The 48831-nt window shown below is 73.1% G+C and carries 47 protein-coding genes (1 of these 47 running past the window's edge); 27 read left to right on the plus strand and 20 right to left on the minus strand.

Annotated elements, in window-relative coordinates; all coding sequences use genetic code 11:
- From ACH443_RS01790 to ACH443_RS01800, 3 genes are all read right to left on the minus strand, one after another.
- Nucleotides 1-507 carry the beginning of an aldehyde dehydrogenase (NADP(+)) gene (locus ACH443_RS01790; RefSeq protein WP_430589304.1) on the minus strand. It extends 1119 nt beyond the left edge of the window, so the window shows 507 of its 1626 coding nt (coding positions 1-507); its start codon is at nucleotides 505-507; its stop codon lies beyond the left edge, outside the window.
- A gap of 40 nt (nucleotides 508-547) precedes the next feature.
- Nucleotides 548-1492: a 5-dehydro-4-deoxyglucarate dehydratase gene (locus ACH443_RS01795; protein WP_430589305.1), complete on the minus strand. Its 945-nt coding sequence runs from the start codon at nucleotides 1490-1492 to the stop codon at nucleotides 548-550.
- Between the two features lie 100 nt (nucleotides 1493-1592).
- The gene (locus tag ACH443_RS01800; RefSeq protein ID WP_430556472.1) at nucleotides 1593-2516 is read right to left on the minus strand and encodes a LysR substrate-binding domain-containing protein; all 924 of its coding nucleotides are present in this window, start codon (nucleotides 2514-2516) and stop codon (nucleotides 1593-1595) included.
- Nucleotides 2517-2736: 220 nt separating this feature from the next.
- Here ACH443_RS01800 and ACH443_RS01805 point away from each other — a divergent pair, with 220 nt between their 5' ends.
- The gene (locus ACH443_RS01805) at nucleotides 2737-3528 is read left to right on the plus strand and encodes an NAD-dependent epimerase/dehydratase family protein (protein ID WP_430589306.1); all 792 of its coding nucleotides are present in this window, start codon (nucleotides 2737-2739) and stop codon (nucleotides 3526-3528) included.
- 83 nt (nucleotides 3529-3611) lie between these two features.
- Nucleotides 3612-4670, plus strand: a complete 1059-nt coding sequence (locus tag ACH443_RS01810; protein ID WP_430556474.1) for a hypothetical protein — start codon at nucleotides 3612-3614, stop codon at nucleotides 4668-4670.
- 33 nt (nucleotides 4671-4703) lie between these two features.
- Here ACH443_RS01810 and ACH443_RS01815 read toward each other — a convergent pair whose 3' ends face one another.
- From ACH443_RS01815 to ACH443_RS01835, 5 genes are all read right to left on the minus strand, one after another.
- Nucleotides 4704-5939, minus strand: coding sequence for an enolase C-terminal domain-like protein (locus tag ACH443_RS01815; RefSeq protein WP_430556475.1), 1236 nt, complete (start codon nucleotides 5937-5939; stop codon nucleotides 4704-4706).
- A gap of 5 nt (nucleotides 5940-5944) precedes the next feature.
- Complete coding sequence (locus ACH443_RS01820) at nucleotides 5945-6811, minus strand: carbohydrate ABC transporter permease (protein ID WP_430556476.1); 867 nt, start codon at nucleotides 6809-6811, stop codon at nucleotides 5945-5947.
- A complete protein-coding gene (locus ACH443_RS01825) occupies nucleotides 6808-7743 on the minus strand; it encodes a carbohydrate ABC transporter permease (RefSeq protein ID WP_430556477.1) in 936 nt (311 codons plus the stop codon). The genes ACH443_RS01820 and ACH443_RS01825 overlap by 4 nt, the downstream gene beginning before the upstream one ends.
- On the minus strand, nucleotides 7740-9065 hold the full coding sequence (locus ACH443_RS01830) for an extracellular solute-binding protein (protein WP_430589307.1): 1326 nt from the start codon (nucleotides 9063-9065) through the stop codon (nucleotides 7740-7742). Before ACH443_RS01830 ends, ACH443_RS01825 begins: the two co-directional genes overlap by 4 nt.
- 165 nt (nucleotides 9066-9230) lie before the next feature.
- A complete protein-coding gene (locus ACH443_RS01835) occupies nucleotides 9231-9809 on the minus strand; it encodes a helix-turn-helix domain-containing protein (RefSeq protein ID WP_430589308.1) in 579 nt (192 codons plus the stop codon).
- A gap of 47 nt (nucleotides 9810-9856) precedes the next feature.
- Between ACH443_RS01835 and ACH443_RS01840 the strand changes: the two genes are divergently transcribed.
- On the plus strand, nucleotides 9857-10363 hold the full coding sequence (locus ACH443_RS01840; RefSeq protein WP_430589309.1) for a GNAT family N-acetyltransferase: 507 nt from the start codon (nucleotides 9857-9859) through the stop codon (nucleotides 10361-10363).
- A gap of 8 nt (nucleotides 10364-10371) precedes the next feature.
- Here the strand turns inward: ACH443_RS01840 and ACH443_RS01845 are convergent, their stop codons facing one another.
- From ACH443_RS01845 to ACH443_RS01855, 3 genes are all read right to left on the minus strand, one after another.
- Complete coding sequence (locus ACH443_RS01845) at nucleotides 10372-11082, minus strand: FadR/GntR family transcriptional regulator (RefSeq protein ID WP_430589310.1); 711 nt, start codon at nucleotides 11080-11082, stop codon at nucleotides 10372-10374.
- A gap of 54 nt (nucleotides 11083-11136) precedes the next feature.
- Entirely contained in the window at nucleotides 11137-12282 is a 1146-nt protein-coding gene (locus ACH443_RS01850) for a mandelate racemase/muconate lactonizing enzyme family protein (protein ID WP_430556481.1), read from the minus strand.
- Between the two features lie 104 nt (nucleotides 12283-12386).
- A complete protein-coding gene (locus tag ACH443_RS01855; protein WP_430589311.1) occupies nucleotides 12387-12926 on the minus strand; it encodes a helix-turn-helix domain-containing protein in 540 nt (179 codons plus the stop codon).
- A gap of 58 nt (nucleotides 12927-12984) precedes the next feature.
- Between ACH443_RS01855 and ACH443_RS01860 the strand changes: the two genes are divergently transcribed.
- Together ACH443_RS01860 and ACH443_RS01865 are read left to right on the plus strand one after the other, a co-directional pair.
- Entirely contained in the window at nucleotides 12985-14217 is a 1233-nt protein-coding gene (locus ACH443_RS01860; RefSeq protein ID WP_430589312.1) for a benzoate/H(+) symporter BenE family transporter, read from the plus strand.
- Nucleotides 14199-14510: a DUF3467 domain-containing protein gene (locus ACH443_RS01865; protein WP_429765858.1), complete on the plus strand. Its 312-nt coding sequence runs from the start codon at nucleotides 14199-14201 to the stop codon at nucleotides 14508-14510. The genes ACH443_RS01860 and ACH443_RS01865 overlap by 19 nt, the downstream gene beginning before the upstream one ends.
- A 9-nt stretch (nucleotides 14511-14519) precedes the next feature.
- Here ACH443_RS01865 and ACH443_RS01870 read toward each other — a convergent pair whose 3' ends face one another.
- Nucleotides 14520-15929, minus strand: a complete 1410-nt coding sequence (locus ACH443_RS01870) for an FtsX-like permease family protein (protein ID WP_430589313.1) — start codon at nucleotides 15927-15929, stop codon at nucleotides 14520-14522.
- Nucleotides 15926-16663: an ABC transporter ATP-binding protein gene (locus ACH443_RS01875; protein ID WP_429765854.1), complete on the minus strand. Its 738-nt coding sequence runs from the start codon at nucleotides 16661-16663 to the stop codon at nucleotides 15926-15928. The genes ACH443_RS01870 and ACH443_RS01875 overlap by 4 nt, the downstream gene beginning before the upstream one ends.
- Before the next feature lie 158 nt (nucleotides 16664-16821).
- Between ACH443_RS01875 and def the strand changes: the two genes are divergently transcribed.
- On the plus strand, nucleotides 16822-17508 hold the full coding sequence (def, locus tag ACH443_RS01880; protein WP_430589314.1) for a peptide deformylase: 687 nt from the start codon (nucleotides 16822-16824) through the stop codon (nucleotides 17506-17508).
- A gap of 22 nt (nucleotides 17509-17530) precedes the next feature.
- Here def and ACH443_RS01885 read toward each other — a convergent pair whose 3' ends face one another.
- Together ACH443_RS01885 and ACH443_RS01890 are read right to left on the minus strand one after the other, a co-directional pair.
- The gene (locus ACH443_RS01885; protein ID WP_430589315.1) at nucleotides 17531-18823 is read right to left on the minus strand and encodes an ABC transporter substrate-binding protein; all 1293 of its coding nucleotides are present in this window, start codon (nucleotides 18821-18823) and stop codon (nucleotides 17531-17533) included.
- Nucleotides 18824-18953: 130 nt separating this feature from the next.
- Nucleotides 18954-19535, minus strand: a complete 582-nt coding sequence (locus tag ACH443_RS01890) for an alpha/beta family hydrolase (RefSeq protein ID WP_429765849.1) — start codon at nucleotides 19533-19535, stop codon at nucleotides 18954-18956.
- Nucleotides 19536-20028: 493 nt separating this feature from the next.
- Here ACH443_RS01890 and ACH443_RS01895 point away from each other — a divergent pair, with 493 nt between their 5' ends.
- From ACH443_RS01895 to ACH443_RS01925, 7 genes are all read left to right on the plus strand, one after another.
- Nucleotides 20029-20652 carry a pentapeptide repeat-containing protein gene (locus ACH443_RS01895; protein WP_429765848.1) on the plus strand — a complete coding sequence of 208 codons (624 nt, stop codon included), beginning with the start codon at nucleotides 20029-20031 and terminating at the stop codon, nucleotides 20650-20652.
- A 192-nt stretch (nucleotides 20653-20844) separates the two neighbouring features.
- The gene (locus ACH443_RS01900) at nucleotides 20845-21861 is read left to right on the plus strand and encodes a family 43 glycosylhydrolase (RefSeq protein ID WP_430589316.1); all 1017 of its coding nucleotides are present in this window, start codon (nucleotides 20845-20847) and stop codon (nucleotides 21859-21861) included.
- Nucleotides 21861-23183, plus strand: coding sequence for an oligosaccharide MFS transporter (locus tag ACH443_RS01905; RefSeq protein ID WP_429765845.1), 1323 nt, complete (start codon nucleotides 21861-21863; stop codon nucleotides 23181-23183). Before ACH443_RS01900 ends, ACH443_RS01905 begins: the two co-directional genes overlap by 1 nt.
- 67 nt (nucleotides 23184-23250) lie before the next feature.
- On the plus strand, nucleotides 23251-23721 hold the full coding sequence (locus tag ACH443_RS01910) for a hypothetical protein (RefSeq protein ID WP_429765844.1): 471 nt from the start codon (nucleotides 23251-23253) through the stop codon (nucleotides 23719-23721).
- A gap of 134 nt (nucleotides 23722-23855) precedes the next feature.
- Nucleotides 23856-25886 (plus strand): ABC1 kinase family protein, encoded by a 2031-nt coding sequence (locus tag ACH443_RS01915; RefSeq protein WP_430556491.1) that lies wholly within the window; start codon nucleotides 23856-23858, stop codon nucleotides 25884-25886.
- Between the two features lie 28 nt (nucleotides 25887-25914).
- Nucleotides 25915-27318: a cystathionine beta-synthase gene (locus tag ACH443_RS01920; RefSeq protein ID WP_429765840.1), complete on the plus strand. Its 1404-nt coding sequence runs from the start codon at nucleotides 25915-25917 to the stop codon at nucleotides 27316-27318.
- Nucleotides 27319-27343: 25 nt separating this feature from the next.
- On the plus strand, nucleotides 27344-28561 hold the full coding sequence (locus tag ACH443_RS01925; RefSeq protein WP_430589317.1) for a cystathionine gamma-synthase: 1218 nt from the start codon (nucleotides 27344-27346) through the stop codon (nucleotides 28559-28561).
- 18 nt (nucleotides 28562-28579) lie between these two features.
- Here the strand turns inward: ACH443_RS01925 and ACH443_RS01930 are convergent, their stop codons facing one another.
- Complete coding sequence (locus tag ACH443_RS01930) at nucleotides 28580-29458, minus strand: universal stress protein (RefSeq protein WP_429765837.1); 879 nt, start codon at nucleotides 29456-29458, stop codon at nucleotides 28580-28582.
- A 119-nt stretch (nucleotides 29459-29577) separates the two neighbouring features.
- Nucleotides 29578-30264, minus strand: coding sequence for a hypothetical protein (locus ACH443_RS01935; protein ID WP_430589318.1), 687 nt, complete (start codon nucleotides 30262-30264; stop codon nucleotides 29578-29580).
- Nucleotides 30265-30494: 230 nt separating this feature from the next.
- Here ACH443_RS01935 and ACH443_RS01940 point away from each other — a divergent pair, with 230 nt between their 5' ends.
- From ACH443_RS01940 to ACH443_RS01965, 6 genes are all read left to right on the plus strand, one after another.
- Nucleotides 30495-33062, plus strand: coding sequence for an ATP-dependent Clp protease ATP-binding subunit (locus ACH443_RS01940; protein WP_429765835.1), 2568 nt, complete (start codon nucleotides 30495-30497; stop codon nucleotides 33060-33062).
- 407 nt (nucleotides 33063-33469) lie between these two features.
- Nucleotides 33470-34576: an ABC transporter substrate-binding protein gene (locus ACH443_RS01945; RefSeq protein WP_430589319.1), complete on the plus strand. Its 1107-nt coding sequence runs from the start codon at nucleotides 33470-33472 to the stop codon at nucleotides 34574-34576.
- Nucleotides 34573-35460: an ABC transporter permease gene (locus tag ACH443_RS01950; RefSeq protein WP_430556494.1), complete on the plus strand. Its 888-nt coding sequence runs from the start codon at nucleotides 34573-34575 to the stop codon at nucleotides 35458-35460. Before ACH443_RS01945 ends, ACH443_RS01950 begins: the two co-directional genes overlap by 4 nt.
- On the plus strand, nucleotides 35436-36224 hold the full coding sequence (locus tag ACH443_RS01955) for an ABC transporter ATP-binding protein (RefSeq protein WP_430556495.1): 789 nt from the start codon (nucleotides 35436-35438) through the stop codon (nucleotides 36222-36224). Before ACH443_RS01950 ends, ACH443_RS01955 begins: the two co-directional genes overlap by 25 nt.
- The gene (locus ACH443_RS01960; protein ID WP_430589320.1) at nucleotides 36221-37624 is read left to right on the plus strand and encodes an LLM class flavin-dependent oxidoreductase; all 1404 of its coding nucleotides are present in this window, start codon (nucleotides 36221-36223) and stop codon (nucleotides 37622-37624) included. Before ACH443_RS01955 ends, ACH443_RS01960 begins: the two co-directional genes overlap by 4 nt.
- Nucleotides 37621-38721, plus strand: coding sequence for an LLM class flavin-dependent oxidoreductase (locus ACH443_RS01965; RefSeq protein WP_430556497.1), 1101 nt, complete (start codon nucleotides 37621-37623; stop codon nucleotides 38719-38721). The genes ACH443_RS01960 and ACH443_RS01965 overlap by 4 nt, the downstream gene beginning before the upstream one ends.
- Before the next feature lie 6 nt (nucleotides 38722-38727).
- On the opposite strand, the gene ACH443_RS01970 is transcribed toward ACH443_RS01965, so the two are convergent.
- Together ACH443_RS01970 and ACH443_RS01975 are read right to left on the minus strand one after the other, a co-directional pair.
- Nucleotides 38728-39408 (minus strand): HAD hydrolase-like protein, encoded by a 681-nt coding sequence (locus ACH443_RS01970; RefSeq protein WP_430589321.1) that lies wholly within the window; start codon nucleotides 39406-39408, stop codon nucleotides 38728-38730.
- Nucleotides 39409-39458: 50 nt separating this feature from the next.
- Entirely contained in the window at nucleotides 39459-40463 is a 1005-nt protein-coding gene (locus tag ACH443_RS01975) for an NAD-dependent epimerase/dehydratase family protein (RefSeq protein WP_430589322.1), read from the minus strand.
- A gap of 160 nt (nucleotides 40464-40623) precedes the next feature.
- On the opposite strand from ACH443_RS01975, the gene ACH443_RS01980 reads away from it, so the two are divergent.
- The 6 genes from ACH443_RS01980 (at nucleotide 40624) to ACH443_RS02005 (ending at nucleotide 46051) form a co-directional block, all read left to right on the plus strand.
- Nucleotides 40624-41688, plus strand: a complete 1065-nt coding sequence (locus ACH443_RS01980; protein WP_429765823.1) for a TRAP transporter substrate-binding protein — start codon at nucleotides 40624-40626, stop codon at nucleotides 41686-41688.
- On the plus strand, nucleotides 41685-42188 hold the full coding sequence (locus tag ACH443_RS01985) for a TRAP transporter small permease (protein ID WP_429765821.1): 504 nt from the start codon (nucleotides 41685-41687) through the stop codon (nucleotides 42186-42188). Before ACH443_RS01980 ends, ACH443_RS01985 begins: the two co-directional genes overlap by 4 nt.
- Before the next feature lie 10 nt (nucleotides 42189-42198).
- Entirely contained in the window at nucleotides 42199-43503 is a 1305-nt protein-coding gene (locus tag ACH443_RS01990; RefSeq protein ID WP_429765819.1) for a TRAP transporter large permease, read from the plus strand.
- A 59-nt stretch (nucleotides 43504-43562) separates the two neighbouring features.
- Nucleotides 43563-44402 carry a 5-dehydro-4-deoxy-D-glucuronate isomerase gene (kduI, locus tag ACH443_RS01995; protein ID WP_430589323.1) on the plus strand — a complete coding sequence of 280 codons (840 nt, stop codon included), beginning with the start codon at nucleotides 43563-43565 and terminating at the stop codon, nucleotides 44400-44402.
- A 37-nt stretch (nucleotides 44403-44439) separates the two neighbouring features.
- On the plus strand, nucleotides 44440-45189 hold the full coding sequence (locus ACH443_RS02000) for an IclR family transcriptional regulator (protein ID WP_429765815.1): 750 nt from the start codon (nucleotides 44440-44442) through the stop codon (nucleotides 45187-45189).
- A 112-nt stretch (nucleotides 45190-45301) separates the two neighbouring features.
- Nucleotides 45302-46051: an SDR family oxidoreductase gene (locus ACH443_RS02005; RefSeq protein ID WP_430589450.1), complete on the plus strand. Its 750-nt coding sequence runs from the start codon at nucleotides 45302-45304 to the stop codon at nucleotides 46049-46051.
- A 65-nt stretch (nucleotides 46052-46116) separates the two neighbouring features.
- Here ACH443_RS02005 and ACH443_RS02010 read toward each other — a convergent pair whose 3' ends face one another.
- The gene (locus ACH443_RS02010) at nucleotides 46117-46875 is read right to left on the minus strand and encodes an IclR family transcriptional regulator (protein WP_430589324.1); all 759 of its coding nucleotides are present in this window, start codon (nucleotides 46873-46875) and stop codon (nucleotides 46117-46119) included.
- A gap of 67 nt (nucleotides 46876-46942) precedes the next feature.
- Between ACH443_RS02010 and eda the strand changes: the two genes are divergently transcribed.
- Nucleotides 46943-47596: a bifunctional 4-hydroxy-2-oxoglutarate aldolase/2-dehydro-3-deoxy-phosphogluconate aldolase gene (gene eda, locus ACH443_RS02015; protein ID WP_430589325.1), complete on the plus strand. Its 654-nt coding sequence runs from the start codon at nucleotides 46943-46945 to the stop codon at nucleotides 47594-47596.
- A 30-nt stretch (nucleotides 47597-47626) separates the two neighbouring features.
- Nucleotides 47627-48733, plus strand: a complete 1107-nt coding sequence (locus ACH443_RS02020) for a sugar kinase (RefSeq protein ID WP_429765809.1) — start codon at nucleotides 47627-47629, stop codon at nucleotides 48731-48733.
- Nucleotides 48734-48831 lie beyond the last annotated feature (98 nt).

Here is a 48831-nt window from a genome sequence, read left to right on the forward strand (position 1 = left end):
GGAGAACGCGAGCGGGAAGTTGCTGGCGCCGAACACGGCGACCGGGCCCACGGGGACCTGGCGCTGGCGGATGTCGGCCCGCGGCAGGGGCGTGCGGTCCGGCCGGGCCGGGTCGACACGGACGCCGCGGTGGTCGCCCTGGCGCACGACGGCGGCGAACAGGCGCAGCTGCCCCGTGGTGCGGGCGAGCTCGCCCGTCAGCCGGGCCTCGGGCAGGCCGGTCTCCCGCATCGCCCGCGCGACGATCGCAGGGCGGGCGGCCTCCAGGTTCTCGGCGACGCGGTCGAGGAAGCGGGCGTGCGGCTCGGGGGCGAGCGCGGAGAAGGACGCGACGGCCTCCTCCGCGGCGGCCGTGGCGTGCGCGAGCTGGTCGACGGAGAGGAGTGAGTAGGCGGGCTCGAGCGGTGCGTCGGTGGCCGGGTCATGGGCCACGGCCGTGCCGGCGGTGCCCTCCAGCGGCTCCCCGGCGACGATCGAGTGGCCGGTGAGGACGGCGGTGGTGGTCATGGAGTGCCTCCTGTGTCGTCGGCGGATGTCGTCGGCGGGGTCAGCGGGCGAGCGCGGCGGGGGCGGACCGGACCTGCGCGGCGTCGATCAGCGCGGCGAGGTCGTCGAGGTCGCGCGGTCCGAGGTCCTGCAGGGGCGGGCGGACGGAGCCCATGTCGCGGCCGACGGCGCGCAGGCCGCCCTTGACGATCGAGACGCCGTAGCCCTTCACGCGGTCGCGGATGTCGAGGTACGGCAGCACGAACCGCGTGAGCTTCTCGGTGACGGCGGCGCGGTCGTAGGCCCGCACGTCGCGGTAGAACTCGAGCGCGAACTCGGGCACGAAGTTGTACATCGCCGAGGAGTAGGTGCTCAGGCCGAGCTGCAGCAGCGGCAGCGCGAACGTCTCCGCGGTGGGCAGCCCGCCGAGGTAGAACAAGCGGTCGCCGTTGGTGGCGACCACACGCGTGAGCTGCTCGATGTCGCCGAGGGCGTCCTTGAACCCGATGAAGTTGTCGTGCCGCTCGGCGAGCCGCGCCACCGTCTCCGCGGAGTACACGGCGTTCGCGCGGTTGTACACGATGACGCCCACGCCCGTGGCCGAGCAGACGGCCGACGCGTGCGCGAGCAGGCCCTCCTGGTCGCACTCCGTGAGGTAGGGGGGCAGCAGCAGGACGCCCTCGGCGCCGGCCTCCTCGGCCGCGCGCGCGTTGCCGACGGCCTGTGCCGTGTTGCCGGCGGCGCTGCCGAGCACCGGCGTCGCGCCGTCGGCCGCCTCGACGGCGAGCGCCACCACGCGCGCGGTCTCGGCCGGCGTGAGGCTGAAGCCCTCGCCCGTGCCGCCGGCGGCGAACAGCCCGCCGATCCCGAAGCTCGTCTGCCACGCGATGTGCTCGGCGTACCGGACCGCGTCGACCTCGCCGTCCGCGGTGAACGGGGTGACGGGGAACGACAGCAGGCCCTCCTTCAGTGTGTCGGCGAGCTCCGCGGGTGAGTACGTGGTCACTGGCCCTCCTGGTCAGACGTCGGCGGTGACAGGTCCGTCGACGGTCAACCTAGGAAGCTCTGACGATGCTTGTCCAAGCCTCTATTGGCATCAATTCATGCTAATCAGGCATCGTGGTTCGGTCTGACGCAGTGCCGCGCGGTCGCGACGCGGATCCAAGCGATCTCAGGAGCTCGTGGAGCGCCGGGTTGCGGGAGCTGCGATCCCAGATGGCATGCAACTCGACGATCCCGTCCGGCACGTCCGCGAGCCCGACGAAGCTCACGCCCGGAGGGTCGAGCCGGCGGACCGACTCCGGGACGAATGCGACGCCCCGGCCCGCGCCCACCAGCGAGCACATCGTTAGGATCTGACTCACGACATGCACCACGTTGACGTGCTCGACATCGACGTAGCGCACCACCATGTCGTAGAAGTAGCGCGCCTTGATCGGGTCGTGCCCGATCAGCGGCACGTCGCGGAGGTCAGGTGTCCGAACGGGTCGATGCAGCGCGGCGAGCGGGTGCCCGTCAGGCACCACCAGCACGAGATCCTCCGACAAGAGCAGACGAGAGTCGAACTCTGCGGGATCGAACGGCAGGCGCCCCAGGGCGAGGTCCAGCTCTCCGCGCCGGATCGACTCGATCTGCTCGCTCGTCACGAGTTCCTGGAGGTCCAGGTCCACGTCCGGCAGGAGCTCGCCGATTTGCTGCACCAGGGTGCCGAGCAGGCTGAAGCCGGTGGCGGCCGTAAAACCGAGCCGGATCATGCCAGCCCTCCCTGCCGCGATCCGCCGGGCCAGCGCCGGCGCGCCGTCGGCCGCCACAAGCAACCGTCGGCATTCGGTGAGGAACACGTCTCCCGCCATGGTCAGCTGCACGTGCCGGTTGTCGCGATCCAGAAGTGAGACGCCGATCGCCTTCTCGAGCTTCTGGATCTGGCGGCTCAGCGGCGGCTGGGTCATGTTCAGCCGCGCGGCCGCGCGGCCGAAGTGCAGCTCCTCAGCCACGGCGACGAAGCACCGGACCTGTTCGAACGTGTACATGCTGCTGCTCCTACATCGTCGCGTGATGCATTTCCTGGATCAGGCAATGTCCTTTGGGGGTTGGACTGGCATCGTATGGGGTCCTAGAGTCGACGCCCGACCGGAGGCCGCGGTGATCGGACCGCGTGGTCTGGAGGCGCTCGGTCCCGTGGGACGAACTGCGACCCATCTGGCGGGCGCCGGTCGCAGACCTCCGCTCGACGACGTGAGGAGTCCGGAGATGACCACTCGGAGGCGATACCTCATCACGGGGGGTGCGGGCGCAGCGGCCCGTGGGATTCGTCCCCTCTTGCGTGACCGAGGTGCCGACATCGTCCTCCTCGACGTCCTCCCGGTCGATCCGCAGCCAGGCGAGACGGAGGTCCTGGCAGACCTGACCGACGCCGACGCCGTGCGGCGGGCTGTCCGCGGGGTGGACATGGTGGTCCACTTGGGCGGGTTCAGCCGTGAACGGTCATGGTCGGAAATCGCGCGGGTGAACGTCGAGGGCACCAGGACCGTGCTCGAGGCGATGGTCGAAGAGAAGGTGCGACATGGTCTGATCGCCAGCTCGACACATGTGGTGGGGTTCTGGCCAGTCCCGGACGAACCGATTGAGGCGCTCCCGCCCCGTCCGGACTCGCTCTACGGTGTGAGCAAGCTTGCCATGGAGGGCCTTGCCTCGGCGTACGCCGACCGCCACGATCTCGTCCTGACGCTGGCTCGCATCGGCACCGTCGAATCGGTGCCGACCTCGCTGCGGTCTCTGGCTACGTGGCTCTCGCTGCCTGACCTCGTACGCCTCATCGAGGCCGCGGCAGGGCACGACGTCCCGGGTGCCCACCCCGTGTGGGCGATCTCGCGCAACACCCGAGCCTGGTTCTCCCACGCGCCGGGCCGTGCCATCGGCTTCGAACCGCATGACGACGCGGAGCGGCACGCGGGCGCGATCCCGCACCCGGGCGACGCGGGGAACGGCCTCATCGGCGGCGCCTTCGCCGACGGCGCCCACCCGCTCGGGGTGGCCTGGTGACTGCGACTTTCTGCGCCTACCCGTGGGACCTGATCGATGATCACGGGGCGACCGACCGCGTCCGAGACGCTAGGGCCGATGGCGTGGCGATCGCCGCCGCGTACCACTCCGTACGTGCCGCCACCCCGCTGCATCCGCATCGTGCCGTCGTCGACGCCGAGGCAGCCTCCTACGTGCCGCTGCACGACCGACTCTGGTCGGGCGCCCGATTGAGGCCACGCACGGACACGCCGTGGGTCGGCCCGGACGCCTTTGCCCGTGCCGCGCGTACGGCGCGCGCGACGGGGCTTCGGGTCGAGGGATGGGTGGTGCTCACCCACAGCACGCACGTCGGTGCCGGAGCACCCGACGTGACGGTGCAGAACGCGTTCGGCGAGAGGTACCCCTACGCGCTGTGCCCGGCTGCCCCGGACGTCCGCGACTACGCACGACGGCTGGTCGCCGGTGTGGTCCGGTCCTTCGACGTCGACGGCCTGATGCTCGAGGCCCTGGGCCCGTTGGGCGTCGGCCACCTAGGCCGGCACGAGAAGACCCAGGGCGCCGACTGGACCCCGGCGGCAGAGCACCTGTTGTCGGTCTGCTTCTGCGACGCATGTCGGGGTCTGCTGGACGACCACGCGGTCGACGTGGCGCGCCTCCGGCTTGAGGTGCGAGCGGGGCTGGCGGCCGAGCAGGCCGGCGACCATCGCACCGTGGAGGAGCACCTCACGCAGGCCGCCGCGGTCCTTGCTACCCGGCAGGAGGCCCGGTCTCGGCTCGTGGCAGATGTGAGGGAAGCGTGCGACCAGGTCCCTCGGGTCGTCGTCCATGCCCAGCCGGACCCTTGGGCGACCGGGCCGTTCGCCGCGCTGGACGACTCGGTCGCGGCGTTCGACGGCGTCGTCCTGCCTGGTCACCTGGTGACCGATGATTCCGGCACTGTCGAAATGCTGCGGGACCAACTGCCCGGCAGCCGCGTCGGTGGCTACCTCTCGGCCCTGCCTCCGGCGACGCCCGACTCGATCGTGTGCGAGTGGCCGGCCGGGCTCGCCCACCTCGACGACGTCTACGTCTACCACCTCGGCCTGCTGTCGCCGGCGCGGCTCGCAGCGGCTGCGTCGGCTCTGCTGTCCCACCACGGCGAAGGCCCCGCCCGGCGATGATGCCGAGCGGAGCCCATGACGCGCGACGACCCGTCAGTACCGCGGGCGTGCGTCGGTGAACGTCGGGTCCCATCGGCGCATGTAGCCGCCGTCGTCGCGCGTGCGATGCCCGGACTCCACGTACCGCTCGTGGAGCTCGGCCACCCGGTCCGGGTCCACCTCGACGCCGAGCCCCGCGCCCGTTGGCACCTCGACGGCGCCATCGACGATCTCGATCCCGCCTTCTGGCACCACATCGTCGACGCGGTTCCAGGGGAAGTGGGTGTCGCAGGCGTGGCTCAGGTTGGGGATCGCTGCCGCGACGTGCGTCATTGCGGCGAGCGAGATCCCCAGGTGCGAGTTGGAGTGCATCGACACCCCGATGTCCATCGCCTCGCAGATGGCGGCGAGCTCCTTGGTGCGACGCAGGCCGCCCCAGTAGTGGTGGTCGCTGAGCAGGACCTGCACCGCGTCTGCCCGGATGGCCGGGTGCAGATGCGCCGTCTCGACGACGCACATGTTGGTCGCGAGGGGCACTCCGGTCTCCGCATGCACCCTGCTCATCCCGTCGATGCCCAGCACAGGGTCCTCGAGGTACTCGAGCATGCCCTCGGTACGGCGCGCGACCTCGAGCGCCGTCTCGTGCGTCCAGGCACCGTTGGGGTCGATGCGCAGGGGCATGCCGGGGAACGCGTCCGCGAGCGCACGCAGCGACTCCACCTCGATGTCGGGGTGCAAGGCGCCGGCCTTGAGCTTGAACGACCGGAATCCGTAGCGGTCGACGAGGAGCTTCGCCTGACCGACGATCCCGTCGGGATCCAGCGCCTCGCCCCACTCGTCGGGCTCGCCGTCCAGGTGTCCGGCCCACTTGAAGAAGAGGTAGGCGCTGTAGTCGACGCGTTCGCGCAGGGCGCCGCCCAAGAGTTCGCTCACGGGACGCCCGAGCAGCTTGCCCTGGGCGTCGAGAGCTGCGACCTCGACCGGGGCGAACGTCACCAGCCGTGCCTGGGTGCCCAGATCCGGGCGGAGCCGGCGCATCACGGCGTCGACCGCGGCTTCGATCCGTGAGGTGGCGAAGACGTCGAGGCCGAGCACAGCCTCACGCAACGCAGGGACGACCTCGCCAGGCAGCGCGTCGCCGCGCCCTTCTCCCCACGCCACCACCCCGCCTGCCTCCAACCGGACGATCGTGCGCAGGGCCAGCGGCTCGTGCACGCCCGCCGCGTTCAGCAGCGGCGGGTCCGAGAACGCCAGCGGGTAGACCCGCAGGTCGGTGATACGGCTGTCCATGGTCGTCATCCCTTGATCGCCCCCGAGGAGATCCCGCGCATGAAGGAACGCTGGAACCCGAGGAAAGCGAGGATCGACGGCAGCATCGCCAAGGTCGAGGCGACCAGCACGATGCCGATCCCGACCTCCGGGTCGGCCCGCAGGCTGCGCAACGCAAGCGGGAGCGTGTAGTTCTGTGGGTCCGAGGCAACGAGCAGCGGCAGCATGTACTGGTCCCAGATCATGGTGAAGCCGAACACCCCGATGACTCCCAGAGCCGGGGTCACACTCGGCAGGATCACCGACCAGAACACCCGGATCTCGCCGGCCCCGTCGAGGCGAGCCGCCTCCTCGAGCTCACGTGGAACCTCCTTCATGAACTCGATCATCACGATGATCCCGAACCCCCAGGCGACGATCGGCACGATCATGCCGGGGAGAGAGTCCGTGATGTTGAGGTGCAGCAGCGGGAGGTCTGAAAGGACGATGGCGAGCGGGATCGCCAGGATCTCCTCGGGCAGCATCATCGTCGCCATGATCAGCAGCAGGACGATCCCCGCACCGCGGAACTTCTTGCGGGCCAGCGAGTACGCAGCAAGCACCGACACCGCCATCTGGAGCAGGAGCCCGAACCCGACGACGATCAGCGAGTTGGCGAGGTACCGGAGAACGTCGCGGTCCACGGCGGCTCGCCAGTTCTCCAGGGTGAAGTCGCTCGGCCACAGCGAGAGGCGCGACGGGTCGTGCGACCCGGAGAAGGCGCCCACCAGGAGTGCGACCAGCGGCCCCGCGAAGAGCAGCACGACCGCGGTGCAGGCAAGCGCCGTGAGCGCGCGGAGCCAGCGCGGGTTCTGCGCCCCGAGCCCGAGGGCGGTGTCCAGATTGCGATTCATGACTTCCTCCTCTGCGCACCGGCGCGCACCACCAGCGTCAGGACGATCGTCGCTACCAGGAGCACTACCGAACCCGCGGCCGCCACTCCCAGCTCATTGCGCTCGAACCCGAGCTGGTACACCAACGTCATGAGCACCTCGCTCGAACCGTTCGGCCCGCCGTTGGTCAACAGGAACACTTCGGTGAAGATCCGCATCGCGCGGATCGCCGCCAGGGTCAGGAGGATCACCATGACCGGCCGTAGTGCGGGGAGCGTCACGTATCGCACCCGGCGCACCCAGCCGGCGCCGTCGAGCGCCGAGGCCTCGTAAAGCGATCGGTCCACGCCGACCAGGCCGGCGATGATGATGATCATGTTGTACGGGGCGTCCCGCCAGATCCCGACGACGATCACGGACAGCAGCGACGAGTCCGGCGAGTTGATCCACTGTGACGGCTCCATCAAGAAGAAGCCGATGATCTGGTTCGCGAGGCCGTCCTCGGTCGGGTAGTAGATGATGCGCCACAGTTCGGCGATCACCGCGACCGGCACCACCACGGGCAGGAAGGCCGCGGAGCGGACGAACCACAGCCGGCGAGCCTGGCCTTCGAGCAGCAGAGCGAGCGCGAACCCCAGCACGAGGGCGCCGGCGATCTGGAAGAACGCGATGATCGCGGTGTGCCAGGTCGCCGCGAGGAACTCGTCCGTGGTGAACAGCGCTCGGTAGTTGTCGGTGCCCACCCACGAGTTGCCGAGGTAGGGCTGGACATCCTGGAAGCTCATGACGAGGGCCTGGCCCATCGGGATGAACTTGAAGTAAAGGAAGAGCACGAGGGCGGGGGCCAGGAACACCCACGGGACCCACGCCCTCCCCTCGCGACGCGCCGGGCGTCGGCGGGGCAGTTGCACCCTGGGCGGGGCGGTCGTCTCGGGTCGGGTCAGGACGGTCACGGGGCCAGCACCTCCTGGCGGCCGAGCTCGGCCGTGAAGACGTCGTCAAGCGCCTCCATCTCGGAACGGACGTCGAGCGAGCAGTCGCTGATGAGCGCGTTGAGCGTCTTGGCCGACTCGTTGAGGAACGGGTTCCAGTTGGGGACGGCGGGCACGTAGCGACCGTTGTCGTCGAAGAGTTGTTGGAACATCGCCCAGTCCGAATCCTCGCGCGTGTCGGCCATGTCGACGGTGGAGTTCACGGGCAGCCGGACGAGGTTGCCGTCCCGGTCTCCGGCCATGCCCATCTCCTGCCCCTGGGCAGAGATCAGGTACTCGGCGAACTTTTCCTGTGCTGACTGGTTCGGTGAGCCCGCCATCAGGTAGGCGTTGTTGCCCTCCGCCAGCGTCACGAGTCCCGCCGGACCGGGAGGTGGCTTGATCACTTCGAGGTCGCTCCCCAGCGCTTCCTTGAGGGACGGGAGCTCGTACGGGGCCACGAGGAACGACCCTGCGCCCCCGGACTTGAACAGATCCTTGGTGGTGCCCGTGTCGTAGCTGCTGGCCCCCGGCTGCAGGACGTCCGCCTGGCACGCCAGGTTCCGGATCCAGGTCGCCGCACGCACGGACCCGGTGGTCGCGACCGCGGAGCGGTAGCCGTCCGGGGTCTCCTCGAAGTACTCGCCACCGCCCGACCAGAAGAAGGTCGACGTATTCCAGGAAATGTAGCCGCGCTGGGTGGTTCCCGGCAGCGCGAGCCCGGCCACGTTCTTGCCCGTGCCGGTGGGATCGTCTTCGGCGAACCCCTGCCACATCGAGACGAGGGAGTCCCAGTCGTCGGGCACGTCGAGCCCGAGGTTCTCCCGCCAGTCCTTGCGGTTGAAGAGCGCGACCGTGTGCGCGGTCACCGGGACGCCGTAGTAGTCGCCGTCATAAGCCCGTGCGCCGTCCCAGGCACGCTCGTTGACGTCGTCGGCACCGTCGATGTCGTCCCGGTCGATCTGGCGCAGGAGCCCCTGGCTCTGCAGGTTACCGAGCTGGGCCGTGTCGTTGATGACGACGTCGGGCAGGTTGCGCTGTACCGCCCGCTGCTGGAGCTTGACCTCGAACTCGTCCGAGATCGACGTCATGGTCGCGGGGATACCCGTCTCCTCGGTGAACGCCGCGACGAGCTCCTGTCCGATCTTGTCGGACGGTCCCCCGGGCGACTTGCGCTGCCAGATCTCCAACGTCTGCTCGTCCGGCGGTGCCTGCTCGACCTGCACGGCAGCGGTCGCGCCGGAACAAGCGGAGAGCGCCAGCACAGCCGCGACGCCCAGGAAGGCTGCGAATTGTCTAGTCATGATCTCCGTCGTTCATGAGTGTCTGTCTGACCCGACCTCCGTTCCGGCGGGCGAGGTGCGGTCAGCCTAAGAACGCCCAGCGATACCTGTCCAAAACTCATTCGGCATCGATTGATACCGGGCCCGCATGAACAGGTCGTGCCGGGTGGGGCGAACGGGTCGGTCTCAGCGCGGTCGTCGCGGCGAGGCGACCTTGTCGAGGACGACGAGGTAGCGGCACGCCGACCGCGTCGCGTTGACGAAGGTGCAGTCGGCCGGGGCGCCGAGCTGGAGGCAGTCGCCGGGGCCGAGGTCGTGCACCTGCTCTCCCTCGACGAACCGCAGCGCGCCGTCGAGCACCCAGATCTGCTGGTCGACGAACCGGTACGACTCGGCGGGGTAGGTCACCTCGGCGCCGGGCGGGAGCTCGACCTCCACGAGCTCCAGCGCGGCGCTCGCCGGCGGGGACACCGCGCGCCGGACGTACCCCGTCCCCGCATCGGTCCACGTCGGCTGCTCCGCCCGCCGGGCCAGCCGCCTCGTGTCGCCCTCGGCGCGGGCCACCAGCTCGGACAGCGTCATGCCGAGCGCGGCGGCGAGCCGCCCGAGGAGCGCGGCGGTGGGCTGGGCGTCCTCGCGCTCGATGCGGGAGATCATCGCGCGCGAGACGCCCGACGCCTCGGCGAGCGCGGCGACGCTCAGCCCGCGGTCGGCCCGGGCAGCCTGCAGGGCGTGGGCGAGGGCGGCGCCGAGGTCGTCCGTCACGCGCGGCCCGCGAATACGATAGTGAACACGATCGCTACTATATGCGCATGATCCTCCGCGACGCCGTCCACTCCGACCTCGATGCCCTCCTGGAGATCCACAACGCGGCCATCCGCACGTCGACCGCGATCTGGACGGACGACGAGGTGCCGCGCGGCGAGCGGGAGGAGTGGTTCGGCGCCCAGGCGGCGGCCGGCAACCCGATCCTCGTGGCCGACGACGACGGCACCGTCGCCGGGTACGCCACCTATGCGCAGTGGCGCGCCAAGGTCGGCTACCGCCGCACGGTGGAGGACTCGGTCTACGTGGCCGAGGGATACCAGGGCCGGGGGCTGGGCCGGGCGCTGCTGGTCGAGCTCGTCGCCCGTGCCCGCGCCGCCGGGCACCACGTCATGCTCGCCGACATCGAGGCCGGGAACGCCGCGTCCGTCCGGTTGCACGAGTCGCTCGGGTTCGCCCCCGTCGGGCGGCTGCCCGAGGTCGGCACCAAGTTCGGTCGGTGGCTGGACCTGGCGATCCTCGCCCTGCCGCTGGGCGGCACGCGGGCGGGCTGAGCCCGCGGTCAGCGGCCGCCCGACTCCGCCAGCAGCCGGCGCCGGGAGCCGGCCAGGTGCACGCGCATCGCGGCCGCGGCGGCGAGCGGGTCCCGGGCGGTCAGGGCGTCGAGGATCGCGCGGTGCTCCTGCGTGACGGTCGCGAACCGCCCTGGCGTGCCGTCCCCCGTGCCCGCGGACGGCGCGGCGGAGGAGCCCAGGCGCCCGCGCGGCATCGCGATCATCTGCGGGCCGAGGCGGTCCAGGGCGTCCAGGAGGTACCGGTTCTGCGCCGCCTCCGCGACGAGCCGGTGGAACGCGAAGTCGTGCTGCATCGCCGTCGCCGGGTGCCCCGGGGTGCCGTCGAGGTCGCGCAGGCGGGCGGCGAGCGCGTCGAGGTGGGCGTCCGAGCGGCGCTCCGCGGCGAGGGCGGCCGCCTGCGTCTCGACGCCCAACCGGAAGTCGATCAGGCCGAGCCGGTCCTCGAGCGAGCGCGCGACGGGCACGTCGTCGCCGTCCCCGGCGGGCGGCGCGAGCGCGTAGCTGCCGCTGCCGCGCCGGGTGTGGACCAGCCCCTCGAGGTTGAGGCGGGCGATCGCCTCGCGCACGACGGTGCGGCTGACCTGGTGCTCGACGGCGAGCGCGGTCTCGCTGGGCAGCTTCTCGCCGGGGGCGATGTCACCGTCGACGATCCGCGCCCGCAGCGCGGCGACGAGCGCGCCGCTCAGGGTCGGGGGCATGGGCTCATGCTTCCATCATCCGGCGCACCCCGGCCGGCGCGTCCTGACCGGGCCTCACCGCGACCCGACCAGCACGCTGTCCGTGGTCCACGCCCGCGCCTGCTCGGTGAGCGTCACGCCGAGCCCCGGGCGGTCGGGCACGAGCATCCGGCCGTCCTTCGTCTCCAGGCGCTCCTCGAACAGCGGGTCGAGCCAGTCGAAGTGCTCCACCCATGGCTCGCGCGGGTACGTGGCCGCCAGGTGCAGGTGGATCTCCATCGCGAAGTGGGGCGCGAGGTCCAGCCCGGCCTGGTCGGCGAGGGTGAGCAGGCGGAGGAACTGCGTGATGCCGCCGACACGCGGGGCGTCGGGCTGGATGATGTCGCAGGCCCGGGCGGCGATGAGGCGCTCGTGCTCGGCCACCGACGCGAGCATCTCGCCGGTCGCCACCGGCGTGTCCAGGGCGGCGGCGAGGGCGGCGTGGCCCTCGGCGTCGTAGGCGTCCAGCGGCTCCTCGATCCACACCAGGTCGTACGGCTCGAGTCGCCGCCCCATGCGCAGCGCGGTGGTGCGGTCCCACTGCTGGTTCGCGTCGACCATGAGCGGGACGTCCGGGCCGAGGTGCTCGCGCACGGCCTCGACGCGGGCCAGGTCGGCGCGGGTGTCCGGCAGGCCCACCTTGATCTTGATGCCGCCGATACCCTCGGCCAGCGACAGCGACGCGCGGTCCTTCACCTCGTCGATGCCGGCGTGCAGGAAGCCGCCGGAGGTGTTGTAGGTGCGCACCGAGTCGCGGTGCGCGCCGAGCAGCTTGGCCAGCGGCAGGCCCGCGCGCTTGGCCTTGAGGTCGTAGAGCGCGATGTCGATCGCGGCGAGGGCCTGCGTCGCGACGCCGGAGCGGCCCACGGACGCTCCCGCCCACAGCAGCTTCGTATACAGCCTGGCGATGTCGTTGGGGTCCTCGCCGAGCGCCGCGTCGGCGACCTCCTTGGCGTGCGCGTACTGGGCCGGCCCGCCCGCGCGCTTGGAGTAGGAGAAGCCGAGACCCTTGTGGCCCTGCTCGGTGGTGATCTCGGCGACGAGGAACACGACCTCGGTCATCGGCTTCTGCCGCCCGGTGAACACCTTGGCGTCGGAGACGGCGGTGGCCAGCGGCAGCGTGAGCGTCGAGAGCTGCACGGACCGGATGGCGTCGGGCTGGTAGGGCAGCTGGTGAGACATGGCGCTCCTTCGCGTCTGCGGGCCGCCGTCGCGGCCGGCCCGGGGTCGTCCCCGGGGTCGTCCCCGGCGACCCGAGTGAGCATACAAGTCTGAAACCTGTATGACTAGACGCGACGGGGGCGCCGCCACCACATGGTGAGCACCGCCTCGGCCGGCGCCCCGCCCAGCGCGCGGTACCCGTGCCGGGAGTCGGCGGTCCACTGCAGGGACTCGCCGACGCCGAGCTCGACGGTGGCGTCGAGGGGGCCGACCTCGGCCCGGCCGCGGGTGACCAGCAGGTGCTCGGTCACGTGGGCGCCGTGCGCCTCCGAGCGGTGCATCGGACCGCGGTCGAGCCGCAGCGCGAAGACCTCCACCGTGACCTCGTCCTCCTGCGTGGCGGCCAGCAGCCGGGTGTGGATGCCGGGGGAGGACACCTCGGCCCCCGCGCGTTCGGCGAGCAGCCACGACATCGGGACGTCGAGGGCTCCGGCGAGGGCGTAGAGGGTGGCGAGGTTCGGGTTGCGCGACCCGCCCTCGATCTCCGACAGCGAGCCCTTGCCGATCCCGGCGGCACGGGCGAGGGCCCCGAGGGAGAGCCCCCGGACGGCGCGGGCGGAGGTGAGGCGCTCGCCGATGAGCGCGGAGAGCTCGGCGGATCGCACGGCGTCATCCTAGCGTTCTGTTTGCGGAACGCGGCGGCCCGGGCCTACCGTTCCGTTCGTGGAACGTTCGCTCGCGCAGCCGGTCGGTGTCGGGATCGTCGCCGCCCTCGTCGGCTTCACCAGCTCGTTCGCGGTCGTCGTCACGGGCCTGCGGGCGGTCGGTGCCACGCCGGAGCAGGCGGCGTCCGGCCTCCTCGTGCTGTGCGTCGTCCAGGGGCTCGGGATGATCTGGCTCAGCCGCCGCCACCGCGCGCCCCTGACCCTGGCGTGGTCGACGCCCGGCGCCGCCGTCCTCGCGGGTGCGGGCGGGGTCGACGGCGGGTGGCCCGCCGCCGTCGGGGCGTTCGTCGTGTGCGGCGCCCTGATCGGGCTCACCGCGGCGTGGCCCGCGCTCGGCCGGCTCGTCGCGGCCATCCCCGTGCCCGTGGCCCAGGCCATGCTCGCGGGGGTGCTCCTCTCGCTGTGCCTGGAGCCGCTGGTCGCCGTCGCGGCCGCGCCGCTGCTCGTCGGGCCGGTGATCGTCGTGTGGCTCGTCCTCGCCCGCCTGGCGCCGCGGTGGGCCACGCCCGTCGCCTTCGGGCTCGGCGTCGTCCTCGTCCTGGCGGCGGTGGCCGCGGGGGACGCCACGCTCGGGCTCCGGCCGCCGGGCCTCGTGCTGACGCCGCCCGAGCTCACGCTGCCCGCCGTCGTGGGCATCGCCCTCCCGCTGTACGTCGTGACGATGGCGTCGCAGAACGTGCCCGGGGTCAGCGTCCTGGCCTCCTTCGGCTACGCGGTCCCCTGGCGCGAGACGCTGCTGGTCACCGGGGCCGGAACGATGGTGGGGGCGTTCGCCGGCGGCCACGCGGTCAACCTGGCCGCCATCACGGCGGCGCTGCCGGCGTCGGCCGAGGCGCACCCCGACCCCCGGCGTCGCTGGGTCGCGACGCAGAGCGCCGGGTGGGCCTACCTCGTCCTCGCCGTCCTGTCGCCGCTGGTCACGGCGCTCGTCGCGGCGTCCCCGGCCGGGGTGTTCGAGACGGTCGCCGGCCTCGCGCTGCTCACCACCCTCGGCACCGCCCTGGCGGCCGCCCTCCGCGACGAGTCGCACCGGGTCGCCGCGACGGCCACGTTCCTCACGGCGGCCAGCCCCCTCGTGGTGCTCGGCGGGTCCGCCTTCTGGGCCCTCGTCGTCGGGCTGGTGGTGTGGGCGCTGCTCGTCGCGCGGCCGCCGCGGCGCGCCCGTCGCCGGGTTGTTGGCGACCGGGCCGCAGGGGGACGACAGTGGGGGCCATGGCGAACAACGAGGTGAAGTTCAAGATCGACGTCCCCGCCGAGCTCGAGGGAGGTGTCCCGGCCGACTTCGCGTCGCTGTGGCACACGTCGACGTCGTTCGTCATCGACTTCGTCGCCGCCACCAAGCCGCCGCAGCCGGTGACCGACCCCGACACCGGGGCGGTCACCGGCCGCGTGGTGCCGGGCAAGGTGGTCTCCCGGGTACGCATCCCGCCACAGCAGGTGTTCGAGCTGGCGCGGGCGCTCACCCAGCAGCTCGACGCCTGGGAGCGGGAGACCGGGAAGAAGACCGACGGCTCCGCCGGCTGACCCGCGACGTCAGAGCGCGCGCTCGGGCCGGGCGAGGATCCCCGGCACGAGGCGGGCGCTGAGCGCCGCCGCGCCACGGACGGCGAGGAACCCGAGCGCGAAGACGGCCAGCGCGGTGACGATCGCGACGGGCTGGACGAAGATCGCCATCCCGACCAGCGGGAACAGCAGCACGGCCGCGCAGAGCGCCGAGCCGCCGGCCACCATCCACAGGGCCGACATCACGGCGCGCCGCGCGGCCTCGCTCATCACCTCGCGCGGCACGCCGAGCCGGTCGAGCGAGACGTGCACGGCGGCCCGGTCGAGCGTCGAGGCGGCCTGGTTGATGCCCACCGAGCACGCGACCATGAGGAACGACACCGCCACGGTGACGAGGACGCCGGTGGAGACGTCCTGCATGAGCCACCGCTCGTCGGGGTCCATGCCCTCGGTCGACGTCATGTCCGCCATGGCGAGCCCGACGGCGCCGAAGACGCCGACGAAGCTGGTCATCGCCACGCCGCTGACCTGCCGCCACGCCGCCTTCGGGTCCTCGAGCACCATGCGCGCGGCGAGCAGGCGAGGCACCGTCTGCGCCTTGCGCGCCTGGCGCCGCGCCCGCACGCGCACGAACCACGGGCCCAGGGCGTCGAGGGCGAGCAGCATGCCGCCGAAGATCGCCGCGAGCGTGCCGACGATCGCGACGATGCCGCCCATCTCGCCGAGCACGCCCAGCACCTGCATGAGCCCCAGCCCGACGAGGAGCACGCCGACGGCGATCACGACGCGAACCCAGTGCGCGGTGCCGGCCTTCTGCCGCGTCCGCACGCCCAGCGGCGTCACGACGACGGCGCGCAGGCCGACGACGGCGCTCGCCGCGGCCAGCAGCGCCACGCCGAGCACGGCGAGCGGCAGCCACCACCAGGGCACCCACATCTGCGCGCCGAGCGCCTCGCCGCGGAAGTGCAGCAGCCCCACGAGCGGCGCGAGGACCGCGTAGAGCACGACGCCGAGGACGGCGCCGGCCAGCGCCGTCACCGCCGCCTCGAGCACGGTGAGCGCGGTGATCGTGCCGGTGGTCGCGCCGAGCAGGCGCAGGGACGCGAGCCGCTCGTCGCGCCGTCGGGCGGCGAGGCGGGCGGCGGACGCGCCCACCGTGGCGAGCGGCACGAGGAGCAGCACGACGGCGATGACGGCGAGCGTCTCGTAGGTGGAGGCGAGCTCGTCGTCCCAGCCGAAGAAGGCCTGCGCACCGCCCAGCACCACGAGCAGCAGGGCCGTGACCACGGCGAAGCTCGCCACGGGCAGCGCGGTGGCCAGGCGGTCGTCGTCGCGTCGCCGCCGGAACAGCGGGGCGAGGTGGACGGCCGTCGCGAGGGCTCCGGTCGGCCGCGCGCCCGGCACGGCGGTCGGCGCGGGTGCCGGGGCGGTGGCGGTCATCGCGACACCTCGGCGGCGGGCGCGGGGGTGCCCGAGGTGGCGGCCGGGGCCGCCGTGTCGGAGACGACGCGGCCGTCGCGCAGGACGACGGTGCGGGCGCAGCGGCGCGCGACGTCGGCGTCGTGCGTGACGACGACGAGCGTGCGGCCCTGCGCGGTGGCGGAGAGCAGCAGGTCGAGCACCTCGACGGACGTGGCGGAGTCCAGGGCGCCGGTGGGCTCGTCGGCGAAGATCAGCCGGGCGCCCGTCACCTGGGCGCGCGCGATCGCGACGCGCTGCGCCTGGCCGCCCGACAGCTCGCCGAGGCGCCGCTGCTCCAGGCCCGCGAGGCCCAGGTACTGCAGCCACTGCGCGGCCTCCGCCTCGGCCTGGCCGCGCGGCACCCCGCCGAGCATCCGGGCCACGGCCACGTTCTCGAGCGCCGTGAGCTCGTCGAGCAGCAGGCCCTGCTGGAACACGAAGCCGAGCTCCTCGCGCCGCAGTCGCGACCGGGCCGCGTCGTCCAGCGACTCGACCCGCACCAGCCCCTGCCCCGACGCGAAGGTCACCGACCCGGCGGTCGGCCGCAGGATGCCCGCGAGGCAGTGCAGCAGCGTCGTCTTGCCGGAGCCGGACGCGCCCATGATCGCCACCGACTCGCCCGCGGCGATGTCGAGGTCCACGCCGTCCAGGGCGGGCGTGACCCCGCCGGGGTACTGCATCGTCAGGCCACGCGCGCTCAGCAGAGGTGTCATGACACCTACGGTGCCCGCGGCGGGCCGCCGGCCGCGTCGGACCATGAGCGGATTCCTCCCGGACCGGGGTCCCCCTGGGGTATGACGCGCCTCCGGGGGACCCCGGAGGTCAGGCGGTGGGGGGCCCGGCCCTGCCGCCCTCGCCTAGGCTCTGTCCCATGGCTTGGAGCTTCGGTCGACGTCGGCCCACCACGTACCTGCTGGGGGAGCCGGCCGACCCGTACCCGGCCCAGGCGCCGGAGGCGGCGCGCGGCCGCGTGCTGCGGATCACCGAGATCGGCGAGCCCGTGCTGCACGCGCCGGCGGCGACGGTCGAGGAGTTCTCCACCCCGGAGCTCGCGCGCCTGATCGACGACATGTTCGCCACGATGGAGAACGCCGAGGGCGTGGGGCTGGCGGCGCCGCAGGTCGGCGTCGGGCTCCGGCTGTTCGTGTACGACGTCACGGACGAGCGCGGCGACCGGCACGTGGGGCACGTGGTCAACCCGGTGCTCGAGGTGGACGCGGACGCCGACCCCGAGACCGAGGACGAGGGCTGCCTGTCCGTGCCCGGCGCGTACGAGCCGCTGGAGCGGCCCGGCGCCGCCACCGTGCGGGGCGTGGACCAGCACGGCGGCCCTGTGCAGCTGTCGGGCCGCGGGTTCCTGGCACGCGCCTTCATCCACGAGGCGCAGCACCTGGACGGCACCCTGTACTGGGACCACCTGTCGCCCGACCTGCAGGCCGACGCCCTGCGCCAGCGCGACGAGGAGCGCCCGGACATCCTCGCCGGCCGGCACGAGCTCGCCGTCGAGCTGGGCAAGCGACCCGCCGAGTACCCGGAGAAGCCCGCGGGCGGCCGCTGAGCGACCGTCCGCGGGCGGTCGCTCAGCCCAGCATCCCCGGGGCGATGGAGAAGAACTCCTTGACGCCGTCGTCCAGGCTCGTGCTGCCGAACCCGATGTCCTGCGCGATGCGGGTGAACTCGACCTCCACGGCGCCGGCGCCCTCGGGCGGCGGCGGGGGAGTGTCGCCGGCCACCTCGGACAGCTGCGTCCAGTAGTCGAGGATCTCCTTGTCGAGCCCCTCCGGCTCGAGCGCGTCGAGCGCCGGCTGCGAGATGGGCGCACCGCGCGACAGGCCGAACTCCTTGCTCACGGCGGGGTCGTTGGCGATGAAGTCGATGAACTTCGCCGCCTCCTGCGGGTGCTCGCTGCTCGCCGACATCGACAGCTCCAGCGACGGCTTGAGGTAGAGCCCGCGGTTGCTCGCGTCGTCGGCCGGGGGGAGCGTCATCGCGAAGTCGCCGGCCGCGCTGCCCTCCGAGAAGCGGACGAGGAAGTTGTAGAAGCTCAGCTCGCTGGCCGTGATGCCTGAGCCGAGGGGGTCCGCGCCGTTGAGCTGCTCGGCCCGCTTGGGGTCGATGAACCCGCCGTCCTCGAACAGGGGCGTCGCTCGCTCCCACCAGGTCGCGAGGTCCGCCTCGGTGAAGCCGAGCGCCCCGTCGGCGGTGAACAGCGCCTTGCCCTGCTGCGCGAGCCAGATCTCGAACACCGTCCAGATCTGGGTGTACTGCACCGAGCCGCTCACCTGCGGGTCGGCGTCCGCGCCGGCCTTGCCGACCTGCGACAGGACCGCGTCGTACTCGTCCCACGTCAGGTCGCCGGTGGGCACGTCCACGCCCAGGTCCCCGAGCAGCCCGGTGTTGAAGAAGGTCGCGATGCCGCCCGTGCTGGTCGGGATGCCGACGATCTTCCCGTCCACCTTGGCGGCCGGCATGACCGTCTCGGGGAACGTGGAGATGTCGATCGTGCCGTCCTGCGTGAACTCGTCGAGGGGCGCGATCTGGCCGCTGCTGCCGTACTGCGACAGATAGGTCACGTCCATCTGGAACACGTCCGGCAGGCTGCCGCTCGCGGCCTCCGTGTTCCGGGAGGTCCAGTAGTCGGCGAACGACGCGTACGACGACTGGACGGTGACGTGCGGGTTCTTCTCCTCGTACAGGTCGATCGCCTTCTCGTACCGCTCGGCGCGCGACGCGTCGCCCCACCACGCGAAGGTGAGGGTGACGTCCTCACCGTCGCCGCCCGAGGCGTCGCCGCCGCTGCAGGCGCCGAGCGCGGCGACGGCGCCGACGGCGAGGAACGCGACGCCGGGGCGTCGGAGCTTTCTCGTGGACATGAGGGCCTCCTTGCACACATGTGCCGTCGGTCGACGGTCGTGACGTGTCAGATGCTGGCAGGCCGACGGTCGTGCCGAGCGCGAGCGGACAAAAGCGCGCATCGGTGGACATGCGAGCGGGAGGGGACGGTCAGAGCGTGCGCGCCCAGTCCGCGACGGCGGCCGCGACGTCGTCGTCCTTGCCCCGGACGTCGTGCGCGCCGGGCAGGATGACGGCCGTGACGGGACCGGGGATGGCCGCGGCGTGCTCGGCCAGCTCGTCGGGGCTCCCGAACGGGTCGCGGTCGCCGGAGACGAACAGCACCGGCACCGCGAGGTCGGGGAAGTGGTCGACGCGCAGCTTCTCGGGCTTGCCCGGCGGGTGCAGCGGATAGCTGAGCAGCACCAGCCCTGCGGCGGGCAGGCCCTCGGCCACCGCCATCGAGCACATCCGCCCGCCGTACGAGCGGCCGCCCAGCAGGAGCGCGTCGGTCCCGACGCCGAGCGACCCGGCGAACCGTTCCGCCTCGGCCCGCAGGTGCGCGACGGCGACGGGAGGCCGGTCCGGCATCCGCTTGCCCGCCAGCCGGTACGGGAAGTCCAGACGCTCCGTGGGCAGCGGCGGGTCGAGCGCGGCCAGCCGCCGCTCCACCGCCACGAGCGTGTGGTGGTCGCGGCTCGCGCCCGCGCCGGGCGTCAGGACCAGGCCTCGGGGCGTCGTCGTGTCGGGCACGGGTCCAGTGTCACCCGCGCCGCCGAGGGACCACCCGTCCACCGCGGGGGAGCACGGGACCTGCCGAGGTAGTACGGGACCTGCCGAGGTAGTACGGAACCCCGCGAGGTAGTACCGGACCTGCCGAGGTAGTACGGAACCCCGCGAGGTAGTACCGGACCTGCCGAGGTAGTACGGAACCCCGTGAGGTAGTACTGGTGCCCGCGAGGTAGTCCCGGGCGGGCCGTGCCGTGCGCGCGATGTCGGACCGAGACGCGCGGTCAGGTACTACCTCGCCGGTTCCGGTACTACCTCGCCGGTTCCGGTACTACCTCGGCAGGTCAGGTACTTCCTCGCCGGTTCCGGTACTACCTCGGCGGGTCCGGTGCTACCTCGGCGGGTCCGGTGCTACCTCGGCAGGTCCGGTACTACCTCGCCGACTCGGGTGCTACCTCGCGGAGGCCCCTGGCCGGCTCGTGCAGGGGGTGTCGCCGGGGCGGGCTAGCGTGCGGGGATGAGCGACGTCGAGCGGGGGCCCGTACCGGACGCGATCGAGCCGGGCAGCACCGTGCGGGGAGAGGACTGGTACGGCCGGGACCTGTCCGGCGGCACCTTCGAGCGGGTGGAGCTCGTGGAGGTCGACCTCACCGAGGTGACGGCCACCGGCGCCACCTTCGTGGAGTGCACGTTCCGCGGTGCGCGGTTCAACGCCTCGGTGTGGCGCGAGACCGCGTTCACGGGGTGCACGTTCAGCCGCACCAACCTGTTCGACGCGTCGTTCGAGGGCTGCAAGCTCGTGGGTTCGCGCTTCGACGACTGCCGCTTCGACCTGCTGCGGGCGGAGCGCGGCGACTGGTCCTTCGTCACGCTGCGGCGGGCGGCGATGGACGGCGTCCACCTCGAGGGCCTGCGGATGCGCGAGGCCGACCTCGACGGGGCGCGGCTGGCCGGTGCCACCGTGATCGGGGTGGACCTGTCCGGCGCGGAGCTGGGCGACGTCGACCTGCGCGGCGCCGTCCTGCGGGGCACGGACCTCTCGGCGCTGGACCCGCGTGCGGCGCGCCTGACCGGTGCGGTGATCGACCACGCCCAGGCCGTGGTCCTCGCCGAGTCGCTGGGGCTCGTCGTCACGCCCTGAGCCGCCTCGGGCCCGCGCGACGCGTGGGCCTCGTCACACCGCGCTCCCCTTCGTCCAGGTCATGGAGCCGTTGTCGGCGCCGACGTCGCGGACGTCACTCCGGTCACTGGTTTACATCGTTTACATTCTTGGTGGAGCAGCGCTCGATGCGCTCTGCCGGACCAGTGCAGGACACCGGAGGATGAGACACCAATGACGGACCAGGTCACGGTCAACCCGATCGTGCTGCAGCGCGCCGACCCGTGCGTGCTCCGGCACGAGGGGACCTACTACTTCACGGGCTCGCACCCCCGGTACGACCGCATCGTGCTCCGGCGCGCCGACCGCCTCGAGGACCTGCAGAAGGCCGAGGAGGTGACCGTCTGGGAGCGGCACGCCACCGGGCCGCAGTCGCAGCTCGTCTGGGCGCCCGAGATCCACCGCGTGCACGGCGCCTGGTACATCTACTACGCCGCCGCCCCCGTGGACCACGGCACCGTGGACGCGCCGAGCGAGAACGAGACGTTCAACCACCGCGTCTTCGTGCTGGAGAACACCGCCGACGACCCCTTCGAGGGGGAGTGGGTGGAACGTGGCCAGGTCGACACCGGCTGGGAGTCGTTCGCCCTGGACGCCACGAGCTTCGTGCTCGGCGGCGAGCAGTACCTCGTCTGGGCGCAGCAGGACCTCACGGTGCGCGGCCACTCCAACCTGTACATCGCCCGCATGGCGAACCCGTGGACGCTCGCGACCCCGGCCGTCGAGCTGACCCGTCCCGAGTTCGACTGGGAGACCAAGGGCTTCTGGGTCAACGAGGGCCCGTCCGTCCTCGTGCGCGGCGGCCGCGTGTTCCTCACCTACTCCGGCGCCGCCACGGGCATCGACTACGCGATGGGCCTGCTCACCGCCGACGCCGACGCCGACCTCCTCGACCCGGCGTCGTGGACCAAGAGCACCGAGCCCGTGTTCGTCAGCGACCCGTCCGCGGGCCAGTACGGGCCCGGCCACAACTCGTTCACCGAGACGCCCGACGGCGACGCCGTCCTCGTCTACCACGCACGCACCTACACCGAGATCTCCGGCGACCCGCTGTGGGACCCGAACCGCCACGCCCGCGCGCAGGTGCTGCCCTTCGACGCCGACGGCGACCCCGTGTGGGGCACGCCGGTGCCCGACACCCGCCCCACCCCCACCTCGACCGAGGTCCTCCCCGCTGACGGAGCGTTCTGATGAGCACCACCACCGCGACGCCCGACGGCGCCACCGCCACGCCTCGCGCCCGCGACTCCCTGAAGAAGCTCGCGTTCTGGAACTTCGGCGGGCTGTTCTTCTTCTACTTCGCCATCTGGCAGCTCGTGATGACGTTCCTCGCGCCCTGGCTCGAGGAGCAGCTGGGGATGTCGTCGGGCAACATCGGCCTCCTCCAGTCGATGATGGCGCTCACGGCCCTGTGCCTGCAGCCGTTCTACGGCTACATCCAGGACCGGCTCGGGTTCCGCAAGAACCTGTTCGCGTTCGTCGTCGTCATGGGCGCGCTCATGGGCCCCTTCTTCGCGTTCGTCTTCCCGGCGATCGTGGACGCCAACCAGGTGCTGGGCGCGCTCGTCGGCGGCGTCTTCCTGTCGCTGGTGCTCAACTCGGGCGTCGGCGTGGTGGAGGCGTTCAACGAGCGCAACTCCCGGGCCAACGGGTTCGAGTACGGGCACGTGCGGCTCTTCGGCTCGCTGGCCGGCGCGACGGCGTCGCTCGTGGGCGGCTTCATCTGGGCGGCCAACCCTGACAACATCTGGTGGGTCGGCACGTTCTCCGCGATCGTCCTCGGGGCGCTGCTGTTCGCAGCCCGCACGCCGAAGGCGGACTCCGCGGCGCAGGCCCAGGTGGCCGCCGAGACCAAGGAGCGGCCGAAGGTCAGCAAGGACACGCTCAAGCACCTGCTGCGCGACCGCTCGTTCGTCGGCTTCATGGTGCTGATGTTCGGCACGGCCGCGCTCTACGACGTCTTCGACGGGCAGTACGCGATCTACTTCGGCCACCACGTGACCGGCTCGGGCGACCCGCAGGTGCTGTTCTCCCGCGTCGTGTTCGTGCAGATCCTGCTCGAGGCCGCCGTCATGGTGGCGATGCCGTTCATCATCAACAAGATCGGCGCCAAGCGGGGCCTGCAGATCTTCGCCCTCGTCCTCGTGGTCCGCGTGGTGGGCTCGGCCCTCTTCACGTCGACCGAGATGCTCATCGTGTGGCGCCTGCTGGCCTCGATCGAGATGCCGCTGATGCTGGTCTCGGTGATGAAGTACATCACCCGCATGTTCGACGTCCGGATCTCCGCCACCGCCTACATGGTCGGCTTCAACACGGCCAAGCAGGTCGGCGTCTTCATCTTCTCGTGGGTCTTCGGCCTGTCGTACGACGCGATCGGGTTCTCCTCGTCCTACCTCGTCATGGGGGCCGTGGCCCTGGCCGTCCTCGTCGTCGCGAGCTTCCTGATGCGCAACGACAAGGGGCGCCCCGACCCCGTGGGCCCCGCCGCCGAGCCGGCCGCCCTCCCCGCCTGACCGGGTCCGACCTGTTCGGCGTCGGCGGCGGCGGGCGGCAGAGGCCTGGCGGTGCCAGGGTGGGCGCATGACCGCACCGCTCGTCGTCCGCTCGCTGGCGCTGGGGGTGGCCGCGGGGTCGCGCGCGACGCTCGGCGTCGCCGGCCCGCTGCTCGGCCCGGTGCCGGCGCACCGGCCGCCCACGCACCGCCTCCGCCGACCGGCCACGCTGCCGCGCCTGCTCGCGGGGCTCGCCGTCGCCGGCGAGCTCGTGGGCGACAAGCTGCCCACGACCCCGAGCCGCCTCGACCCGCCCGGGCCCGACGTCCGGGCGGCGAGCGGCGCCACCGGCGGGCTGCTGCTGGCGCTCCGGCACCACGCCCCGGCGCCGTCGGTCGTGGCGGCGATCGTCGCCGGGGCGGCGGGAGGCGTCGTCGGCACCGGCGCGGGGGCGGCGTGGCGCGCCGCCGTCGCGCGCCGCGGCTGGCCGGACCTGCCCGCCGCGCTCGCCGAGGACGCCGTCGCCCTCACCCTCGCCACCTGGGCCACCCGCGCCTGACCCGCCCCGATGTCGACCATGCGGCGGCGCACGTCCTCCGCCATGAGAACGTGCGCCACCGCATGTTCGGCACGACGGGCCGGGGCCGGGTCCGGAAGAGTGGGCGCCATGGTGCGGGTGACGACGGGGCGGTCATGGACGCGGTAGGCGGCGTGGTGGGCGCGATCTTCGCGTTCGTGTCGACGGTGGCGATGCTGGCGCTGCTCGCCTGGACGGCGCGGCGGGTGATGGGCGCGCCGGTCGGCTGGGTCAGGGCAGGGCTCGTCTCGCTGGTGGCGATCTCGGTCGCGTCGGCGGCGCTCACCAGCGGGCTGCGCGCGGCGGGCTGGTGGAGCGGCGACGGCGCGCTGGAGGTCGACCCGTGGGTCGCTCTCGTCGGGATCGTCCTCGTCTTCTGCTGGGCGTTCGTGCTGGGCCTGTGCGTGCTGCTCGTGCTGGAGCTGCTGGTGCCCACGGGCACGCTGCCCACCCCCTGGCGCGCCGCCCGGCGGCTGCGGCAGGGGCGCCGCGAGACGCGCCGGTACGCGCAGGTCGTGGCGATCGGCGTCCGGCACGGCCTCGGCGGCGCGTTCGGCCGGAACCGGCGCGACGGCGCGACGTCGCGATCGGACGTCCGCCGCCTCGCGGTCGGGCTGCGCGACACCCTGTCCGACGCGGGCGTCACGTTCGTGAAGTTCGGCCAGATGCTCTCCACCCGGCGCGACCTGCTGCCCGACGCCGTCACCGAGACCCTCGCGACGCTGCAGAGCGACGTGCCGCCGGCGCCGTGGGACCAGGTGGAGGCCGTCGTCGAGCGGTCGCTCGGGCGCCCCGTGGCGGAGGTCTTCGGGTCCTTCGACCCGCAGCCGCTCGCCTCCGCGTCGGTAGGGCAGGTGCACGCCGCTCGCCTGCTCGACGGACGCGACGTGGTGGTGAAGGTGCTGCGCCCCGGCGCCCGCGAGCAGGTCGCCGTCGACCTCGCGATCCTCGGCCGGCTCGCCCGGCGCCTCGAGCGGGACACGGCGTGGGGCCGCAGCCTCGGCGTCGTCGCGCTGGCCGACGGCTTCGCCGCGTCGCTGCGTGAGGAGCTCGACTACGCCGTCGAGGCGGAGAACACGCGCGCTCTGCGCACCGCGCTGGACGTCGTGACGCACGACGGCGCGTCGTCGGGCCCGCTGGTCGTCGTGCCGCAGGTGGTCGACGGGCCGTCGAGCGACACGCTGCTGGTGCTGGAGCGCCTGGACGGCACGCCGGTCGGCCAGGCCCGGGAGGTGCTGGCCGGGCTCGACGACAGGGCGCGCGCCGCGCTCGCCGACCGGCTGCTGCGCGCCGCGCTCGACCAGCTGCTCGTGGCGGGCACGTTCCACGCCGACCTGCACCCGGGCAACGTGCTCGTGCTGGCCGACGGTGGCCTCGGCCTGCTCGACATGGGGTCGGTCGGGAGGCTCGGCGAGCCCGAGCGCATCGCCCTCGGCGCGCTGCTGCTGGCGATCGACGGCGACGACGCGATCGCCGCCACCGACGCCCTGCTCGAGCTGCTCGACGCGCCGCCCGGGCTCGACGCGCGCCGCCTCGAGCGCGAGGTCGGCCGGCTGGTGCTCCGGTTCCGGGCGGGAGCGGGGGCGGGCGCGGCGTTCGCCGGCCTGGTCCGGGTCGTGACGTCGGCCGGCATGGCGGTGCCGCCGCAGGTCGCGGCCGCGTTCCGCACCTTCGCGTCGCTGGAGGGCACGCTCGACCTGCTCAGTCCCGGCTACGACCTGGTGGCCGGCGCCCGCGACCACGGCCGGCCCCTGCTGCACCGGCTCGTCACGCCGGAGGCCGTGCGCCGGAAGGCCACGCAGCAGCTCCTCGGCTTCGCGCCCGAGCTGGAGCGGCTGCCCCGCCGCGTGACCCGCCTCGTCCGGGACCTGGAGGAGGGACGGTTCACCGTCACCGTGCGCGCGTTCTCCGACCCCGCCGACCGGGCGTTCCTGTCCGGCCTGGTGCAGCAGGTCATCATGACCCTCGTGGCCGTGGGCGCCGTCGTCGGCGCGGTGGTGCTGTTCGTCGCCGACGGCGGCCCGATGCTCGCTCCGCAGCTGCCGTGGTTCACGGTGCTCGGCGCCGCGCTGGGCTTCGTCGGCACCGTGCTCGCGGTGCGGGTGCTCGTCGTGGCGTTCCGCGGCACCACGCGGGACCGGTGGTGAAAGCCCCACGGAGGGGCATGATCGGCTCATGAGATACGCGGAGCACATCTCGGAGCTCGTCGGGCACACCCCGCTCGTGCGGCTCACCCGTGTCACGGACGGCCTCAGCGCGACGATCCTCGCCAAGGTCGAGTACGTGAACCCCGGCGGGTCGGTCAAGGACCGCATCGCGCTGAAGATGGTCGAGGCGGCGGAGGCGTCCGGGGAGCTGCGGCCCGGCGGCACGATCGTCGAGCCGACGTCGGGCAACACCGGCGTGGGCCTCGCGCTCGTCGCGCAGCGGAAGGGCTACGACTGCGTCTTCGTCTGCCCGGACAAGGTGAGCGAGGACAAGCGCGACGTGCTGCGGGCGTACGGCGCGCGCGTCGTCGTGACGCCGACCGCCGTCCCGCCCGACCACCCCGACTCCTACTACTCGGTCTCCGACCGGCTCGTGCAGGAGATCGACGGGGCCTGGAAGCCGAACCAGTACGCCAACCCGAATGGCCCGCTGTCGCACTACGAGTCCACCGGGCCCGAGGTGTGGACGGACACCGACGGCCGCGTGACCCACTTCGTCGCGGGCGTCGGCACGGGCGGCACGATCACCGGCACCGGCCGCTACCTCAAGGAGGTCTCGGCGGAGCGGGCCGACGGCGGCCCCGTGCGGGTCGTCGGCGCCGACCCGGCGGGCTCGGTCTACTCCGGCGGCGACGGCCGGCCGTACCTGGTGGAGGGCGTCGGCGAGGACTTCTGGCCGGGCGCCTACGACCCGACCGTGCCGGACGAGGTCATCGCCGTCACCGACGCGGACTCCTTCGCCATGACGCGCCGGCTCGCGCGCGAGGAGGGCCTGCTCGTGGGCGGGTCGTGCGGGATGGCGGTGGAGGCGGCGCTGCGGCTCGCGCGCCGGCTCGAGGACGAGGACGCGGCGGCCGCGGCGGAGGCCGTGATCGTCGTCCTGCTGCCCGACGGCGGTCGCGGCTACCTGTCGAAGATCTTCTCCGACACGTGGATGCGGTCGTACGGGTTCCTGCCCGACGAGGAGGGCGTCACCGCGGGCGACGTCCTGCGGGCCAAGGACGGGCGGCTGCCCGACCTGGTGCACACCCATCCCAGCGAGACGGTGCGCGACGCCATCGAGATCCTGCGGGAGTACGGCGTCTCGCAGATGCCCGTCGTCGGGGCGGAGCCGCCCGTGAAGATCGGCGAGGTCGCGGGGTCGGTCACCGAGCGCGCGCTGCTCGACGCCGTGTTCTCCGGCCGCGCCACCCTCGCCGACCGTGTCGACGCGCACATGGAGGCCCGCCTGCCGCTCATCGGCGCCGGCGAGGGCGTGGAGGCCGTGCGCGCCGCGCTCACCGACGCCGACGCGCTGCTCGTCGTCGAGGACGGCGACCCCGTCGGCGTCCTCACCCGCCACGACCTCCTCGGGTTCGTCGCGGGCCGGTGACCACGCTCGTGCGTAGTCTGACCGGGTGAGCAACAGCGAGCACAACGACTGGACCCGCACCGGCTTCTCGACCCGCGCCATCCACGCGGGCCAGGACCCGGACCCGACGACGGGCGCCGTCGTGCCGCCGATCCACCAGGTCTCCACGTACAAGCAGGACGGCGTGGGCGGCCTGCGCGGCGGGTACGAGTACTCCCGCTCCGCCAACCCGACGCGCACCGCGCTGGAGGAGGCGCTCGCGGCGGCGGAGTCCGGGGGCCTGGACCCGGCGCAGGGCTTCGCGTTCGCCTCCGGCCTGGCGGCGGAGGACACGCTGCTGCGCGCGGTGCTGCGCCCGGGCGACCACGTGATCGTGCCCGACGACGCGTACGGCGGCACGTACCGGCTCATCGCTCGGGTCTTCGGGCCGTGGGGGATCGCGCACACCCCGGTCGACCTCTCGGACGTCGAGGCGGTCCGGGCCGCGGTCCTGCCCGAGACCAGGGTGCTGTGGGTCGAGACGCCGACCAACCCGCTGCTCGGCATCAGCGACGTCGCGGCGCTCGCCGGCGTCGCGCGGGACGCCGGCGCGCTGCTCGTCGTCGACAACACCTTCGCCACCCCGTACCTGCAGCAGCCGCTCGCGCTCGGCGCGGACGTCGTCGTGCACTCGACGACCAAGTACATCGGCGGGCACAGCGACGTCGTCGGGGGAGCGCTCGTCGTCGCGGCGGGCGCGGTGCTGCCGGGCGGGCTCGAGTCGCCCGCGGGCGGCACGGACGTGGCGGGCGCCGTCGGCTTCCACCAGAACTCGTCGGGGGCCGTCGCGGGACCGTTCGACGCGTGGCTGACGCTGCGCGGGCTCAAGACGCTCGCGGTCCGGATGGACCGCCACCAGGCCAACGCGGCCGCGGTCGCGGCCTTCCTCGTCGACCACCCGGCCGTGACCGAGGTGCTCTACCCGGGCCTCGCGTCGCACCCGGGGCACGACGTCGCCGCCCGCCAGATGACCGGGTTCGGCGGCATGGTGTCGTTCCGGGCGGGCAGCGAGGCGAAGGCTCTCGACGTGTGCGCGCGCACGCAGGTGTTCACGCTCGCGGAGTCCCTGGGCGGGGTGGAGTCCCTGGTCGAGCACCCGGGGCGCATGACGCACGGCTCGGTCGCGGGCACGTCGCTCGAGGTGCCCGACGACCTCGTCCGCCTGTCCGTCGGGATCGAGGACGTCGAAGACCTGGTCGCCGACCTCGGGCAGGCGCTCGCCTGACGAGGGCGGGTACGGCGGTCAGCCGCGGACGACGGTGACGGGGCAGGGCGCGAAGTCGAGCACCTGCCGGCTGACCGAGCCGAGCAGCAGCCGGTCGAAGCCGCCGAGGCCGCGCGCCCCGACGACGAGCCGCTCGGCGCCCTGCGCCGCGAGCACGAGCTGCTTGGCGGCCTGGCCGTGCACCACCCGGCGGGTCAGCCGCTCGGGCGGCAGCGTCACGCCGGCCGCCCGTACCGCCTCGGCGAGCGAGTCGGCCGCGAACTTCTCGTAGTCGTCGACGGGCGGCGCCCAGCCCCACGACCCCGGCAGCGGGGCCAGCGTCGTGATCTGCCACGCGAAGACGGCGTCGATCGACGCCCCCGTGCGGCCCGCGACCTCGCACGCGTGCCGCAGCGCGGCGACGCTCGGGGCGGACGTGTCGACGCCGACGACGATGCGCGGCGCCGCCTCGGCGGGCACGTCGTCCTCCGGGGCGCCGTCGGGGTTGCCGTGGCGCACCACCGTGACGGGGACGACGGCGTGCTCCACGACCGTCGTCGACACCGAGCCCAGCACGGCCCGGCCGAGCCGGCCCCGCCGGCGGCGGCCGAGGACCAGCATGTCGGCGTCGGCGCCGAGCTCGAGCAGCCGGTCGGCCGCCGGGCCGGGGAGGGCCGAGACCGTCCCGTCGACGTCGACCCCCGTGCGGGCGCGGGCCGCGTCGAGCAGCCCCTGCGCCTCCTCGCGCACCGGGGCGAGCGCCGCCTCGTGCGCGGCGGCGTCGGCGCCCTTCCCGGCGCCCGCGTCGACCATGACCAGCGTGAGCGGCACGGCGGCCGCGGCGGCCTCCCGCAGCGCCCAGTCCAGCGCCTCGTCCGACTCGACCGAACCGTTGACCCCGACCACGATGCCGCGCATCGGCCACCCCGACTCTCTCGTCGTGCGTCCGCCGCCCCCGCCACGACCCGCGGGACGGCCCTGGCTTGCAGCATAGGTCGGGCGTCGTCGCCCGTCAGGGCGAGGTCACGGGACGTCGATCACGCGCCGCCGTCAGCACGACGTCGGCCCGACAGGAGGGCGTCGACGGGCCGGGTCACGACCGCCACCCGGTCGACGAGGTCGGCGGGGCCCGTGACCACGAGGGCGCGGTCGGCCGCCGCCACGTACACGGCGGTGGTCTCGCGGGCGGTGACGCGCACGCAGCCCGCGTCGTCGCCGTCCACGACGAACGTCCCCGTCGTCAGCGGGGCCTCGTCGACCTCGGCGACGAGGGCCCGCATGGCGCTGCGGTAGTCCTGGAACGAGTCCGCGAAGTCCGACCCGTCGTCCGCCGCGGCCTCGTCCCCGCCGTCGGACGGCGCGGCCTCGACAGGCGCGGCGATGTCGGCGTGCAGGGGTGCGGCGAGGGCGCCGCTGCACGCGGCGCGGACGACGTCCTCGACGTCGGCGTCCGCGACCCGGGTGCGCAGGGTCTCGACCTCCAGCGCCTCACCCGTGAACGACCGGTAGGCGCGCACGAACCGCTCGGACGTCGGGTCGTCGGAGTCGGCGGGCCCGGTGAGCGACTGGTCCTCCAGGTCGAGGCCCCAGGTCAGCGGGTCGTGCACCTCGCCGAGGACACCGGAGAACTGCGCCAGCCGCGCGTCGTCACCGTTCCAGGCCCGCCGGCCCGCGTCGTGGCCCGCCCCGCCCGTGGCTCCAGGCTGCTGCTCGATCTCGTCCATCGGTACCCCCTGGGTGGAACCTCTGCGGCGACCTCCGCGGCGGCGACCGCCTTTCCCCGAGCCTGGACCGCCTCGCCCGCGGCTGGCAATCCGGCACGCCGTCACGCCCCTGGCGAACATGGGCTTACCGAGGGGTGTCGGCGAGTTGGGAGCGCATAGAGTCGTAGCGGTCAGGCTGTAGCCGTCAATCCGACGGGGTGCAGGTAACGCCGCTCGTGAGGGAGCAGCACATGTTCGAGAGATTCACCGACCGAGCCCGTCGGGTGGTCGTCCTTGCTCAGGAAGAGGCAAGGATGCTCAACCACAACTACATCGGCACCGAGCACATCCTGCTCGGACTCATCCACGAGGGTGAGGGCGTCGCCGCGAAGGCCCTGGAGTCGCTGGGGATCTCGCTCGACGGCGTCCGCACCCAGGTCACCGAGATCATCGGCGAGGGCCAGCAGGCCCCGAGCGGGCACATCCCGTTCACGCCGCGCGCCAAGAAGGTGCTGGAGCTGTCGCTCCGCGAGGCGCTGCAGCTCGGTCACAACTACATCGGCACCGAGCACATCCTGCTCGGCCTCATCCGCGAGGGCGAGGGCGTCGCCGCCCAGGTCCTCACGAAGATGGGCGCCGACCTGAACAAGGTGCGCCAGCAGGTCATCCAGCTGCTGAGCGGCTACCAGGGCAAGGAGCCCGTGGCCGCCGGCGGCCCGCAGGAGGGGCAGCCGTCCGGCTCCGCCGTCCTCGACCAGTTCGGCCGCAACCTCACCCAGGCCGCGCGCGAGGGCAAGCTCGACCCGGTCATCGGCCGCTCGACGGAGATCGAGCGCGTCATGCAGGTGCTGAGCCGCCGCACCAAGAACAACCCGGTGCTGATCGGCGAGCCGGGCGTCGGCAAGACGGCCGTCGTCGAGGGCCTCGCCCAGGACATCGTGCGCGGCGACGTGCCGGAGACGCTGAAGGACAAGCAGCTCTACACGCTGGACCTCGGCGCCCTGGTCGCCGGCTCCCGCTACCGCGGTGACTTCGAGGAGCGCCTCAAGAAGGTGCTCAAGGAGATCCGCACCCGCGGCGACATCATCCTGTTCATCGACGAGATCCACACCCTCGTCGGGGCGGGCGCCGCCGAGGGCGCGATCGACGCGGCGAGCATCCTCAAGCCGATGCTGGCCCGCGGCGAGCTGCAGACGATCGGCGCCACGACGCTCGACGAGTACCGCAAGTACGTCGAGAAGGACCCGGCCCTGGAGCGCCGCTTCCAGCCGATCCAGGTCAACGAGCCGTCGCTCGAGCACGCCATCGAGATCCTCAAGGGTCTGCGCGACCGCTACGAGGCGCACCACCGCGTGTCCATCACGGACTCCGCGCTGGTCTCCGCCGCGCAGCTCGCCGACCGGTACATCAACGACCGGTACCTGCCGGACAAGGCGATCGACCTGATCGACGAGGCGGGCGCGCGCCTGCGCATCCGCCGCATGACGGCGCCGCCGGAGCTCAAGGCCCTGGACGAGGAGATCGCCGAGGCGCGCCGGGACAAGGAGTCGGCGATCGACGAGCAGGACTTCGAGAAGGCCGCCGGGCTGCGGGACAAGGAGAAGCAGCTCACCGCCCAGCGCGCCGACAAGGAGAAGGCCTGGAAGTCGGGCGACCTCGACTCCGTCGCGGAGGTCGACGACGAGCTCATCGCCGAGGTGCTGGCGATGTCGACCGGCATCCCGGTCGTCAAGCTCACCGAGGAGGAGTCCAGCAAGCTCCTGCACATGGAGGACGAGCTGCACAAGCGCGTCGTCGGGCAGAACACGGCCATCAAGGCGCTGTCCCAGGCGATCCGTCGCACGCGTGCCGGGCTCAAGGACCCGAAGCGACCCGGTGGCTCGTTCATCTTCGCCGGCCCCACGGGCGTCGGGAAGACGGAGCTGGCCAAGGCGCTCGCCGAGTTCCTCTTCGGGGACGAGGACGCGCTGATCCAGCTCGACATGTCCGAGTTCTCGGAGAAGCACACCGTGTCGCGGCTGTTCGGCTCGCCCCCCGGGTACGTCGGTTACGACGAGGGCGGCCAGCTCACGGAGAAGGTGCGGCGCAAGCCGTTCTCGGTTGTCCTGTTCGACGAGGTCGAGAAGGCCCACGCGGACATCTTCAACTCGCTGCTGCAGGTGCTCGAGGACGGTCGCCTGACCGACTCGCAGGGCCGGGTGGTCGACTTCAAGAACACCGTGATCATCATGACCACCAACCTCGGCACGCGGGACATCGCCAAGGGCGTCCAGACCGGCTTCAACGCCGGCGGCGACCTGGTGACCTCCTACGAGCGCATGAAGGCGAAGGTCAACGAGGAGCTCAAGCAGCACTTCCGGCCGGAGTTCCTCAACCGCGTCGACGACGTGGTGGTCTTCCCGCAGCTCTCGCAGGACGAGATCATCGAGATCGTCGACCTGGAGATCGCCAAGCTGGACAAGCGTCTGCGCGACCGGGACATGGCCATCGAGCTCACGCCCGCCGCGAAGAACCTGCTGGCGGAGAAGGGCTACGACCCGGTGCTCGGCGCCCGTCCGCTGAAGCGGGCGATCCAGCGGGAGATCGAGGACACGTTGTCCGAGAAGATCCTGTTCGGCGAGCTCAAGGCCGGCGACCTCGTGCTGGTCGACGGCGCGGGCGAGGGCATCCTCGGGGAGTTCAGCTTCCGCGGGGTCCCCAAGAGCGAGCACGAGCGCGGGCCGGTCACGGTCGGCGCGGCGGCGGCGCTCGACGCCCCCACCGGCGTCTCGGTGCACGACCTGCCCCCGACCGGGCAGATGCAGGCCGGCGCGGAGTGACGCGCTGAGCCCACCGACCTGACGGTCGACGACGAAGGCCCCGGACCCCCTCACAGGGTCCGGGGCCTTCGTCGTGCCCGCGGGCGTCGGGGGCGACGTCTTGAATTCTGGTCCCGCATCGTGAGACTTTCCGGGGAACTCTCGCGCGGGGCTCGCGCGGCGCCTACCTTCCCCGCCATGCACGCCGACACGAACGGACTCCGGTCCCCGGGCACCCGCGCCGCGGGGGCCGTCGAGCCGTGCGCCCGCCGGGGCTGTCGGCCCTGTCGCCGCTGTCGCCGCTGACCCGACGCACGCCGTCGCCTCCGCCTTCCCGGCAGCAGAACCCGCTCGAGACCACCGCCCCGTCCGCCGTCGCGCGGTCGGGTGACGTGGCGTACCCCCGCACGCCCCGAGAGGACCCCGCCATGCCCCGAACGATCCCCTTCCACCGCGCCCGCGGTGCCCGACGGACGGCAGCCGCCGTCGTCGGCCTCGTCGGACTGCTCGGCACCGCCGGCTGCGTCGCCGACGCCGCCGCGGACGGCCCGGGCGGCACGCTCGCCGCCTCCGACCCGCTGCCGTCCGCGGTGCCGGACGGCACGACGCTCGTCGTCGGCGACCCGACCACCGAGGTCGCGCTCGAGCTGGCCGGCGACGAGATCGAGCACGACTTCTCGTTCGACCTGGAGTGGGCCAACCTGTCCGGCGGCCCGCAGACCATCGAGGCGTTCCGCGCCGAGTCGCTCGACGTCGGCGCCGTGGCTGACATCCCGCCCATCCACGCGACGTGGACCGGCGTACCGGTGTCGATCATCGCGACCCAGTACCGGGAGAACTGGCAGGAGGCGCCGATCTACGAGCTCGCCGGGCGACCCGGCATCGCGCTCGGCTCCCTCGACGACCTGGCCGGCAAGCGGATCGCGTTCAGCCCCGGCCAGGCGCAGGGCGCGCTGGTGCTCAAGGCGCTGGCCGCGGCCGGCCTCACCCAGGACGACGTGGAGCTCGTCGAGCTGCCCAGCACCGGCGACGTGTACTCCACCGCGCTGGCAGCGGGAGAGGTCGACGTCGCCCCGCTGGGCGGCACGCAGCTGTTCCGCTACCTCACCAAGTACGAGGCCGACGGCGCGCAGTCGGTCAAGCACGGCCTGCGCGACGACGCCGGCCACCTGTACGCGCCGAAGGCCGTGCTCGAGGACCCGGCCAAGGCCGCCGCGCTCGACGAGTACGTCGAGGTGTGGGCCAAGGCGAAGGTGTGGGTCGCCGCGCACCCCGAGGAGTGGAAGCAGGGGTACTACGTCGAGCACGAGGGCCTGACCGAGGAGGACGCCCAGTACCTCACGGACCACGCGGCCGTGCCCGACATCCCTGCCGACCTCACCGACGGCATCGCCCGCACGCAGGAGACGGTCGACCTGCTCGCCGAGGAGCTGGGCGAGGACCCGCTCGACGCCGCCGACCTCTTCGACCAGCGGTTCGTCGCGGCGCAGACCGCCGGCGTCGAGGCCCAGGGCGGGGCGGAGGACGACCGATGACCGCCGTCGGCACCATCACCAGGGCGGGCACCGCGCCCCGCACGTCTCCGGGCGCGGCACAGATCGCCGGCGCCCGGCCCCAGGCACGGCCCGACGTCCGCCCCGCTGGTCGGCGGCTCGGGCTGGGCCGCCCGATCCCCGCGGCCGGGCTGCTCGGCGTCGTCGTCCTGGTCGGCGTGTGGGTGGCCGGCTCCGCCACCGGCCTCATCGACCAGCGGGTGCTCAGCGCCCCGTGGACCGTCGTCACGACCGCCGGCGACCTGATCGCCAAGGGCGACCTGCAGGAGAACCTGGGCGTCTCGCTGACCCGCGCGGCCCTCGGCCTGGCGTGGGGCGTCGCGGCGGGCGTCGTGCTGGCGCTCGCCTCCGGCCTGAGCCGGGTGGGCGACGCGCTGCTCGACGGCCCGATCCAGGTCAAGCGGGCCATCCCGAACCTCGCCCTGCTGCCGCTGCTCATCCTGTGGTTCGGCATCGGCGAGCCGATGAAGGTCATCACCATCGCGCTCGGGGTGTTCATCCCGATCTACGTGCACACGCACAACGGGCTGCGCTCCATCGACTCCCGGTACGTCGAGCTGGCCGAGACGGTGCGGCTGGGCCGGCCGCAGTTCGTGCGTCGCGTGGTGCTGCCGGGCGCGCTGCCCGGCTTCCTGCTCGGCCTGCGGTTCGCCGTCACGGGCTCCCTGCTGTCGCTGGTCGTCGTCGAGCAGGTCAACGCCACCGCGGGCATCGGCTACATGATGGAGCTCGCCCGCACCTACGGCCAGACCGAGGTCATCATCGTCGGCCTCGTGGTCTACGGCGTCCTCGGGTTCACCGCCGACGCCGCCGTCCGGTTGCTGCAGAGGAGGGCGCTCGCATGGCGACGCACGCTGGAGGACTGAGCGCCACGCCGGCCGCGACCGGCACGGACGTCGTCGCCGGGGCGCCCGCCGTCGCCGTGCGCGGCCTGGTGCGCGCGTACGGCGAGGAGCGGGTGCTCGACGACCTCGACCTGGAGCTCGCGCCGGGGGAGTTCGTCGCGATCCTGGGCCGCAGCGGCTCGGGCAAGTCGACGCTGCTGCGGGCGCTCGCGGGTCTGGACCACGGCGTCGCGGGCGCCGGCGAGGTGCGCGTGCCCGACCAGGTGTCCGTCGTGTTCCAGGACTCCCGGCTGCTGCCGTGGGCGCGGGTCCTCGACAACGTGGTGCTGGGCCTGGACGGCGTGGGCCGCCGGGACGCCCGCGACGCGGGCCGGGCCGCGCTCGCCGAGGTCGGCCTGGCCGGCCGGGAGCGGGCGTGGCCGAACGAGCTGTCCGGCGGCGAGCAGCAGCGCGTGTCGCTGGCCCGCTCGCTCGTGCGCTCGCCCCAGCTGCTGCTGGCCGACGAGCCGTTCGGCGCCCTCGACGCCCTCACCCGCATCCGTATGCACGAGCTGCTGCGCGACCTGTACGACCGGCACCGGCCCGCGGTCCTGCTCGTGACGCACGACGTCGACGAGGCGATCGTGCTCGCCGACCGCGTCGTCGTCCTCGACCGCGGCCGCATCGCCGTCGAGCGCCGCATCGACCTCGACGGGGCGCGGGACGCCGCCGATCCCCGCTTCGCCGCCATCCGCACCGAGCTGCTCGACGCCCTCGGCGTCGAGCGGAAGGACGTGACCGCATGACCCGCACCGCCGGCCGCGACGGCCACCGCCCCGGACCGTTCCACCTCAACGCGTTCCTCATGAGCACCGGCCACCACGAGGCGTCGTGGCGGCTGCCGGAGAGCTCCCCGGAGCACACGTCCACCAACATCGCCTACCTGCAGCGGCTGGCCCGCACGGCGGAGGAGGGGCTGCTCGACTCCGTCTTCTTCGCCGACGGCCCCGGCCTGCGCAGCGACGTCGGACGCCGCCCCGCCGGGTCGTTGGACCCGCTGATCGTGCTCACCGCGCTGGCGGCCGCCACGGAGCGCATCGGGCTCATCGCGACGGCGTCCACCACCTACAACTCCCCGTACAACCTGGCCCGGCGGTTCGCGTCGATCGACATCGTCTCGGGTGGCCGCGCCGGGTGGAACGTCGTGACGACGGCCGGGCCCGACATCGCGCGCAACTTCGGCCTCGACGACCAGCCCGCGCACGCCGTGCGCTACGAGCGCGCCGCGGAGTTCCTCGACGTCGCGGCCAAGCTCTGGGACTCGTGGGACGACGACGCCGTGCTCGGCGACAAGGAGCAGGGCGTCTGGGCGGACGCGGCGAAGATCCACGCGGCCCGGCACGTCGGCGAGCACTTCTCCGTCGCGGGCGCGCTCACCACCCCGAGGACGCCGCAGGCACGACCGCTCATCGTGCAGGCCGGGTCGTCGGAGGACGGCAAGGGGCTCGCGGCGCGGTACGCCGAGGCGGTCTTCACCGCGCACCAGACGCTCGACGACGCCCGGGCGTTCTACGCCGACCTCAAGGCCCGGACCGTCGCGGCCGGCCGCGACGCCGACGGGATCAAGATCCTGCCGGGCCTCGTCCCCGTGCTCGGGTCGACGGAGGCCGAGGCCCTCGCGGCCGAGCGTGAGCTCGACGAGCTCATCGTGCCCGAGTACGCGCGCCGCCAGCTCGCCGCGACCCTGCGCGTCGACCCCGACGACCTCCCGCTGGACCGGCAGCTGCCCGCCGACCTGCCCGACGAGGAGGAGATCGAGGGCGCCAAGAGCCGGTACACGCTGATCGTGGAGCTCGCGCGGCGCGAGCGGCTGACCGTCCGCGAGCTGATCGGCCGCCTGGGCGGCGGCCGCGGGCACCGCACGCTGGCCGGCACGCCCGAGCAGGTCGCCGACGCCCTCCAGGACTGGTACGACGCCGAGGCGGCGGACGGCTTCAACATCATGCCCGCCGTGCTGCCGCGCGGGCTGGAGGAGTTCACGGCGCACGTCGTGCCGATCCTTCAGGCGCGCGGCCTGTTCCGCACCGCCTACGAGGGCACCACGCTGCGCGAGCACTACGGGCTGGAGCGGCCGGCGAGCCGCTACTCGTCGTCGGGCGCGTCGGTCGAGGCCGTCGAGCTGGCGACCGCGGGGGTGGGGGCATGAGCGCCGACGTCCTCTGGTACATCCCCAACCAGGTGCGCGCCGGCCACCGCGGCGACGTCGTCACGGCGGACCACAACAGCCTGGACACGCTCACCGAGCAAGCCCGCGCGCTCGAGGAGCACGGCTGGGACGGCGCGCTGCTCGGCACCGGCTGGGGCCGCCCGGACACCTTCACCGTCGCGGCGGCGCTCGCCGCCCGCACGACGACGTTCAACCCGCTGGTCGCGATCCGGCCCGGCTACTGGCAGCCGGCGCATTTGGCGTCGGCGGCCGCCACGCTCGACCACCTCACCGGCGGGCGCGTCCGGATCAACATCGTGTCCGGGCAGGACGGCGTCGCGCAGTACGGCGACACGGTCACCGACCGGGCGGCGCGGTACGGGCGGACCCGCGAGTTCCTGCAGCTGGTGCGCCGGCTGTGGACGCAGGACGCCGTGACGTACGAGGGCGAGCACTACCGGGCGGACACGGCCTCGCTGCCCCTCAAGCCGGTGGTCCGCGAGGGGCGCGCGCACCCGACGCTCTACTTCGGCGGCGCGTCGCCGGAGGCGGAGGAGGTGGCGGCCGCCGAGGCCGATGTGCAGCTCTTCTGGGGCGAGCCGTTGGACGGCGTCGCCGAGCGGATCGACCGGCTGCGCGCGCTGAGCGAGCGGGTCGGCCGGGAGCACGCGCCGCTGCAGTTCGGGCTGCGCGTCACCACCTTCGTCCGCGACACCACCGACGAGGCCTGGCGCGACGCCGAGGCCAAGGTGGCGCAGCTCGCCGCGTCGTCCGGGGCGCAGGGGTGGCGGCGCGACGCCGACCACCGTGACGCCGATCATCGAGCGGCGGACCGGCCCGTCGCCGTGGGGCAGCAGCGCCTGCTCGACCTCGCCGCCCGCGGCGACGTGCTCGACGAGAACCTGTACACCGCCCCCGCCCGGGCCGGCGGCGGCGGCGCCGGGACCACGTGGCTCGTGGGCTCGCCGTCCGACGTCGCGAAGTCCCTGCGCCGCTACCAGGACCTCGGCGTCACGCACTTCGTGCTCTCCGACACCCCGTACCTGGAGGAGATCCGCCGCCAGGGCGAGCAGCTGCTGCCCCTGCTCCGCGACTGACGACTCTCAGGAGAGCCGGGCCAGGACGGTGTCGGTGAGGTCGGCGACGTCGTCCACCAGGGCGACGGCACCGGCGTCGACGAGCTCGCCGGGCGCGGCGTACCCCCAGGTGACGCCGACGCAGCGGATGCCGTGCTCGGCGGCGCCGTGCACGTCGTGCTCGCGGTCGCCGACCATGAGCGCCGGCCCCTCGGCCGGGTCGGCGGGGGAGGTGCGGCCGAGGGACGCGAGGGCCTGGGCGATCACCGTGGCCTTGGTCGACGTGCCCTCGTCGAGCGGGGCTCCGAAGACGCCGTCGACCAGCTCCGTGATCCCGTACCGGTCGCAGATGGGCTTCGCGTACACCTCGGGCTTGGACGTCGCGACGGCGAGCGTGCAGCCGGCGGCCCGCAGCGCGCGCAGCACCTCGGGGATGCCGTCGAACACCCGGTTGTCGTACATGCCGCCGGCGGCGTACGCCTCGCGGTACGCGCGCACCGCAGCGTCCACGCGGTCGGCGGGGACGCCGTGCGCGGGGAACGTGTCGGTGATCGGCGGGCCGACGAACGAGCGCAGCGTGGCGTCGTCGGGGACGGGCAGCCCGAGGGCGCCGTAGGCGTGGCGGATGCCCGCGACGATGCCGGGGGCGGAGTCGGTGAGCGTGCCGTCGAGGTCGAGCAGGACGAGCGGGGAGGGGGAGCGGGTCACCCCGGCAGGGTACGTGCCGGGGTGCCCGCGCCGGTGCCGGTGCCCGGGCGTCAGACGGCGCGCGCGTGCGCGACCAGGCGGTCGAACGCGGCGTCGAGGGCGTCGTCCACCCGCTGCGCCTCCGGGTGCGCGTCGTGCCAGGCGATCTGCTCGACGGCGGCCTGGTCGTAGGTGATCGTCGTGCCGAACTCGGGCACCAGGGCGCGCAGCTTGGCGCAGTCGAACACCATCGAGTGGGCCTTGTCGCCCAGCAGCCCGGGCCCGACGTCGGGCAGCGCGCGGGCGATCGTCTCGGACGCGACGTGCACGAGCTCGGGCTCGTCGACGCCCGCGGCGGCCGCGAGCCACCGGTAGACCTGGTCCCACGTCGGGGCGTGCGTCCCCATGATCTGGAACGCGTCGCCCACGGCGGCGGGGTGGCCGAGCAGGCCCACGAACCCGACCGCGAAGTCCTCCGTGTGGGTCAGCGTCCACAGCGAGGTGCCGTCGCCGTGCACGACGACGGGCTTCCCGGCGCGCAGCCGGGCGACGTCGGTCCAGCCGCCCGTGGTGGGCAGCAGCGTGCGGTCGTAGGTGTGCGACGGGCGCACGATCGTCGCCGGGAAGCCGCGGTCGCGCCAGGCCCGCACGAGGACGTCCTCGCCGGCGATCTTGTCCCGCGAGTACTGCCAGAAGGGGTTGCGCAGCGGCGTGGACTCCGTGACGGGCAGGCGCTCCGGCGGCGTCTGGTAGGCCGACGCGGAGGAGACGAAGACGTACTGGCCGACCCGTCCGGTGAAGCGCTCGACGTCGTGCGCCACGTGGTCCGGCCGGAACGCGCGGAACTGCGCGACGACGTCGAACTCCCGGCCCGCGAGGGCGGCGTCGACGGCGTCGTCGTCGGTCACGTCGGCCACGAGCGTCTCGACCTCCGGCGGCAGCGGCCGCGTCGTCGAGGTGCCGCGGTTGAGGACCGTGACGCGGTGCCCGAGGGCGGCGGCGCGGGTGACGCTCGCGGCGCTGATCACGCCGGAGCCGCCGATGAACAGGACGTCCTGAGGGCTGCGGATGCTCATGGGTCCATCGTGCCCGCCTCGCGGCCGCGAGGCCTCCGTCGGGCCCGCGGTTTGACAGGCAGCCCCGGCAACTGGTTCCGTACTGCAGAACTGAGTTCCGTGTGACGGACCATGAGGCACCGGGGGTGCCTCGCTCGACGAGGAGCAGAAGGAGGGGGCGATGAGGCTCAGACAGCTGGCCGCAGCAGGGGCTGCGGCGCTCGTGGCGGTGACGCTGACCGCCTGCGGCGCGGGGTTCACGACCGCGACGGCGGGGGGCGCGGCGTCCGACGGCGCGGGCGCACCGGAGGCGGACCGGGTCTTCAAGGTGGCGTTCAACCAGAACGCCGACCAGCCCGAGGCCGTGGCGATGACCCACCTGGGGGAGCGGCTCGCGGAGCGGACCGACGGCCGCTACTCGGTGGAGGTGTACCCGAACGAGACGCTCGGCGCGCAGAAGGACACCGTGGAGCTGGTGCAGTCCGGCGCGGTGGACCTCGCGCTGGTCGCCGGGTCGCTGCTGGAGAACATCAACGCGGACTTCGTGGCGCTGAACATGCCGTACGTCTACGACTCGCAGGCGCACCAGGAGGCCGTGCTCAACGACCCCGCGATCACCGGTGACCTGTACTCCTCGCTCGAGGAGCAGAACATCCGCGTGCTGGGGGGATTCTCCGCCGGCGTGCGCAGCGTCTACACGTCGGCGCACCCGATCGAGACGCCCGAGGACCTCGCCGGCCTCAAGATCCGCGTCATGGAGACCGACACCAACAGCCGGATGATGGACCTCATGGGCGGCGTCGGCACGCCCATGGGCCAGGGCGAGGTGTACACGGCCATCCAGTCGGGCGTCATCGACGGCGGCGAGAACAACGAGTCGATCTACCGCAACCTCAAGCACGACGAGGTCGCGCCGTACTACTCGTACACGAACCACCTCATGATCCCGGACTACCTCATCACCAACCCGGCCACCTTCGACGCCATGTCCGAGGCCGACCGCGCCGTGTTCCTCGAGGAGCTCCAGGCGGCCTACGACGAGTCGAGCCGCCTCACGACCGAGGTCATGACGGAGAGTCAGCAGGCCGCCGAGGAGGCGGGCGCCGAGTTCAGCTCGCCCGACGTCGCGCCGTTCCGCGAGGCCGTCGCCCCGCTGCTCGACGAGAAGCTCACCACGCCCACGTCGCGCGAGCTCTACGACCGCACGCGCGCCGTCGCGGAGCAGATGGCGGAGGAGGAGCGATGACCCGCGTCAAGAACGGGCTCGACGTCGTGCTGCGCTGGCTGTGCGTGCTGCTCCTGGGCGCGCTCGTGCTGGTCGTGGCGTGGCAGGTCTTCACCCGCCAGGTGCTGTCGGCGCCCAGCGTGTGGTCCGAGGAGCTCGCCAAGTACCTGTTCGTGTGGCTCAGCTTCTTCGGCACCGCCCTCGTGTTCGGCGAGCGCGGGCACATCGCCGTCGACTTCCTGGTGCGCAGGGCGCCCGAGCGCCTGCAGCGCGCGGCCGCCGTCCTCAGCCAGGTCGTGACGTTCGCGTTCGCCGCGCTGGTGCTCGTCTACGGCGGCTGGCAGCTCGCCCAGCTCACCTGGACCCAGGACGTGCCCAGCCTCCCGCTGATGGTCGGCTGGCTCTACCTGGTGCTCCCGGTCTCGGGCGTGCTCGTGCTCTTCTATACCGTCTACCACCTGGTGGCCGTCGTGCGTGGCGTGGAGAACGCCACGACCGACGGCGAGCCGGACGCAGTCTGAGGGGGCTCACATGGAGGTGGCAGCAATCGCCGGGCTGGTCCTGATCGTCGGGATCGTCGCCCTCCTCGCGCTGGGGATCCCGATCTCCGTGGCCGTCGGCACGTCGTCGGCGCTCGCCGCGATCACCGTGCTCGGCTTCGAGAACGGGCTCCTCACGTCCGCGCAGCAGATGTTCCGCGGCGTCAACAACTTCTCCCTGCTGGCGATCCCGTTCTTCGTGCTCGCCGGCGTGATCATGAACAACGGCGGGATCGCCCTGCGGCTCGTCAACTTCGCCAAGATGCTCGTGGGCCGCGCCCCCGGGTCGCTCGCCCAGACCAACGTCGCGGCGAACGCGATGTTCGGGGCGGTCTCCGGCTCGGCGGTCGCCTCCGTGGCCGCCGTCGGCTCGACGATGGGGCCGCTGCAGGCGAAGGAGGGGTACCCCAAGGACTTCGCCGCCGCGACCAACATCGCGTCCGCGCCGTCCGGCATGATCATCCCGCCCAGCAACCTGATGATCGTGTACTCCCTCGTGTCGAGCACGTCCGTCGCGGCGCTGTTCGTGGCCGGCTACGTGCCCGGCATCCTGTGGGCCGCGGTCTGCATGGTCATCGTGCACCTGTACGCCCGCAAGCGGCCCGAGCTGCGCGTGACCGAGAAGCTGTCGGGGCCGGCGAGGCTCAGGGTCGCCGGGCAGGCCGTGCCCGCGCTCCTGCTCATCGTCATCGTCATCGGCGGCATCCTGGCGGGCGTCTTCACGCCCACCGAGGCGTCGTGCATCGCCGTCATCTACTCGCTGGTCCTGTCGTTCGTGTACCGCTCGATCTCGGTGCGCGACCTGTCCGGCATCCTGCTCGAGTCGGCCCGCACGACGGCGATCGTCATGTTCCTCGTCGGGGTGTCCGCGGTCATGTCGTGGGTCATGTCGTTCGCGCAGATCCCGCAGCTCGTGACCGACGCCCTGCTGACCGTCAGCACCAACCCGTACGTGCTCATCGTGCTCATCGTGGTGCTGCTGCTGGTCATCGGGTGCTTCATGGACCCGACGCCGGCCGTGCTGATCTTCGCGCCGATCTTCCTGCCCGTGGTCACGGCGTTCGGCATGGATCCCGTGCACTTCGGGATCTTCATGGTGCTCGCGCTGTCCATCGGCACGATCACCCCGCCCGTCGGGCCCGTCCTGTTCGTCGGTGCCAGGGTGTCGGGCATGTCCATCGAGAGCGTCATGCGGCGCCTGGTGCCGTTCTTCGTGGCCCTGGTGCTCCTGCTGCTGGTCGTGGCCATGACGCCGGCCCTGTCGCTCTGGCTGCCCGGGCTCCTCGGGCTCGCCTGACCGCGCCGCCGGCACCGCCCACGCCCGTCCCACCGTCCACCACCGATTCGGAGGTTCCCATGGAACAGCGCTACGCCACGGCCCCGGAGCAGATCCCGGGCATGACCACCCAGGACCTGCGGGACCGCTACCTCGTGCCCGACCTGTTCGTCGACGACGAGATCCGCACGGTCTACACCCACCACGACCGCGTGGTGCTGGGGGGCGTCAGCCCGGTGTCCGCGCCGCTGACCTTGCCGGGCTTCCCGGAGATCCGCTCGGAGCGGTTCTTCGACCACCGTGAGGCCGGCATCGTCAACGTGGGCGGGCCGGGCACGATCACGGTGGACGGCACGGAGCATCGCCTCGCGCACGGCGCGTGCCTGTACGTCGGGCGCGGCGCGGCGGACGTCGTGCTCGCGTCCGACGACGCGGCGGGGGAGGCCGGGCCCGCCCGGTTCTACCTCTTCTCCGCGCCGGCGCACACCGCGTACCCGACCACGCTCGTCGAGCCCGGGCAGGGGACCGTGCGCGAGCTCGGCGACCAGGTCACGTCCAACCGCCGCACGCTCAACCAGTACATCCACGAGAACGGCGTGCGGTCGTGCCAGGTGGTCATGGGCGTCACGACGCTGCACCCGGGCAGCATGTGGAACACGATGCCCGCGCACACCCACGACCGGCGCACGGAGTGCTACCTGTACTTCGACCTGCCGGCCGAGGCGCGCGTCGTGCACCTGCTGGGCGAGCCCACCGAGACGCGGCACATGGTCGTGGCGGACCGCGAGGCGATCATCTCGCCCAGCTGGTCGGTGCACTCCGGCGTCGGCACCGCCGCATACTCCTTCGTGTGGGCGATGGCCGGCGAGAACCAGGCGTTCGACGACATGGACGGGTTCGACGTCGCGACCATGCGCTGAGGACGCGCGGACGCGCAGGGACGAGGAGGAACGGTCGATGAGCGAGGCGACGACGGCCAGCGAGAAGACGCTGCTGGTGCTCGAGGCGGCGATGACGCACGGGCGCTTCAGCGAGATCGTGGCGGCGGTGGACCTGCCCAAGGCGACGGTGCACCGCATCCTCGCCACGCTCGTCGACCGGGACTTCATCCGGGTCGCCGACGGCGGGACGCACGTGCCCGGCCCGAAGATCCTGTCCCTGGCCGGGGCGGCGTACGACCGGGTGGACGTCTCGACGATCGTCCAGCCGTACGTCGACGACCTCGTGCGCCGCGTGCAGTGCACGGTGCACGTCGGCGTGCGCAGCGGCGACGAGATCATCTACCTGGTCCGCACCGACTCGGACAAGCCGTACCGCATGCCGTCGCGCGTCGGCGCGTCGATCCCGCTGCACACGTCCGCGATCGGCAAGTCCATCCTGGCGCGGCTCGACGACGACGCCGTCGAGCGGTTCGTCAACCGCGCCGGGCTGCCGCGCCGCACGGCGCGCAGCCTGGCCACGCTGGAGGACCTGCGCGCGGAGCTGGCGGACATCCGCCGCGACGGGTACGCGTTCGACCGCGAGGAGAACGTGCCCGGCGTGGTGTGCATCGGCACCGCCGTCCGCGACCACTCCGGCCACTCCAACTACGGCCTGTCGATCTCGTCGCTCGCCCTCGAGCACACCGAGAGCCAGCTCGCCGCGATGGCGGACGACCTGCACAAGACGGCGGCCGACATCACCCACGCGCTCGGGGGCGACCGGTAGGGCCCAGCGCCCCGCCCGCCCCGGGCCCGACGAAGGAACGAGACACGTGAGCACCAGCACCACCGACCGCCCGACCGCCCAGGCGCCCGGGCTCGACCCCGCCGTCGCGCGCCTGTTCAGCCTCGAGGGCCGCACCGCGGCCGTGACGGGCGCCAGCAAGGGCATCGGCCTCGCGATCGCGACACTCCTGGCCCGCGCGGGCGCCGACGTGATCGGCATCAGCACGACGATGCCCGACGGCGACTCGGACACCCGCCGCGCGGTCGAGGCCGCCGGGCGCCGGTTCACCCCGGTCGCGACCGACCTGTCCGACCGGGACGCCGTCGCCGCCCTCGCCGCGACGCTCGTCGAGCGCGAGGTGGACGTGCTGGTCAACAACGGCGGCACCATCCGCCGCGCCCCGGCCGCCGAGCACCCGGACGCCGACTTCGACCACGTGCTCGAGGTGAACCTGCGGTCCGCGTGGACCCTCTCGCGCGAGGTCGGTCGCGCCATGCTGGCCCGCGGGCACGGCAAGATCATCGGCACCGCGTCGATGCTGAGCTTCCAGGGCGGCGTCAACGTGCCGGGCTACACGGCGTCGAAGTCGGCGCTCGCGGGCCTGACCAAGGCGCTCGCCAACGAGTGGGCCGGCCGCGGCGTCAACGTCAACGCCGTCGCCCCCGGGTACGTGGCCACCGCCAACACGGGCGCGCTGCGCGCCGACGAGGACCGCAACGCCGAGATTCTCGCCCGCATCCCCGCGGGCCGCTGGGCCACGCCGGAGGACATCGCCGGCGCGGTGCTGTACCTCGCCTCGCCCGCGTCGGACTACGTGCACGGCGCGATCATCCCCGTCGACGGCGGGTGGCTGGCGCGCTGAGCCGGGCACGGACCACCTCGACGTAGCGATTCGTCGTCGTCCCACACGGGGACGACGACGAATCGCTACGTCGAGGGCGCCGGAACGGTCAGGCCGGTCGGGAGCACCCGCGGCAGCAGGTCGCGGAGCGCAGCCACGCGGGCGTCGCGGGCGGGTCCGGTCATGCGCTCGACGGGCGCGGTGATGCTGACCGCCGCCACCGGCCGGCCCGCGCGCAGCAGCGCGACGGCGACGCACGCGATGCCGGGCTCGTTCTCCTCGGTCTCGGTGGCGTACCCGCGCTCCCGCGCCGCGGCGAGGGCCGCCCGGAGCATGACGTCGGGGGTGGCGTCGGGCTCGCCGCCGTACCCGGGCGACGGTGCGCCGTCCGGCGTGGCGGCCAGGAGCGCCCGGCCCAGCGCCGTCGTCGCGACGGGGATGCGCCGCCCGACGGCGGACCACACGCGCAGCGGGCGCTGCGGCTCGACCTTGTCGAGGTAGACGACCTCCTGCCCGGCGAGGGCGCCGAGGTGCACGAGCTCGTCGACCTCGTCGCGAAGCGCCTCGAGCGCCGGGCGCAGCAGGCCGGGCAGGTTGTCCTCGGCGAGGTACGCCGCGCCGAGCGAGAGCACGGCCGCCCCCAGCGTGTAGGCGCCGTCGGCCCGCTGGTCGGCGTACCCGCGGTGGCGCAGGGCCGCGAGGGTGCGGTGCAGCGTCGACTTGTTCGCGCCCACCTCGGCGGCGAGGTCGGCCAGCGCGACCCCGCCGGCGCCTGCGCGCGCGAGCGCGTCGAGGGTCAGCAGCGCCTTGTCCACGCTGCCGAGCGGGCTGGGGGGTTGGGTCATCGGTGCTCGTCCTCTATGGTGTTCCGTAGTGAACAACGTGCGTTCACCATAGCGAAACGGAGCCAGGATGTCTTCCCCCTCGACCCCGGCCGGCGACGTCGTCGCCGCCCTCGGCGCCCACCGCCTCGTGCCCGTCGTCGTGGTCGACGGCGCCGACGAGGGCGCCCGCCTCGCCGACGCGCTCGTCGCCGGCGGCCTCCCCGTCGCCGAGATCACCCTGCGCACCGCCGGCGGCATCGACGCGATCCGCGCCGTCGCGCGGACCCAGCCCGACGTCGTCGTGGGCGCGGGCACCGTCACCACCGTCGACCAGGTCGACGCCGTCGTCGACGCGGGGGCGCGCTACATCGTGTCGCCGGGGCTGTCGGCCGCCGTCGTGCGCCGGGCCCAGGAGCACGGCGTGCCGGTCCTGCCGGGCGTCGCCACGCCCAGCGAGATCATGGCCGCGCTCGACCTCGGCCTCGACGTCGTCAAGCTCTTCCCCGCCTCCGTGGTCGGCGGCCCCGCCGCGATCAAGGCCTTCTCCGCGCCGTTCCCCGGCCTGCGGTTCGTGCCGACGGGCGGCGTGAGCGCCGCCAACCTCGGCGACTACCTCGGCCTCGCCCCGGTGCTCGCCGTCGGCGGCTCGTGGATGGTCGAGAAGTCCCTCGTCGCCCAGGGGGACTGGGCCGAGGTCACCCGCCGCACCGCCGAGGCCGTCACCCTCGCGCAGCCCGCCTGAGTCGGCCCGCAGAGCCTGCAAGGAGACACGATGACCAACCCGTCCATCACCACCCGCCCGGCCGCCGAGTGCCGCTACGACGCCGTCGCGCTCGGCGAGGTCATGCTGCGCCTCGACCCGGGCGACCGCCGCGTGCGCACCACCCGCTCGTTCGACGTCTGGGAGGGCGGCGGCGAGTACAACGTGGCCCGCGGCCTGCGCCGCGCGTTCGGCCTGCGCGGCGCGATCGTCACCGCCCTCGCGGACAACGAGGTCGGCCGCCTCGTCGAGGACTTCATGCTCACCGGCGGCCTCGACACCTCCTGGGTGCAGTGGCGCGAGTACGACGGCATCGGCCGCAGCGTCCGCAACGGCCTCAACTTCACCGAGCGCGGCTTCGGCGTGCGCGGTGCCGTCGGCGTCAGCGACCGCGGCAACACCGCGATCGCGCAGATGAAGCCCGACGACGTGGACTGGGACGCCCTGTTCGGCTCCGGCGTGCGCTGGCTGCACACCGGCGGCATCTTCGCCGCGCTGTCCGAGTCGGCCGCCGACGTCGCCGAGGCGGCCATGACCGCGGCCAAGAAGCACGGCACGATCGTGTCGTACGACCTCAACTACCGCCCCTCCCTGTGGAAGGGCATCGGGGGCGTCGAGCGGGCGCGCGAGGTCAACCGCCGTCTGGCGCACCACGTCGACGTGATGATCGGCAACGAGGAGGACTTCACCGCCTCGCTCGGCTTCGAGGTGGAGGGGGTGGACGAGAACCTCACCGACCTCGACACCGGCGCCTTCCGCGCGATGATCGGCACCGCCGCCGAGGCCTACCCGAACTTCCAGGTCATCGCGACGACGCTCCGCGGCGTGAAGTCCGCGTCCGTCAACGACTGGGGCGCCATCGCCTGGTCGCGCGCCGAGGGCTTCGTCGAGGCCACGCACCGCGCCGACCTGGAGATCTTCGACCGCGTGGGCGGCGGCGACTCGTTCGCCTCCGGCCTCGCCTACGGCCTCATGGAGCTCGACTCGTTGCAGCAGGCCGTCGAGTACGGCGCCGCGCACGGCGCGCTCGCCATGACCACGCCCGGCGACACGACGACGGCGACCCTCGCCGAGGTCGCCAAGCTGGCCGGCGGCGGCAGCGCGCGCGTCCAGCGCTGACGCCGAGATAGAGAAGCGAATTCCACGAGATAGAGAGGGGGGGGGGGGGGGGGGGGCGGGGGGGCCCCCCCCCCGGGCGCGGGGTGGTTGTCTGTGGA

This window comes from Isoptericola sp. NPDC019571 (assembly GCF_044389385.1).
GTDB classification, from domain to species: Bacteria; Actinomycetota; Actinomycetes; order Actinomycetales; family Cellulomonadaceae; genus Isoptericola; species Isoptericola nanjingensis.

Coding starts and splice junctions, on each gene's coding strand:
- ACH443_RS01985 (WP_429765821.1), top strand. CDS start 41,685: ATGACCCGCGTCAAGAACGGGCTCGACGTCGTGCTGCGCTGGCTGTGC.
- eda (WP_430589325.1), top strand. CDS start 46,943: ATGTCTTCCCCCTCGACCCCGGCCGGCGACGTCGTCGCCGCCCTCGGC.
- kduI (WP_430589323.1), top strand. CDS start 43,563: ATGGAACAGCGCTACGCCACGGCCCCGGAGCAGATCCCGGGCATGACC.
- ACH443_RS02020 (WP_429765809.1), top strand. CDS start 47,627: ATGACCAACCCGTCCATCACCACCCGCCCGGCCGCCGAGTGCCGCTAC.
- ACH443_RS01980 (WP_429765823.1), top strand. CDS start 40,624: ATGAGGCTCAGACAGCTGGCCGCAGCAGGGGCTGCGGCGCTCGTGGCG.
- ACH443_RS01990 (WP_429765819.1), top strand. CDS start 42,199: ATGGAGGTGGCAGCAATCGCCGGGCTGGTCCTGATCGTCGGGATCGTC.
- ACH443_RS01820 (WP_430556476.1), bottom strand. CDS start 6,811: ATGAATCGCAATCTGGACACCGCCCTCGGGCTCGGGGCGCAGAACCCG.
- ACH443_RS02010 (WP_430589324.1), bottom strand. CDS start 46,875: ATGACCCAACCCCCCAGCCCGCTCGGCAGCGTGGACAAGGCGCTGCTG.
- ACH443_RS01840 (WP_430589309.1), top strand. CDS start 9,857: ATGATCCTCCGCGACGCCGTCCACTCCGACCTCGATGCCCTCCTGGAG.
- ACH443_RS01910 (WP_429765844.1), top strand. CDS start 23,251: ATGACCGCACCGCTCGTCGTCCGCTCGCTGGCGCTGGGGGTGGCCGCG.
- ACH443_RS01965 (WP_430556497.1), top strand. CDS start 37,621: ATGAGCGCCGACGTCCTCTGGTACATCCCCAACCAGGTGCGCGCCGGC.
- ACH443_RS01865 (WP_429765858.1), top strand. CDS start 14,199: ATGGCGAACAACGAGGTGAAGTTCAAGATCGACGTCCCCGCCGAGCTC.
- ACH443_RS01935 (WP_430589318.1), bottom strand. CDS start 30,264: ATGGACGAGATCGAGCAGCAGCCTGGAGCCACGGGCGGGGCGGGCCAC.
- ACH443_RS01940 (WP_429765835.1), top strand. CDS start 30,495: ATGTTCGAGAGATTCACCGACCGAGCCCGTCGGGTGGTCGTCCTTGCT.
- ACH443_RS01915 (WP_430556491.1), top strand. CDS start 23,856: ATGGACGCGGTAGGCGGCGTGGTGGGCGCGATCTTCGCGTTCGTGTCG.
- ACH443_RS01800 (WP_430556472.1), bottom strand. CDS start 2,516: ATGTACACGTTCGAACAGGTCCGGTGCTTCGTCGCCGTGGCTGAGGAG.
- ACH443_RS01850 (WP_430556481.1), bottom strand. CDS start 12,282: ATGTCTCACCAGCTGCCCTACCAGCCCGACGCCATCCGGTCCGTGCAG.
- ACH443_RS01950 (WP_430556494.1), top strand. CDS start 34,573: ATGACCGCCGTCGGCACCATCACCAGGGCGGGCACCGCGCCCCGCACG.
- ACH443_RS01900 (WP_430589316.1), top strand. CDS start 20,845: ATGACGGACCAGGTCACGGTCAACCCGATCGTGCTGCAGCGCGCCGAC.
- ACH443_RS01870 (WP_430589313.1), bottom strand. CDS start 15,929: ATGACCGCCACCGCCCCGGCACCCGCGCCGACCGCCGTGCCGGGCGCG.
- ACH443_RS01895 (WP_429765848.1), top strand. CDS start 20,029: ATGAGCGACGTCGAGCGGGGGCCCGTACCGGACGCGATCGAGCCGGGC.
- ACH443_RS02000 (WP_429765815.1), top strand. CDS start 44,440: ATGAGCGAGGCGACGACGGCCAGCGAGAAGACGCTGCTGGTGCTCGAG.
- def (WP_430589314.1), top strand. CDS start 16,822: ATGGCTTGGAGCTTCGGTCGACGTCGGCCCACCACGTACCTGCTGGGG.
- ACH443_RS01920 (WP_429765840.1), top strand. CDS start 25,915: ATGAGATACGCGGAGCACATCTCGGAGCTCGTCGGGCACACCCCGCTC.
- ACH443_RS01875 (WP_429765854.1), bottom strand. CDS start 16,663: ATGACACCTCTGCTGAGCGCGCGTGGCCTGACGATGCAGTACCCCGGC.
- ACH443_RS01805 (WP_430589306.1), top strand. CDS start 2,737: ATGACCACTCGGAGGCGATACCTCATCACGGGGGGTGCGGGCGCAGCG.
- ACH443_RS01945 (WP_430589319.1), top strand. CDS start 33,470: ATGCCCCGAACGATCCCCTTCCACCGCGCCCGCGGTGCCCGACGGACG.
- ACH443_RS01885 (WP_430589315.1), bottom strand. CDS start 18,823: ATGTCCACGAGAAAGCTCCGACGCCCCGGCGTCGCGTTCCTCGCCGTC.
- ACH443_RS01830 (WP_430589307.1), bottom strand. CDS start 9,065: ATGACTAGACAATTCGCAGCCTTCCTGGGCGTCGCGGCTGTGCTGGCG.
- ACH443_RS01815 (WP_430556475.1), bottom strand. CDS start 5,939: ATGGACAGCCGTATCACCGACCTGCGGGTCTACCCGCTGGCGTTCTCG.
- ACH443_RS01975 (WP_430589322.1), bottom strand. CDS start 40,463: ATGAGCATCCGCAGCCCTCAGGACGTCCTGTTCATCGGCGGCTCCGGC.
- ACH443_RS01960 (WP_430589320.1), top strand. CDS start 36,221: ATGACCCGCACCGCCGGCCGCGACGGCCACCGCCCCGGACCGTTCCAC.
- ACH443_RS01955 (WP_430556495.1), top strand. CDS start 35,436: ATGGCGACGCACGCTGGAGGACTGAGCGCCACGCCGGCCGCGACCGGC.
- ACH443_RS01845 (WP_430589310.1), bottom strand. CDS start 11,082: ATGCCCCCGACCCTGAGCGGCGCGCTCGTCGCCGCGCTGCGGGCGCGG.
- ACH443_RS01905 (WP_429765845.1), top strand. CDS start 21,861: ATGAGCACCACCACCGCGACGCCCGACGGCGCCACCGCCACGCCTCGC.
- ACH443_RS01930 (WP_429765837.1), bottom strand. CDS start 29,458: ATGCGCGGCATCGTGGTCGGGGTCAACGGTTCGGTCGAGTCGGACGAG.